The sequence below is a fragment of the Mycobacterium sp. IS-3022 genome, from assembly GCF_001500065.1.
Taxonomy (GTDB): Bacteria; Actinomycetota; Actinomycetes; order Mycobacteriales; family Mycobacteriaceae; genus Mycobacterium.
This window is the reverse complement of the sequence record NZ_LQIN01000017.1, coordinates 1-56080: the sequence shown is the minus strand read 5'-3', so window position 1 is coordinate 56080 and position 56080 is coordinate 1. Positions and strand designations below refer to the sequence as shown.

Sequence of the window (56080 nt, the reverse complement as noted above, 5' to 3'; positions counted from 1 at the left end):
AACCTCAACGGAGTATGGGCCTACACCGGGCGGTCCGGGGACGCCGCGGTGACGACACCACCATCAGCCGACGATTACGACGAGAAGATCCTGGTGCCCTATCCGGCGGAGTCGGCGCTGTCCGGGATCAAGCGGCACGACGACCAGATGTGGTACCGGAAGGTCTTCGAGGTGCCGGGCACCTGGCGGGGGCAGCGCGTGCTGCTGCACTTCGGCGCGGTCGATCAGACGGCCACGGTGTGGGTGAACAACCGGCGCGTGGCCCATCACGAGGGTGGTTTCACCGCGTTCAGCGCGGACATCACCGATGCGCTGAAATGGACGGGCGCGCAGGAGATCGTCGTGCGCGCCGAGGACCGCAACGAAGACGGTCCGTTCGCCGTCGGCAAGCAGCGCAACGATCCAGAAGGTCTGTTCTACACCGGCGCGTCGGGCATCTGGCAGACCGTGTGGATGGAACCTGTCCGCGCCGCGCACATCGAAAAGCTCGACATCACACCGGATTTGACCGGCTTCACCATTACACCGCGGGTTTCCGGAACCACCGACGAACGGGCCGAGGTGATCGTGTCCGTCCCGGACGGTGCGACGCTGGCCCGCTCGTCGGCCGAACCCGGCAAGCCGGTGCGTGTGCAGGTGCCGAAGCCGCGCTTGTGGACGCCCGACGACCCCTACCTGTATGACCTCGAGGTGCGGCTTGTCAGCCCGGAGGGAAAGGTCGTCGACGAGGTCAGCAGCTACGGTGGCCTGCGCACGATCAGCACGGTGCGGGATCCGCAGGGCCGGCCGCGAATCGCGTTGAACAACAAGATCACTTTCCTGCACGGCCCGCTGGATCAAGGCTATTGGCCCGACGGCATCTACACCGCGCCCACCGACGACGCGCTGAGGTTCGACCTCGAGCGCACCAAGGCGCTCAGCATGAACTTCGTCCGTAAGCACGCGAAGGTCGAACCGGCGCGCTGGTACTACTGGGCGGACAAGCTCGGCCTGCTGGTGTGGCAGGACATGCCGTCGCTGAACGTGTCCCTCGACGTCCCGGTCGGTCCGGCTCCGGATCCGCCGCCGGAGGCGAAGGCGAACTTCGAACGTGAACTCGTCGCGATGATCGACCAGTTGCGCAGCGTCACTTCGATCGTCGGCTGGGTTGTGTTCAACGAGGGCTGGGGCGAGTTCGACACCGCCAGAATCGCCCACGTGGCCAAGACCGCGGACCCCACGCGGATGGTCAACGCCAACAGTGGTGTCAACTGTTGCAAGTCCCGGCCCGACAGCAGGGCCGGCGACGTCTACGATGACCACACCTATGTCGGGCCGGGCCGTCCGGTCCTGCACGACAATCCGGCGACCCGACGCGACGAGAGGACGATGCTCGGCGATCGTCCGGTGCCGCTCGAACACCGGGTCGTGGTCGACGGGGAGTACGGCGGCCTCGGGTTGGTGCCCGACGGGAACCGCTGGCCCGGCAAACCGCAGGCCTACGAAATGGCCGACAGCCGAGCCCGTTTGACGCAGCGCTATGTCGAGGTGAGCCGCGACCTGGAAGAGGCGGTCCGCAGGGGCGGTCTGTCCGGCGCGATCTACACCCAGACCACTGATGTCGAGAACGAGGTCAACGGCTTCATGACCTACGACCGGTGGTTGGTCAAGATGACGCTGCGAACGGTCGCCGAACGCAACCGCGCGGTGATCGCGGCGGGCGCACAGGTGACCCCGCCTCCGGACCCGCGGCGCTGAGTCACAGCGCGCGACCGCTCGTGAACTCGTGTGACCGACCGGTCTCCGGATGCACGAACTCGATGCTGTGCGCCAGCAGTTGCAGTGGCCGTGAGAAGTCTTCGGGCGCAACGTCGGTCACGTCGGGGTACAACGGGTCGTTGACGATCGGCAGCCCCAGCGACGCCATGTGCACCCGTAGTTGATGCGTCCGTCCGGTCCGCGGGGTCAGTCGGTACAGCCCATTGCCAAGGTTCTCCACGTATGTTTCCGCGTTCGGCTCGCCGGGCTCTTCTATCGCCTGTAGCCGCCCGCGCCGCTTGACGATACGGCTACGCACCACCATCGGGAACTCAAGTGACGGGTCGACACCGGCCCGTGCGAGGTACGTCTTGCGCACCTCGCCGCGGGCGAACATCGTCTGATAGGTGCCCCGCACTTCGCGCCGCGTCGTGAACAACAGCACACCCGCGGTCAACCGGTCCAACCGATGCGCGGGCGACAACTCCGGCAGGTCGAGTTCTCGCCGTAACCGCACAGTCGCCGTCTGCGCCACATGGCGACCGCGCGGCATCGTCGCCAGAAAGTGCGGCTTGTCGACCACCACGATGTCGTCGTCGCGATACAGCACGGGAATGTCGAACGGCACCGGTACCTCGTCGCGCAGATCTCGGTACAGGTACACGAATGCGCCCGGCGGCAGCACCGTACCCGCCGTCACGACTTCACCACCAGCCGTGACCACCTCGCCTGCAAGCACTTTGGTGGCGGCTGCCTCGCCGAACCGAGAGGCCAACTCGACCAGCACCGCTCCGCCACGCAGCCGCACCCGCGCCGGGCCCAGCCCGTCTCGCACCGGTAACGGTGGCATACGTCTCAAGTGAGCGGCACCGGTTCGAGGATCTCGGCGCGCGCCTCCGGCGCTGCCGCCCGCAACGCGTCGGCCGACTCGTCGTCGGGTTCCTGCTGCGAGCGCACCTCCGCCTCGACCCGCGCCAGGTACGTCGCCACTTCGCGGTCGACGTCCTCGGCGCTCCAACCCAGCACCGGCGCAACGACTTCGGCGACCTCACGCGCGCAGTCCACTCCGCGGTGCGGATACTCGATCGAGATCCTCATCCGCCGCGCCAGGATGTCCTCCAGATGCAACGCGCCCTCGGCGGCCGCGGCGTACCATGCCTCGACCTTGAGGTACACCGGCGCTTCGGTGATCGGCGTCAGCAGCTCGGGTCTCCCCAGAGCCATCTGAAGCACCTCGCCGATCAGCGAGCCGTACCGGTCCAGCAGGTGGCGCACCCGGTACGGGTGCAGGTCGTAATGCGCGCCAACGCTTTCGGTCTGGTTGATCAGCGCGAAGTATCCGTCGGCGCCCATCAGCGGCACCTTTTCGGTGATCGACCGCGCAACCCGCGCCGGAATGTACTCCGCCGCAGCGTCGATCGCGTCCTCCCCCATCACCCGGTACGTCGTGTACTTTCCACCGGCGATCGCCACCAACCCCGGCGCCGGCACCGCCACTGCATGCTCGCGCGAAAGCTTCGACGTCTCCTCGCTCTCCCCCGCCAGCAGCGGCCGCAACCCGGCGTACACACCGTCGATGTCGTCGTGCGTCAGCGGCGTCGCGAGCACCTTGTTGACGTTCTCGAGGATGTAGTCGATGTCGACCTTTGTCGCCGCGGGATGCGCCAGGTCCAGATTCCAGTCCGTGTCGGTGGTCCCGATGATCCAATGCGTGCCCCATGGGATCACGAACAGCACCGACTTCTCGGTACGCAGGATGATCGCGACCTCGCTGACGATCCGGTCGCGGGGCACCACGATGTGCACCCCTTTGGAGGCCCGCACCCGAAATCGTCCGCGCTGCTTCGACAATGCCTGGATCTCGTCGGTCCAGACGCCGGTGGCGTTGACCACGACGTGTCCGTGCACCTCGGTCACCGCACCGCTCTCGGAATCGCGGACCTCCACGCCCGTGACGCGGTCGCCTTCGCGAAGCAATGCCACCACCTGCGTCGAGGTCCGCACCACCGCCCCGTAATGCGCGGCCGTGCGGGCCACGGTCATCGTGTGGCGTGCGTCGTCGACCACGGTGTCGTAGTAGCGAATTCCGCCGATCAGCGATGACCGCTTGAGGCCCGGCGCCAGCCGAAGGGCGCCGGACTTCGTCAGATGCTTTTGCGCCGGAACGGATTTCGCACCGCCCAGCTGGTCGTAGAGGAAGATGCCCGCCGCCACGTAGGGCCGCTCCCACCATCGGTTGGTCAGGGGAAACAGGAACGGCAGCGGTTTGACCAGATGCGGCGCCAACGTCGTCAGCGACAGTTCCCGCTCGTGCAGCGCCTCGCGCACCAGCCCGAACTCCAGCTGCTCCAGATAACGCAGGCCGCCGTGAAACATCTTCGACGACCGGCTCGACGTCCCCGACGCGAAGTCGCGGGCTTCGACGAGGGCGACCTTGAGCCCGCGCGTCGCCGCATCCAGCGCGGCGCCCGCCCCGACGACACCCCCGCCGATCACCACGACGTCGAACTGCTCGCTGCCGAGCCGCTCCCAGGCCTCGGCCCGCTGCTCGGGGCCCAGAAGCGTCTGCCCGTTGGCCGGGATCGGATCGCTCACCGGAATCGACTCCTAGTTACTCGTCGGTATGCCGCCCGTCCCAAGGCTACGTGGGTTCAGTCCAGATCGTCGTGCGCCATCAACCGCCGACCCGCCTCGGTGATCGAACCCGACAGCGACGGGTACACCGAGAACGTCTGCGCCAGATCCTCGACGTCGTTGCCGTTCTGCACCGCCAACGCGATCGGCATGATCAGCTCCGATGCGATCGGGGCCACGACGACTCCGCCGATCACCACCCCGGTCGCCGGGCGGCAGAAGATCTTCACGAAGCCGCGCCGCAAACTCGACATCTTGGCCCTCGCGTTGGTGTTCAGCGGCAACATGATCGTGCGAGCAGCCACCGACCCGTCGTCGATCTTGGATTGGGGCACCCCGACCGCCGCGATCTCGGGCCGGGTGAACACCGCGGCGGCCACGGTGCGCAGCCGGATCGGCTCGAGCCCTTCGCCGAGCACGTGGTACATCGCGATGCGGCCCTGCATGGCGGCCACCGAGGCCAGCAACATCAACCCGGTGCAATCCCCCGCGGCGTAGATGCCCGGCACGGTGGTGCGTGAGACCCGGTCGACCTTCAGATAGTCGCCCGGCCCGAGGTCGATGCCGACCCGCTCGAGGCCCAGGCCCGCGGTGTTGGGCACCGAGCCGACCGTCATCAACGCATGGCTGCCCTCGACGCATCTCCCGTCGGTCATCGTGACCACGACACCGTCGTCGGTACGGCTCACCTGGTCGGCGCGGGCGTTCTTGACCAGCGTCACCCCGCGCGAACCCAGCGCGTCCTCGAGCACCGCGGCGGCGTCGGAGTCCTCGTGGGGAAGGATCTGGTCGCGGCTGGCCACCACCGTCACCTTGACGCCGAGTTCGGTGTAGGCGTTGACGAACTCGGCACCTGTGACGCCGGAGCCGACGACCACGAGATGCTCGGGCAGCTCCTCGAGGTCGTAGAGCTGGCGCCAGTTCAGGACACGTTCGCCATCGGGCTCCGCGCCGGGCAGCACCCGAGGGCTGGCTCCGGTGGCGATCAGCACGACGTCGGCGTCGATAGTGCTGACGGTGCCGTCGTGCGCGGTGATCTTGACGGTGTGCCTGGCCATGCCCGGCATGTCGTCGACCAGCTCGCCCCGGCCGGCGATCAGCGTCACGCCGTCGTTGCGCAAGCGCTCGGCGATGTCGGCGGACTGGGCGGCGGCCAGCCGCTTGACCCGCTCGTTGATCTGCCGCAGCGAGATCTTGGCGTCTTCGAACTCGAGCGCATAGCCCAGATCCGGCGCACGACGCAGTTCGGTGCGCACCCCCGTCGACGCGATGAAGGTCTTGGACGGGACGCAGTCCCACAGCACGCACGCCCCGCCGATGCCGTCGGAGTCGACGACGGTGACCTCGGCGACTTCGGGTCCTCGTGCCGCGGCGACCAATGCCGCCTCATAGCCGGCGGGCCCGCCGCCGATGATCACGATGCGGGTTGCCACGACCCCAACCTAACGAAGCGGGTGGTTGATCGCGCAGCCTGTGCGCGAACCCAGCTAGTCTTTCCTGGTGCCGCTCTATGCCGCGTACGGATCGAACATGGATCCGGAGCAGATGTTGCAGCGCGCGCCCCATTCCCCGATGGCAGGGACGGGGTGGCTGCACGGCTGGCGTTTGACCTTCGGCGGGGAGGATATCGGCTGGGAGGGCGCGCTCGCCACGGTCGTCGAGGATCCGACGTCGAAGGTGTTCGTCGTGCTCTACGACGTGACCAAGGAGGACGAGGAGAACCTCGACCGCTGGGAAGGCTCGGAACTGGGTTTTCACAAGAAGATCCGCTGCCGGGTGCACCGCATCTCGTCGGACACCAGTTTCGAGCCGGTGCTGGCGTGGCTGTACGTGGTCGACGCGTGGGAGGGCGGTCTGCCGTCGGCACGCTATCTCGGTGTGGTGGCCGACGCCGCCGAAGTCGCAGGCGCCCCAGCGGATTACGTGCACAACCTACGAACTCGCCCGGCGCGCAACATCGGCCCGGGCACCAGCGGCTGACTCTTTTCCGCGAATGACCGCGTCTGTACGCCGACACGCCGTAATTCGCGCGCATTTCGCGGTCGCTCACGCCGCGCGAGCGCGACGCAATTGCTTGTCGATGCGAGCAACGAACTCCCGCGACCGGTACCGAACATCCTCGAAGACGATCGCAATGACCACCCACCTGACGTCGAGGAGTGCAGCTGTTCGGCGACGGTCGCGCCGTAGCGCCTCGGCGCTGCTGTGCCAATCGACACCGTCGTACTCGACGGCCACCCGCTGAGCGGGCCAGGCGAAATCGACACGACGAAGCTGCCCATTTCCGTCGATGAGCTCGTACTGCAGCTCGGGGATCGGCAGGCCGCCGTCGATCATCGCGAGCCGCGCTTCGCTCTCCATCGGCGATTCCGAGCGGGCGTCGGCCAACGCGATCAGGTCGCGAACGGTGACGATGCCGCGCCGGCCGGCCTGCTCGACGGCCGCGCGCCACAGCTCGGTCCGATTCACTGAACCGCTGCGCAACGCGGCATCCAACGTGGCCAAGGCCCTCGGTCGACGCTGCGAACGGGCCACCTCGACCGCCGTCCACGCCGCCGCGGTGACCGGTCTGCCGTCGACGACGGTCATCGGCGCACCCTCGCGTCGGTGGACTTTCATGCCGTCGGTCGATCGCAATCGTGAACCCGGCGGGCTGAGCACATGAAGATCGGCGGGCTCTTCGATATCGAAGCCATGGATCGCCGCTGCGGTGTGCAGACACGCGGCCACCGGAGTGCCACAGCGAAAATCGAGCCCGCGCAGCCGCATCGCGTCATCCGGTTCGCCAATGCAGTAGACGCCCGGCCAAAGTCGTTGCAAGGGACCCGATTCGAGTGCTGAGTCGAAGCCGCGTCTCGTCATGTGTTGCAGGATCTGGGCACTCGTGGCGAGCCCGCCCTGCGCATCGAAAAGTTCTGTCAATTCTCGGTTCACAGCGCTGATCGTCAGCGACGAGCGGCCGCGCCGGTAGGCCGTGTGACCAAGCTGTGGATGAAGGTCAAATTGTGGACGATCAACTCCCGCGAGTGACCGCCGAGTGCCCGCTGGAACCGGCGTGTCTGCGTACAAACACGGTCGCTCGCGCGATTAGTACTGGGCGGCCTGGTCGATGATGTTGACCAGCACCCGCACCCCCACCGCCAAGGCGCGCTCGTCGAGGTCGAACGTCGGCTGGTGCAAATCCAACTGGGGTCCGCGGCCCGTCCACACGCCCAGGCGCGCCATCGCACCGGGCACTTCCTCCAGATACCACGAGAAGTCCTCGCCGCCACCGGACTGCCGGGTGTCGGCCAGCACGTCGGGTCCGATCGCCTCGATCGCGTGGGTCAGGATGCGCGTCGAGATCTCCTCGTTGACCACGGGTGGCACCCCGCGTCGGTACTGCAGGCTGTATTCGATACCGAGTGGCGCGAGTAACGACGAAACAGACTCGCGCACAATGGATTCCAGCATCTCCCAGGTGTCGCGGCTGGCGGTGCGGATGGTCCCGGCCAGGGTGCCGGTCTGCGGGATCGCGTTGGCGGCGACGCCCGCGTTGACCGCGCCCCACACCATCACGGTGCTGTTGCGGGGGTCGATGCGGCGCGACAACACCCCGGGCACGCCCGTGATCAGGGTGCCCAGCCCGTAGACCAGGTCACCGGTGAGGTGCGGTCGCGAGGTGTGACCGCCCGGCGAGTGCAACGTCACCTCGAGCTGATCGGCGGCCGACGTGATCGGTCCGGCCCGCATCGCGACCTTGCCCACGGCCAGCCGCGGATCGCAGTGCAGCGCGAAGATCCGTGACACCCCGGTCAATGCGCCCGCGGCGATCGCGTCGATCGCACCGCCGGGCATCAGCTCCTCGGCGGCCTGGAAGATCAACCGCACGCCGACCGGGAGTTCGGGCACCGACGCCAGCGCCAGCGCGGCGCCCAGCAGGATCGCGGTGTGCGCATCGTGCCCGCAGGCGTGCGAGACGTTCGGCACCAGCGACGCGTACGGCGCGCCGGTGCGGTCGGCCATCGGCAACGCATCCATGTCCGCCCGCAGGGCGATCTTCGGCCCGTGCTCGGGACCGAAGTCGCACGTCAAGCCCGTGCCGCCGGGCAGTACCTTCGGGTTCAGGCCCGCGTCGGCCAGCCGGGATGCGACGAATTGCGTGGTGGCGAACTCCTGGCGGCCCAGCTCGGGGTGCATGTGAATGTGGCGGCGCCACTCGACGAGGTCGTCGTAGTGGGCCGAGAGCCACCGCGCGGCGGCGTGGGGCAGCACGCTCATGACGCCCGCCTCGCCTGTGACTCCATCACCCGGTCGCGCTCGTGCGGCGTTTCGGCCAACCGCACGGCGGTGCGGGCCAGCATGATCGCGCCCTCGATGACCGCCTTGTCCGCGCTGGGCCCGGCTGCGGCCGTCGCGAACGCCGGCTGATGCACCGACGCGCCGCCTGCATCGATGCCGACGATCGGATGGATCCCGGGCATCACCTGGGTGACGTTGCCCATGTCGGTGCTGCCCAGCGGCAGCGCGGCCTCGACGTCGGCGGGCACCGGGTCGCGGCCCAGCCGCTGCATCTCGGCGCGGAACGTCTCCGCCAGCCAGGTGTCCGGGGTCAGCTCGAGGTAGCTGGGTTCGGTTTCGGTGACCTCGTGGCTGCATCCGGTCGCCACAGCGCCGGCCAGGAAGCAGTCCGCCATGCGCTGTTCGAGTTCACGCAGCGAGGCGGCGTCATTGGCCCGCATCGTGAACTGCATCTCGGCGCGCGCGGGGATGACGTTGGTGGCCTGTCCGCCGTCGGTGACGATGCCGTGCGCCATCTGACCGGGCGCCATCTGTTGGCGCAGCAGCCCGATCGCCACCTGCGCGACGGTGATCGCGTCGACCGCGTTCAGGCCGAGGTACGGCGCGACCGCGGCGTGCGCTTCCCTGCCCTCGTACCGGATGGCGACCTGCGAGAGCGCCAGTGAGCGCGCCCGGGCGATGTCGAGTGGGCCGGGGTGCAGCATCACCGACGCAGCGATGTCGTCGAACGCGCCGGCGTTCAGCATCAACACCTTTCCGCCGCCGGCCTCCTCGGCCGGGGTGCCGAGCAGCACGACCGTCAGCCCCAGCTGGTCGGCCACCTCCGCCAGTGCCAGCGCGGTGCCGACCGCGGAGGCGGCAATGATGTTGTGCCCGCAGGCGTGCCCGATGCCCGGCAGCGCGTCGTACTCGGCGCACACCCCGATGACGAGCGGCCCGCTGCCGTAGACGGCGCGGAACGCGGTCTGCAACCCGCCGGGTGCCGGCGCGACGGCGAACCCGTACTCGGCCACCAGCGCCTGCGTCTTGGCGCAGCTGCGGTGTTCGGCGAACGCGAGTTCGGGTTCGGCGTGGATGGAGTGCGACAGCTCGACCAGATCACCACGGCGTCGGTTGACGGCGTCTTCGACGGCGTCCGACGCGGTGAGTGCTGGCATCTTGGCAGTATCTCACTGCGGCCGCGCGCCGGAACCGACAGATAAGCTCGCGCACTGTGACCGATGCGCAGGCCTTGACTGCCGAATCGGCGGCCGCGATCGGCGAGCGCACCGGCGTCGACCGCCACGACGTCGCGGTCGTCCTCGGTTCGGGCTGGGCACCGGCCGTCGAACCGCTGGGCGACCCGGTGGCGGTGGTCCCGGTCGCCGAGCTGCCCGGGTTCACACCACCGGCCGCCGAGGGACACGGCGGCCAGTTGTTGTCGACGCGGATCGCCGACCACCGGGTGTTGGTGTTCGTGGGCCGTATCCACCCCTACGAGGGCCACGACCTGCGCCACGTCGTGCATCCGGTGCGCGCCGCCTGCGCGAGCGGCGTGCACACTGTGGTGTTGACCAACGCCGCCGGAGGCCTGCGTGAGGAGTTCGCGGTGGGCCAACCGGTGCTGATCAGCGACCACCTCAACCTGACGGGCCGCTCCCCGCTGGTGGGGCCGCGGTTCGTCGACATGGTCGAGGCGTACTCGCCGCGACTGCGCGGCATCGCCCGCGAGATCGACCCTGCGCTGGCCGACGGCGTCTACGCCGGGCTGGCGGGACCGCAGTACGAGACACCCGCGGAGATCCGGATGCTGCGCACGCTCGGCGCGGACCTGGTCGGCATGTCGACCGTGCACGAGACCATCGCCGCCCGCGAAGCCGGCGCGCAGGTGCTCGGCGTGTCGCTGGTGACCAACCTCGCCGCGGGGATGACGGGCCGGCCGCTGAACCACGAGGAGGTGCTGGAGGCGGGCCGCCGGTCGGCGACGCGAATGGGCGCGCTGCTCGCCGCGGTCATCGCCCGGCTCTGACGGCGACGCGCGTCGCTGGAATATGCCGACAGGAAAGTGGGCACACTAGCGCCATGACTGCGTCGCCGGCGACAAGTACCGCGCAGGAGTGGATCTCTCACGATCCCGATCCCCAGACCGCCGCCGAGCTCTCGGAGTGTTCCCAAGAAGAACTCGAACGGCGATTCGCACATCCACTGACGTTCGGCACCGCAGGTTTGCGCGGACCGCTGCGCGGTGGCCCCAGCGGCATGAACCTGGCCGTCGTACTGCGCGCCAGTTGGGCGGTCGCCAAGGTGCTCAAGGACCGGGGCCTGGCCGGCCAGGACGTCATCGTGGGCCGCGACGCCCGGCACGGATCCGACGAGTTCGCCCTGGCCGCCGCCGAAGTCCTTGCTGCGCATGGGTTTCGCGTCACGCTCTTCTTCACCGCCGTGCCCACGCCGATCGTCGCTTTCGCCGTGCGGCACCGGCCGGCCGCCGCGGGCATTCAGATCACCGCCTCGCACAATCCGCCGTCCGACAACGGCTTCAAGGTGTTCTTCGGTGGCGGCTTCCCGATCCTCGCGCCGACCGACCGCGAGATCGAGCAGGCCATGGCCGAGGCGCCGCACGCCGACGAGATTCCGCGGCAGGCGGTCACGCCGGGCGGCGTCGACGAAGTGCAGCGCTACGTCGAACGCGCTGCGAACGTCCGGCACACCCGCGGTTCGGTGCGGGTGGCGTTCACTCCGCTGCACGGCGTCGGCGGGGAGTTCGCCCTCGACGCGTTCGTGCGCGCCGGCTTCTCCGACGTGCATGTCGTGGAAGACCAGTTCGCGCCCGACGCCGACTTCCCCACCGTGACGTCGGCCAACCCGGAGGAACCCGAGGCCGTCGAAGCGGTGCTGAAACTGGCCGCCGACGTCGACGCCGAGGTCGCGATCGCGCTGGATCCCGACGCCGACCGGTGCGCGGTCGGCGTTCCGACATCGGACGGTTGGCGCATGCTCTCGGGCGACGAAACCGGTTGGCTGCTGGGCGATTACATCTTGTCGCAGATCGAGCCCGGAGCGGTGACCGAATCCACGGTGGTGGCCAGCTCACTGGTGTCGTCGCGCATGCTGGCGGCGATCGCGCGGGAGCAGGGGGCGCGTCACGTCGAAACGCCCACCGGCTTCAAGTGGCTGTCGCGGGCGGACGTCGACCTGCCCGGCTGCACGTTGGTGTACGCATACGAGGAGGCGATCGGCCACTGCGTCGATCCGTCCGCGGTGCGCGACAAGGACGGCATCAGCGCGGCGGTGTTGGTCTGCGATCTGATCGCGGCGCTGCGCGACCGAGGGCACACACTGCTCGACGCGCTCGACGACCTGGCCCGCCGCCACGGCGTGCACACCACGACGGCGGTCTCGCGGCCCGTCGAGGACGCACAGGAGGCGAACGCGGTGATGACACGCCTGCGTGAGACGCCACCCGACCGCCTCGGCGGATACGAGGTGACCGTCACCGATCTGGAACCCGATGACGGTACCGACGCGCTGATCCTGACCGGCGGTGGCGATGACATCGCGGTGCGGGTGGTGGTGCGCCCCTCGGGTACCGAGCCAAAAGTCAAGTCCTACATCGAGGTACGCAGCAGCGACGTCGCCGATCTGGCGGCAGCGCGGGAGCGGGCCGAGCGGGTGCAGGACGAGTTGGCCGGCCTCTGCTCGCGGTTCTAGCGCGGGCCGAACTGGCGGTCCCCCGCGTCGCCGAGGCCAGGCACGATGTAGGCGATGTCGTTGAGGCATTCGTCGATCGTCGCGGTGACGAGCCGGACGTTCGGTGCCACCTTCTCCAGCGCGGCCAGGCCCTCCGGAGCGACGACGACGCAGATCGCCGTGATGTCGACGGCGTTGCGCGAATGCAGCAACTCGACGGTGTGCAGCATCGAACCGCCGGTCGCCAGCATCGGGTCGAGCACGATCACCGGTTGGGTGCTCAGGTCGTCGGGCAGCGACTCCAGATACGGCGTCGGTTGATGGGTTTGCTCGTTGCGGGCGACGCCGACGAAGCCGACGCGCGCCTCGGGGATCAGCACGTGCGCCTGGTCGACCATGCCCAGACCGGCCCGCAGCACAGGGACGAGCAACGGCGGGTTGGCCAGTCGGCAGCCGGTGGTCTCGGCCAGCGGGGTGCGCACCCGGATGGTCTCGACGGCGGCGTCCCGGGTCGCCTCGTACACCAGCATCAGCGTGAGGTCTCGCAAGGCCGCCCGGAAGACGGCGTTGTCGGTTCTGGCGTCGCGCAACGTGGTCAGTCGTGCGCCCGCGAGCGGGTGGTCGACGACGCGCACATCCATTGCCCGACCTTAACGGGAACCGAGGTCCGTCGCGCCGCGTCCTAACGACATGCACGCCGATACAGACGCCATCCACAACCTGGCCGCGGCGACCTCCGCGCACGCCGACGAATTCGCCGCCATCGCTTCGAAACTGGCAGCCGTGCCCACGTCGGCGGCGCTCTTCGGTCCGGTCGGGAAGCCGTTCCTCGCGGCGCTGGCCGAAGCCGTCGCACACCAGGCCCGCGAAGTCGCTGCGTTGCAGGACCGGGCATCGGCGACCGGTGACGCCGCATACCGGACGGCGCTCGCCTACGACGACGCCGACGATCGCGCGGGCGCACGGGTCAGCGGCGTCTGACGATGCCGAGCGCGTTGGTGGCCGCGCTGACGGCGCCGCTCAGGGAACTTCAGTCGCTGGTCGGCCCCGGCTCGGGCGCCGAGTTGGCGACCGCTCTTCACGAGGTGCGCAACGCGCTGCAGGAGGTCTCGGCGTCGACCAGCCAGGCCTGGCGTCAGGCGGCCCCGCACTGGACCGGCCCCGGGGCCGACGCGGCCGGGCGCGTCGTCACAGCGACCGCCGCGCAGACCGAAGAACTCGCGCGACGGATCGGGCACCTCGGCGAGTCGGCGGATGCCGCGGACGCGGCGGTGGCGCGCGCTCATCAGCGCCTACGCGACATCGTGGGTGCGTTCGAGGCCCGAGCGGCCGCACTCGAGCCGTACCTCGACTCGCCCGGCGTGACCGAGGAGCTGATGGCCGAGGCACGGCGGTCGCTCGCCGAGGCTGTCGCGGTGGTCGACGAGTTGCGCGCCGAGCTCGACGGGCACGCCGCCGGGATCGCCGCGGGCGCGACGGCTCCTGCCGCGACGGCCCCGGCCGGCGCCGGAACCACACCGTCAAGCTTCGGTGCGCCCATGAGTCCGCTGGGAAGTGCAGGCGGGCTCGGTACCAGCGCGGGTGGGCTCGGTACCAGCGCCGGTGGGCTCGGAACCAGCGCCGGCGGGTTCGGTTCCAGCGCAGGCGGGCTCGGCTCTTTGGTGCGCGACATCGCCGAACTCTCCCGCCCCGAAGCTCCTGTCCCGACGCCGGATGCCGCGACCTTCGGAGACGGCGTAGCGGTGCGCCTGCCCGACGGCAGCTCGGCGACGGCGCCGAACGCGGTGGCGGCGAGCGCTGTTCGGCACGCCCTGACGCAGTTGGGAGTGCCGTACGACTGGGGCGGCACCACGCCGGGTGTCGGCCTCGATTGCAGCGGCCTCACCCAGTGGGCGTATTCGGAAGCGGGACTGAGCCTTCCGCGGCTCGCGCAGGAGCAGGACATCGGCGCCCCCGTCGCCGCGGGCGATCTACGGCCGGGCGACCTCGCTGTGTGGGACGGTCATGTCGCGATGATCGTCGGGAACGGCCAGATGATCGAGGCCGGCGATCCCGTTCAACTTTCGTCGATTCGGACCAGCAACGCGGGACAGGGTTTTCAGGGGTTCTGGCGGCCGACGGCGTAGGCGGCGAGGGTGTTGTGCACCGATAGGTCGAGCAGCGCACTGTCCAGCGGGCGGTCGAGTAGCAGCCGACGGAGATATGCCGGCCCCACGAGGAACTCAATCAACTCGTCTGGGTCGGTGCCGACTGGAAGCTCGCCGCGGTCGATGGCTCGTTCGACGATGCGGGAAGACCCCAGGAACCGACTGCGCCAGAAAGCCTTACGTGCATCGACGGCACCGGGGTCGCGACTGTCGAGCGCTGCGGCCACCCGAAGAATCCGCTCGACCTCCGGGCGTCGAAGCAAGTTGAGTATCTGACCCAACAGTGTCCGTAAGTCGCCCTCGAGCGTGCCCGTGTCGGGAATCGGATTGTCGGTGCGCGCGAGGTGGCCGAGCGCCGCAGCAGCAAGGTCGTGCGTCGTGGGCCAGCGCCGATAGATCGTGGTTTCCGCGACGTCCGCCAAGCGTGCGACATCGCGCACCTTGAGTCCGTCGTAACCGTCGACAAGTAGGCGCTCCACCGCCGCTTCGAGAACCTTCACACGGACGCGCTCCGAGCGGCCCCCAGGCCGTCGGGTGACCATCGCCACCTCCTTTGACGTACGGCTATGGTCAGCGTAACGTCTTTAACGCAAATTATCTAGCGTTAGGGATCGGCATGTCGGCTGCGGAAATCGTCACCGAGATCAACGGCAGGAACGTCACCCGAGGTGAAGTACTTGCCTGGGAGGACCGTCGCATCACCGCAGTGGCGAGAAAGCTCGGTGTACGCGTACCGCGCAGTGACGTCGCAGAACGGCGCGAAGCGTTGTTGCGGGCGAAGCGTGCCCTCGGTGCCGAGAAGATCACCACCCGACTCAATCGCGAGATGCGAATCGCCGACGTCGCCGCCCGACTGGAAGCCCGCCTGAGTTCTCGGCGTCGGATCAGCAGCATCGACATATACGTCCGTGTCGGCTCCGCCGAGACCTTTGTCAACGCGTTCGAACATTGGACGCAGACCTCTGACGAGCTGGCGATGCTTCGAGCGTGCCCAGACCACTTCCTCATCCGCTCCGGTGCCGACGGTCGCCAACGAGTGCTGGAAACCACCGGCGGCAGTCCGTTTGCGGCGCTGTTCTTGATCGACTACGACGACGTCTCATCGTTGGTCACACCCGCCGATACGCGTTTCCCGCATCAGATTGCGGGCGTCGCACGGGCGTCCGACGGGTTCGCGATCGGTGGCGTGCGCCATCAGTTCCGTGGCGCCGCGGATGGATTCCACGCTCGACTGACTGTCGAGTTCCCGCTGCCGACTCTGGGGCGAATGGTGGCCGGACACCGGTGGCACCTTGCGTGCGAGTTCTCCAACTGGATCGAAGCGGCTCTTGGGCAGCCCACGGGGTAGGCGGGATGGCCGTGCGCCAGCTTGACCACCGCTCTCGATCGTTAGGCTGTGCGCCATGGCTGCTGACATCGTGCCGATCCGGCTCGGCTTGACCAAGGGCGACCTGTACACGTTATGGGCTCCACGCTGGCGCGATGGCGCCGACGAGTGGGAGGCCTTCCTCGGCAAGGACGAGGATCTGTATGGGCTCGAGACGGTCGCCGACCTGGTCGCATTCGTCAGGACCGACAAGGACAACGACCTCGTCGACCACCCCGCATGGGACAAGGTCACCGAGGCCAATGCGCACCGGCTCGATCCGGCCGAGGAACACCAGTACGACGTCGTCGGCGTACCGGACATCGTCTCCGAGAAGGCCACCGAAGAGTCGGTGCGGCGACTGCACCGGACGCTGGCGGTCGTCTCGGCGCTCGGCTCGGTGTGCGAGCTGCCGGCGGTCGCGAAGTTCTTCAACGGCAACCCGGTGCTGGGCACCCTCGGTGGCGGAATCGACACGTTCTCCGGACGCCGGGGACGCAAACAGTGGGCCGCAATCGAGGCCGTGATAGCGAGAGCTTGGGACAACGTCGTCGACGCGCTCGACGAAGTGATCACCACACCGGACGTCGATGCGGACGCCGTGAAGAAGGCCGAGGCGGAGTTGGCCGAGCCGGCACCCGAACCGGAAGAAGAGCTGATCGACGAGGTCGACGACAGCGAGGGCGCCGAGGACGAGGGCGCGGAGGAACCCGACGCGCTGTCCGTCCAGGCTCAGAGCCAGGTGCTGGGCAGCGACGAGGACTTCTGGCTCAAGGTCGGCATCGACCCGGTGCGGTTGATGACGAGCGCAGGCACCTACTACACACTCCGCTGCTATCTGGAGGACCGGCCCGTCTTCCTCGGCCGCAACGGCCGCATCAGCGTTTTCGGCTCAGAGCGGGCGCTGGCGCGCTACCTGGCCGACGAGCACGACCACGACCTGTCCGGGCTGGCCACCTATGACGACATCCGGACGGCCGCCACCGACGGCTCGCTGCAGATCGACATCACCGACGACAACGTCTATGTGCTCACCGGCATCGTCGACGACCTCGCCGAGGGACCCGATGCCCTGGACCGCGACCAGTTGGAGCTCGCGGTCGAACTGCTCAGGGACGTCGGCGACTACTCGGAGGACTCGACGGTCGACCAGGCACTCGACGCCGATCAGCCGCTGGGCCGACTCATCGCCCACATTCTGGAGCCCGACAAGGTGCGCGCCCCGAGCCCGCCGTACGCCAAGGCCGTCGAGCAGTGGGAGGCGTTGGAGGCGTTCGTCGAGTCCCGGCTTCGCCCCGAATAGCGTTACAGCTCAGTTGCTTTCGGGTGGCGGGGCTCATACAGACCAAGCTCACCGCCGCCGGGCAGTGCGATGGTGGTCAGCAGACCCCAGCCCTGGTCGATGACCGGTCCGCAGGCGATCCCCTTGTCGGACAGTCGCTCAACGGTGGCTGTGACGTCGTCGCACATCAAATACAGCTCGTGCGACCCGGCACCCTCGGCCGGATGAACGGCGACCTCGGCCGGCGGCAGCTTGAAGATCAACCAGCCCCCGCCGGCGTCGACGTCGGGTACTCGAGCACGTCGCGGAAGAAGGCCCGGTCTGCTTCGGCGTCGCGGCTGTAAACGATGACGTGGGCTCCAGTGATCATGTGGTCACCGTACGACGCGCTCTGGCTCGTTGGAGTCGGTCGTTTGCTGATAGGGCGCCCGGGTAACCCCGTCGCATGATCCGCAAGTCATGGCTGCTCACTGCTACCGCCGCGACGGCCGTCTCGGCGCTGACGAGTGCGCCGCCCGCTTCCGCGGCGCCGTGCCCCGACGCTGAGGTGGTGTTCGCCCGTGCCACCACCGAAGCACCCGGTGTCGGCGAAGTGGGTCACGCGTTCGTCGACGCCCTGAGGTCACAAGCGGCGGGACGGTCCGTCGGCGTGTACGCGGTCAACTACCCGGCCAGCGAGGACTTCCAGCAGTCCGCCTCGGCCGGAGCCGCCGATGCCAATGCCCATGTCCGATCGATGGCCGCCAACTGCCCGGACACCGAGCTGGTGCTCGGCGGCTACTCGCAAGGCGCGCTCGTGGTGGACCTGCTCACCGCTGTTCCCGTATCGATCGCCGGGTTCGTGCCGGCGCCCCTGCCGCCCGAGGCGGCTGACAACGTCGCGGCTGTCGCGGTCCTCGGCAACCCGGCGGCCAGGTACGTCGGACTGCCCCTGACCGCGGTGAGCCCCCAGTACGGTTCGAGGACCATCGATCTGTGCGCCCAGGGCGATCCGATCTGTTCGCCGGGCGGGGGCACCTCCACGCCGTCGCGCGAGGAGATGTTCTCGCCGGCGCACCTGTCCTACGTGTCGTCGGGCCTGGCGGCTCAAGCCGCCGCCTTCGCGGCCGCCCGCCTGTAGTGCCTCTCGGCGCGCGCGACCGACCGGAAAATGTCATCCGGCATGGGCGTGTCGGTGTGCAAACACGGTCACTCGCGCGGAAAGGGGACTCAGCCGATGAGCACGGCGTAGCGCGGCTTGATCACGTCGTCGATGATCGACAGGCGCTCGTCGAACGAAATGAACGCCGACTTCATCGCGTTGATGGTGAACCGCTGCAGATCGCTCCAGCCGTAACCGAAGGTCTCCACCAGCCGCAGCATCTCCTGGCTCATTGTGGTGTCGCTCATCAGCCGGTTGTCGGTGTTGACCGTGACGCGAAACCGCAGCCGCGCCAGCAGATCGAACGGATGCTCGCCGATGCTGGCGACCGCGCCCGTCTGCACGTTCGACGACGGGCACAGCTCGAACGGAACCCGCTTGTCCCGCAACAGTGCCGCGAGCCGGCCCAGTTGGGCGGTGCCGTCGGGCGCGACGGTGATGTCGTCGACGATCCGCACGCCGTGGCCGAGACGGTCGGCGCCGCAGAACGCGATAGCCTCGTGGATCGACGGCAGCCCGAACGCCTCGCCGGCGTGGATCGTGAAGCGCGCATTGTTGTTTCGCATGTACTCGAACGCGTCCAGGTGCCGTGTCGGCGGGTAGCCGGCTTCCGCGCCCGCGATGTCGAAGCCGACGACACCCTTGTCGCGGAACCGGATCGCCAGTTCGGCGATCTCGAGTGAGCGTGCCGCGTGCCGCATCGCCGTCACCAGGCACCGCACGGTGATGCCGCGGCCCTCGGCGCTGGCCGCCTTCTCACCGTCGGCGAACCCGGCCATCACCGCGTCGACCACCGCGTCCAACGACAGGCCCGCGTCGATGTGCAGTTCCGGCGCGAACCGGATCTCTGCGTAGACGACGTTGTCGGCGGCGAGGTCCTCGACGCACTCGTAGGCCACCCGGTGCAGGGCCTCGGGCGTCTGCATGACGCCGACGGTGTGCGCGAACGGCTCCAAGTAGCGCACCAGCGACCCGCTGTGCGCAGCGGTGCGGAAGAACGTCGCGAGTTCGTCGACGTCGGACGCGGGCAGGTCGTCGTAACCCGTCGCCTCGGCCAGCTCCAGGACGGTGGCCGGACGCAAGCCGCCGTCCAGGTGGTCATGCAGCAGCGCCTTGGGCGCTTGCCTGATCGAGTCCAGCGTCAGCGGCGTCGTCATGTCGCTCTCCGGTCAGTCTCCGCTCGTGATTCGGTCGATGATCAATGGGCGCGCCGGCGGTGCGGTATCGGCGACGGTCCAGGCACCGTCCAGTTCGGCGATCGCCGCCTCGAAGCGTTCGGGCGTCTCGGTGCTCAAGGTGAATACCGCCTGACCTGCGCTGACGGGCTCTCCGGGACGCCGGTGAATGAGCAATCCGGCGCCAGGTTGCACCCGCTCGCCGAGAACCGAGCGGCCCGCACCGAGTCGCCACACCGCCATACCCACCGCCATCGCGTCGATGTCCCCCATCGTGCCATCGCGAGGTGCCGTGATGGTTTCGACAGAGGTACGGAGCGGCAACGGCTGGCTCAGATCACCCCCCTGCGCGGCGACCAAGTCGCGGAATTTGTCCATCGCCGACCCGTCCTGAAGGGTCTGGGCCGGGTCCACGCCGTCGATACCCGCGGCGTCGAGCATCTCGGCGGCCAGCGCCAAGGTCAGCTCCACGACGTCGTTCGGCCCGCCGCCGGCAAGCACCTCCAGCGATTCGGCCACCTCCACGGCGTTGCCGACGGCGCGGCCCAGCGGCGTCGACATGTCGGTCAGCAGCGCCCTGGTGGCCAGGCCGTGTGACGTTCCCAGCTCGACCATCGTGCGGGCCAGCTCCCGCGCTTCCTTCTCGGTCTTGAGGAAGGCACCCGAACCGACCTTGGTGTCCAGCACCAGCGCCCGGGTGCCCTCGGCGATCTTCTTGCTCATCACCGAACTGGCGATGAGCGGCAAGGAGTCGACCGTGCTGGTGATGTCGCGCAGCGCATAGAGTTTGCGGTCCGCGGGCGCCAACTCCCCCGCCGCAAAGATCGCCGCACCGATGTCGCAAAGCTGTTGACGAATTTGGTGTTTGGAGATCTCGGCGGTGAACCCGGGGATGGCCTCGAGCTTGTCGAGCGTGCCGCCGGTGTGGCCGAGTCCGCGGCCGGAGGCCTGGGGCACCGCCCCGCCGCAGGCCATCACCACCGGCACCAGCGGGATCGTGATCTTGTCTCCGACTCCACCGGTTGAGTGCTTGTCCACCAACGCGAGTGGCTTGCCACCGCGGCGAAGGTCGGTGAAGTCCAACCGTTCGCCGGAGTTCACCATGGCCGCAGTCCAACGGGCGATCTCGGCCGTGGTCATTCCGCGCAAGAAGATCGCCATCAGCAACGCCGACATCTGCTCATCGCCCACCCGGCCATGGGTGTACGCGTCAATGACCCAGTCGATCGCCGCATCCGGGAGCGTCCCGCCGTCACGCTTCACGCGGATCACCGTCGGCGCGTCAAATGTGAACTGCATCACGGTGTTTCCCTTCTCCACCCGCTGTGGGATCAAGGCACGCACTCCGGCCGGATTTCGTGCCGGTAACCCACGTTCGGCGATTCAAGTCCCCAGGCCACGCCGGGCCAGATCCTGCGGCCCGAACGCGTCGGGCAGTAGGTCGCTCAGCGTGCGCGGACCCTGCGGATGGTCGATGAGCATTTCCGGCCCGCCGTGCTCGAGCAGCACCTGGCGGCACCGCCCGCACGGCATCAGCACCTGGCCCGCCGCGTCGACGCACGACAGCGCGACAAGCCGTCCGCCGCCGCTGGAATGTAGGTGGCAGACCACTGCGCACTCGGCACAGAGACCTAGGCCATATGAGACATTTTCCACATTGCAGCCGGCCACCACGCGGCCGTCGTCGACCAACGCCGCCGCACCGACCGAGAAGCCCGAATAGGGCGCATAAGCGGTTTGTGCGGCTCCAATTGCTTTGTGCCGCAGCATCTTCCAGTCGATTTCCGTTGTCATGTTACCCCCGCCGGGCCGATCCTGAATGCATTCCGAAGTCCCGCGCGCGGAGCCGCTTTCAGCATAGGTAACCCTAACTTCGGCGCTTTTCAGGACATCGACGGCTAAACCGTAGTTCGTTTAGCAGTACAACTGGGTTTAGAGTCGCCCCGAGGTTTGGGTGAAGTGCGCGAACCGGTCCAAGTCGCCGCCCGGTGCAGCTCGAAAGCCCAAACGTCCACAGAAGGCGTTGGAGGCCAGATGAGTACTCAAACTTCCGGGCTGGCGCCCGGGGGCCCGGCGGTGCCGGCTCCGCGATCGCGACCGCCGCGCAGGCGCACCCTCTACCGCGGCGATCCCGCGATGTGGTCCTGGGTCCTTCACCGCATCACGGGCGCGACGATCTTCTTCTTTCTGTTCGTCCACGTGCTCGACACCGCGCTGGTGCGCGTGAGCCCGCAGGCCTACAACGAGGTCATCGAGACCTACAAGACCCCGCTGATCGGGTTGATGGAGATCGGCCTCGTCGTCGCGGTGCTCTATCACGCCCTCAACGGGATCCGGGTCATCCTGATCGACTTCTGGCAGTACGGTGCGCGCTACCAGCGGGTGATGCTGTGGATCGTCATCGGCGTCTTCCTGGCCATCTTCATTCCGTCGCTCGGTGTGATCGGGATGCACATGGCGGAGCGGTTCCTGTGAGCGCGCCGACGGGCGGGGCCGCGGAGAAGGCGGCGAAGAAGGCCTGGACTCCGCATCACCGCGAGGGACGCATCGCGCCGGTGATGGAGAAGGAGCACGACCGGCCGGCCGGCCTGGACCATCCGCGGGCGCCGCGGCGGCCGCGCGGCATCCCGTACTTCGAGAAGTACGCGTGGCTGTTCATGCGTTTTTCGGGTGTCGCCCTTGTCTTTCTCGCGCTCGGCCACCTGTTCGTGATGCTGATGTGGGAGGACGGGGTCTACCGCATCGACTTCAACTATGTCGCCGAGCGCTGGGCCTCGCCGTTCTGGCAGATCTGGGACATGGCGCTGCTGTGGCTGGCCCAACTGCACGGCGCCAACGGCCTGCGCACCATCATCGGCGACTACGCGCGCAAGAACACCACGAAGTTCTGGCTGAACTCGCTGCTGCTGCTGGCCACGGGGTTCACCCTGGTGCTGGGCAGCTACGTGTTGGTCACCTTCGACGCGAACATCTCATGAGGGCGAGTCTGTAAATGATTGTTGAACATCGCTACGACGTCGTGATCGTCGGCGCGGGCGGGGCCGGTATGCGCGCCGCGGTCGAGGCCGGCCCGCGAGCCCGCACGGCAGTGCTGACCAAGCTGTACCCGACGCGCAGCCATACCGGCGCGGCGCAGGGCGGCATGTGCGCGGCGCTGGCCAACGTCGAGGAGGACAACTGGGAGTGGCACACGTTCGACACCGTCAAGGGTGGCGACTACCTCGCCGACCAGGATGCGGTCGAGATCATGTGCCGCGAGGCCATCGACGCGGTGCTCGACCTCGAGAAGATGGGGATGCCGTTCAACCGGACCCCCGAGGGCCGCATCGACCAGCGCAGGTTCGGCGGGCACACCCGCGACCACGGCAAGGCTCCGGTGCGCCGGGCCTGTTACGCCGCCGACCGCACCGGCCACATGATCCTGCAGACGCTGTACCAGAACTGCGTCAAACACGACGTCGAGTTCTTCAACGAGTTCTACGCGCTGGACATCGCGATGACCGAGACTCAGGGCGGGCCCGTGGCCACCGGCGTCATCGCCTACGAGTTGGCCACTGGCGACATCCACATCTTCCACGCCAAGGCGATCGTGTTCGCCACCGGTGGGTCGGGCCGGATGTACAAGACCACCTCCAACGCCCACACGCTCACCGGTGACGGCCTGGGCATCGTGTTCCGCAAGGGACTTCCGTTGGAGGACATGGAGTTTCATCAGTTCCATCCAACCGGCCTGGCGGGCCTGGGCATTCTGATCTCCGAGGCGGTGCGCGGCGAGGGCGGGCGGCTCTTGAATGCCGACGGCGAGCGGTTCATGGAGCGCTACGCGCCGACGATCGTCGACCTCGCCCCCCGCGACATCGTCGCCCGGTCGATGGTGCTCGAGGTGCTCGAGGGCCGCGGCGCGGGTCCGAACAAGGACTACGTCTACATCGACGTGCGCCACCTCGGCGAGGACCTGCTCGAGGCGAAACTGCCCGACATCACCGAGTTCGCCCGCACCTACCTGGGCGTCGACCCGGTGAAGGAACTGGTGCCGGTGTATCCGACGTGCCACTACGTCATGGGCGGCATCCCGACGACGGTCAACGGCCAGGTGTTGCGCGACAACACGACGATCATCCCGGGCCTGTACGCCGCGGGTGAATGCGCGTGCGTGTCCGTGCACGGCGCCAACCGGCTGGGCACCAACTCGCTGCTGGACATCAACGTGTTCGGCCGTCGTGCGGGTATCGCCGCGGCCAACTACGCGTTGGGACACGATCACGTCGACCTGCCGGACAACCCGGCGGGCATGGTGGTCGACTGGGTCGGCGACATCCTGAGCGAGCACGGAAACGAACGCGTCGCCGACATCCGCGGTGCACTGCAGCAGTCGATGGACAACAACGCCGCGGTGTTCCGCACCGAGGAAACACTCAAGCAGGCGCTGACCGACATCCATGCGCTCAAGGAGCGGTACGGGCGGATCACGGTGCAGGACAAGGGCAAGCGGTACAACAGCGATCTGCTCGAGGCGATCGAGTTGGGCTTCCTGCTGGAACTCGCCGAGGTCACCGTCGTCGGAGCGCTGAACCGCAAGGAGTCCCGCGGCGGGCATGCTCGCGAGGACTACCCCAACCGCGACGACACCAACTACATGCGCCACACCATGGCGTACAAGCAGGGCACGGACCTGCTGTCCGACATCCGGTTGGACTACAAGCCGGTGGTGCAGACCCGGTATGAGCCGATGGAACGGAAGTACTGATGACTATCGCACCTGACGTCGAAAAGACCGAAGCGCCTTTGCCGCCCGTGCCGGAGGGCGCGGTGATGGTGACGCTGAAGATCGCGCGATTCAACCCCGAGGACCCGGACACGGCCGGCTGGCAGAGCTTCCGGGTGCCCTGCCTGCCGACCGACCGGCTGCTCAACCTGCTGCACTACGTCAAGTGGTATCTGGACGGCACGTTGACGTTCCGCCGGTCGTGCGCGCACGGCGTGTGCGGTTCGGACGCGATGCGGATCAACGGCGTCAACCGGCTGGCGTGCAAGGTGCTGATGCGCGACATGCTGCCGAAGAATCCGAAGAAGCAACTGACGATCACGATCGAGCCGATCCGCGGACTGCCCGTGGAAAAGGACCTCGTGGTCGACATGGAGCCGTTCTTCGACGCCTACCGCGCGATCAAGCCCTACCTGATCACCAGCGGCAACCCGCCGACCCGCGAACGCATCCAGAGCCAGACCGACCGCGCCCGCTACGACGACACCACCAAGTGCATCCTGTGCGCGTGCTGCACCACGAGTTGCCCGATCTACTGGAGCGAGGGCAGCTACTTCGGACCCGCCGCGATCGTCAACGCACACCGGTTCATCTTCGACAGCCGCGACGAGGCCGCCGCCGAGCGACTCGACATCCTCAACGAGGTCGACGGCGTGTGGCGCTGCCGCACCACGTTCAACTGCACCGAGTCGTGTCCGCGCGGCATCCAGGTCACCCAGGCGATCCAGGAGGTCAAGCGGGCGCTGATGTTCGCGCGCTAGGGATTTCGCTAGACGACGATCACCGGGATGAAGACTCCGAAGAGCCAGAAGCCGAAGGCCTTGAAGCCCGGATCCCAGACGGGGTGCACGCGGTAGCCCCAGTAGTCGATCCACTGCGGCGGATGCCCGCGCCATTGCACGGCGGGCGGACGGCCCCAGCCCCACGGCGGGCGGTCGTCGTTGCGCCACTTGTTGACCTTCCACCACTTGTCCCAGTCGTGGTCGTTCCACCGGTTCCACTTCCAGTCACGGTCGTACTGCCAGTCGTCGACCCACTCGTCGTGGTCGCGCGGCCCCCAGTCGGGGTCAGCGTTGGCCGTCACGGCGCCGGTTCCCAGCGCAGCACCACCGAGCACGACGGCGACGGCGCCGTGGGCAGTGGCATTCTTGAGGACTTTCTTGAGGTTCATGTGTGACTCCTCGTCTCCCCGACATGAGCAGGAAAATGAGAGGGACAACCCCGACCGTCCGCCAAGTCTGATGTCGCCGCCGCGGCGGCTCCGAGTCCGGCCTGGACAGACTTGATCGATCTCACTGAGTTATCGGGCCATGGCCTGCCCGGCGTTACGTCGGCGGCGAGCACGCTCGCCGAGACTGTTGTCACACATCCGGCGGCTGTCTCGTCGTATGGGTATGACCGAGAAAGCACAGAAAAGCCGCATCGAACCCCTACCCCCGCAGCGCGCCTCGCTGCTCACCAAGGTCTTCTACCGCGTCGCCAGGCGCCGATTCGGCGAGGTGCCGGAGCCGTTCGCGGTGGCCGCGCATCACCCGCGCCTGATGATCGCCAACGTCGTCCACGAAGGCATGCTGGGCTCGGCGTCGAAGAAGCTGCCCAAGAGCGTGCGCGAGCTGGCGGTGTTCTGGACCGCCCGCACGGTCGGCTGCTCGTGGTGCGTCGACTTCGGCTCGATGCTGCAACGCCTCGACGGCCTGGACGTCGACCGGCTCAACCACATCGACGACTACGCCACTTCCCCGCTGTTCTCCGACGACGAGCGCGCCGCGATCGCCTACGCCGACGCGATGACGACCGACCCGCACACCATCACCGACGAGCAGGTCGACGACCTCAGGCGGCGGTTCGGCGACGACGGCGTCATCGAGCTGACCTACCAAATCGGCGTGGAGAACATGCGGGCGCGGATGTACTCCGCGCTGGGCATCACCGAGCAGGGCTTCAATTCGGGTGACGCATGCCGGGTTCCATGGGCTTCCGACGAGCGCTCGGGCGAAGCGGCGAGCCGGTGAACTTGTCGGGGTTGGCGATATCCCAGATCGCGCACACCTTGCCGTCACGCACCGTCATCGCCGTGACGCGCGGCATCACTTCCGGATAGCCGTCGCTGGCCGGAGAGCCGGCGAGGTAACTGCCCAGCTGTCCGTTGATGTTCGCCAGTTGGCTCGACGACAGGAACCCGGGTCCGTAGCGACGGGCCAGGCCCAGTAGGAACCGGGCCACCTTGTCCGGGCCGTGGATGACGCGTGCCGCGGTCGGCGCCCGACGGTTCGAGTCGCCGGTGAACGTGACGTCCGGATGCAGCAGTTGCACAACGGCTTCCATGTCGCCGGCGGCCAGCGCAGCCAGCAGCGCACCGGCCACCTGGTTGTGCGCGTCGTCGGGTACGGGGGGCGGCGCATCCGCCACGGCGCGCCGTGCGCGCGACGCCAGTTGTCGCGCCGCCGCCTCGTTGACGCCCAGAACCCCGGCGATCTCACCGAACGGCACCGCGAAGCCGTCGTGCAGCACGAATGCCACCCGCTGGTCCGGGGTGAGCCGCTCGAGCACCACCATCGCGGCGAACCGGGCATCCTCGCCGGCGACCACCGCCGCCAACGGGTCGTCGCCGTCGAGCGCAGTGACCACGGGCTCCGGAAGCCACTCGCCCACATACGTTTCGCGCCGGTGAGCCGCCGATCGCAACCGGTCCAGACCGAGCCGGCTGACGACGGTGGTGAGCCACGCCCGTAGGTCTCTGATCGACTCCTGTTCGGCGGCGCTCCAGCGCAGCCAGGCGTCCTGGACGATGTCCTCGGCGTCGGCCACCGTGCCCGTGAGCCGGTAGGCGACGGACAGCAGATGCGGCCGCAGTTCCTCGAACTCGTCGACCCGCGCGCTGGCGGTCATGGGACCACGATATGCGTATCCCCCGCCGCGGCGGCATCGGGTGTCATGGACTCGAAGACACCACTGCTAGCGCTTGGCGAAAACGGTTCGATGCCACGGCTTCTCGGCAACGCCCGTGATGTCGCTCATCACATGCTTGACGGTCAGATACTCCTCGAGCGAGTAGTCACTCATGTCCTTGCCGAACCCGGAGGCGCCGACACCGCCGTGCGGCATCTCGCTGATGATCGGGATGTGGTCGTTGATCCACACACAGCCGGCCTTGATCTCGCGGAACGCCCGCTGCGCGCGGTACACGTCGCGGGTCCACGCCGATGCGGCGAGGCCGTAGTCGGTGTCGTTGGCCTGTCGCAGCGCATCGTCGTCATCGGTGAACGGGCGCACCGTCAGCACCGGCCCGAAGATCTCGTCGCGGTACACCTCCGACCGTTCGTCGACGTCAGCGATCACGGTCGGCAGGTAGAACGCGCCGGGCCGATCCGGGGCCGAGCCGCCGCAGACGATCCGCCCGCCCTCGCCGGGCGCCCGCTGCACCATGCCCGCCACCTTGGCGCGGTGTGCGAGGGAGATCAACGGCCCGAGGTCGGTGTCCGGGTCGTGCGGATCGCCGACGACCACTTTGGTGAACACCTCGCGGACGCCGGCGACGAAGTCGTCGTAGAGCTCGCGCGCGACGATCGCCCGGGTGGCCGCGGTGCAGTCCTGGCCGGTGTTGATCAACGCGCCGGCGGCCGCGCCCTGGATCGCCGCATCGAGGTCGGCGTCGTCGAACACCACGAACGGCGCCTTGCCGCCCAATTCGAGCTGCACCCGATGCCCCTGCGCCGCGGCCGCGGCCATCACCTTGCGCCCGACCGGAGTCGAGCCGGTGAACGTCACGAGGTCGACGCCGCGATGCCCGGCCAATGCTGCGCCCACGTCGTCGCCCAACCCGGTGACGACGTTCAAGACGCCGTCGGGCACGCCGGCGTCCTTGGCCAGCCGCGCCAGCGTCAACGTCGTCAACGGTGTCAGTTCGCACGGCTTGATCACCACCGAGCAGCCGGCGGCCAACGCGGGCAACACTTTCCACACCGCCATCTGCAGCGGATAGTTCCACGGCGTGATGGTTGCGACCACGCCCACCGCCTCGCGCCGGATGCTCGACGTGTGGTCCCCGGAGTACTCGGCGCTGGCCTTGCCGTCCAGGTGGCGGGCCGCGCCGGCGAAGAAGTCGATGTTGTCGACGCTGCCGGGCACGTCGAACTCCGCGGCCAGCCGCACCGGCTTGCCGGTCTGGCTGACCTCCTCGGCGACCAGCGTGTCGGCGCACTCGTCGGCCAGTCGCGCCAGGTTGGACAGAACCGACGAGCGGTCCGCGGGCGTGGCGGTGGCCCAGTCGGCCGAGGCGGCGCGCGCCGACGCCACCGCGGTGTCGACGTCGCCGGGAGTGGCCAGCGCGTAGTCGGCTACGACGTCGCCTGTCGCGGGGTCGACCACCCGGTGGGCGGCTCCGCCGGCCCTCACCGCAGCGCCGTCGATCCAGCTGCCTGCCACCCTTGCGGAAACCGCAGTCATGGCTTCACGCTATCCGGCGCGGCCGCATCAGGCTACGCATTCTTGCTACCTGAGGCCGCTTGGCCGAGGGTTTCATGGCCGTTGGTTGCCCGCTACGACGGATTCCGTGCACAATCACTGGCATGTCTACTCCGGGTGCTACGCACGGCGTCGGACCCGTTTCGTTCCGCGTCAACCACTCTCGACCGGGCGCCGCGTTCCAGCTCGACGACCTGTCGAAGCAGATCATCGAGAAGCTCCAGCAGGACGGTCGGCGCTCTTATGCGGGCATCGGCAAGGCGGTCGGGCTGTCCGAAGCCGCCGTACGGCAGCGGGTGCAACGCATGGTCGACGCGGGCGTCATGCAGATCGTCGCCGTCACCGACCCGATGCAGTTGGGCTTCGCCCGGCAGGCGATGATCGGCATCCGCTGCACCGGCGACACCACCAAGGTGGCCGAGAGGCTGGCCGCCATCGAATCCGTCGACTATGTGGTGCTGACCGCGGGATCGTTCGACGCGATCATCGAAGTCGTCTGCGCGGACGACGACGAGCTCCTCGACCTGCTCAACACCCAGATCCGCGCCGTGCCGGGAGTGATGTCCACCGAGACGCTGGTCTACCTGAAACTCGTCAAGCAGCAATACAATTGGGGCACAAGGTGACTACAACCGGAGTCGCGCAAGACTTTCCGACCGATCTCGACGCAACAGCGCACCGCCACCTGTGGGGCCACTTCGCCCGGCACGGTGCCGACATCACCCCGCCGATCATCACCCGCGGCGAGGGCATCACGATCTGGGACAGCAAGGGTAAGAGCTACATCGACGGGCTGTCGGGGCTTTTCGTCGTCCAGGTGGGCCACGGCCGCCACGAACTGGCCGAGGCCGCGGCCAAACAGGCCGAGCAGCTGGCGTTCTTCCCGCTCTGGTCCTACGCCACGCCGACCGCGATCGAACTGGCCGAGCGGATAGCCGACTACGCGCCCGGCGAGCTGAACCGGGTCTTCTTCACCACCGGCGGCGGCGAGGCCGTCGAATCGGCGTGGAAGCTGGCCAAGAACTATTTCAAGCTCACCGGCAAACCCGGTAAGCACAAGGTTGTTTCGCGGTCGATCGCCTACCACGGCACGCCGCAGGGCGCGTTGGCCATCACCGGTCTGCCGGTGTTCAAGGCACCGTTCGAGCCGCTGACACCCGGCGGATTCCGGGTGCCGAACACGAACTTCTACCGGGCGCCCGCGCCGTATCAAAGCGACGAGAAGGCGTTCGGGCAGTATTGCGCGGACCGGATCGCCGAAGCGATCGAGTTCGAAGGACCCGACACCGTCGCGGCGGTCTTCCTGGAACCGGTGCAGAACGCCGGCGGCTGCTTCCCGCCTCCGCCAGGGTATTTCGAGCGGGTCCGCGAAATCTGCGACGAATACGACGTGCTGCTGGTCTCCGACGAGGTCATCTGCGCGTTCGGCCGGATCGGGTCGATGTTCGCCTGTGACGACTTCGGCTATGTGCCCGACATCATCACCTGCGCCAAGGGTTTGACGTCGGGCTACTCCCCGATCGGCGCGATGATCGCCAGCGACCGGTTGTTCGAGCCGTTCAACGACGGCAAAACGACGTTCGCCCACGGTTACACGTTCGGCGGGCATCCGGTGTCCTCGGCGGTGGCGCTGGCCAACCTCGACATCTTCGAGCGTGAGGGCCTCAACGACCACGTCAAGGAGAATGCCCCGCGGCTGCGGGCCACCCTCGAGCGGCTCTACGACCTGCCGATCGTCGGCGACGTCCGCGGCGAAGGCTTCTTCTACGGCATCGAGTTGGTCAAGGACAAGGCAACCAAGGAAACCTTCGACGACGAGGAGTCCGAGCGGTTACTCCGTGGCTTTCTCACCCCCGCGCTGTTCGAGGCGGGGCTTTACTGCCGGGCCGACGACCGCGGCGACCCGGTCGTCCAGCTGGCGCCGCCGCTGATCAGCGGTCCGAGGGAGTTCGAGGCGATCTACGACATCATGCGCAGCGTGCTCGACGAAGCGGGCCGACTGCTCTGACCCGACGGCGTAGCGTCGGCGACGTGCCCGCCTCGAAGAAGCCGCCGATCGATCCGGTCCGCTGGCAGCCGCCGCCCGTCGACCCGCTGCCGGATCTGCCGCCGGCCGAGCTGACCGTCGTCCCGTTGCCGGGCAACGCACCCGAGGACGTGGTCGTCGACGCCGACGGCGCCGTCTGGACGGGTGTCGACGACGGCCGCATCCTGCGCATCCCGGCCGACGGCGGGGACCCCGTCGTCGCCGCCACGACCGAAGGCCGCCCGCTCGGCCTGCACGTCGCCCACGACGGCCGAATCCTGGTGTGCACCAGTCCCGGCGGCCTGCGCTCGCTGGACCCGGCCAGCGGCACACTGGAGACACTCGTCGCCGAGGTCGACGACCGGCGATTGATGTTCTGCTCGAACGTGACCCAATCACCCGATGGCACAATCTATTTCACCGAGTCGACGAGTGCGTTCAGCTATGCCCATTTCAAGGGCGCGGTGATGGAGGCACGGCCGCGCGGCAGCCTGTTCCGGCGTGACGCCGACGGCACCGTGCTCACCGCGGTGCCGGGTCTGTACTTCGCCAACGGCGTGACGCCGACCGCGGACGGGTCGGCGTTGGTGTTCGCCGAGACGATGGGACGCCGGCTGTCGAAGTTCTGGCTGACCGGGGAGCGCGCCGGCACGGTGACGCCGCTTCGGGAGAACCTGCCCGGCCACCCGGACAACCTGTCCACCGGCGCGGACGGCCGCATCTGGTGCGCGATGGTCTCACCGCTCAACGCCGCCGCCGAATGGCTCGCGCCGCGCTGGCCGGCCCTGCGCAAGCTGCTGTGGAAGCTGCCCGACACACTGCAACCCCAGATCAAACCCGAGGTGTGGGCGGTGGCCTTCGATCCCGACAACGGCGAAGTCGTCGCCGGCTTGCGCACCGAACACCCGCAGTTCGGCATGGTCACCGGCCTGGTCGAGGCCGGCGGCCGACTGTGGATGGGCTGCATCGGTTTCCCGGCCGTCGCGCACTGTGCGCTCCCCGTCTAACACCAGTCACAAATGAAACTTGAGTAACACCAGTCACAGCGCGCCTCCGCGGGATCGTCGCGCCGACGCCTTAATCTGCGCTCGATGGCGAAGTTTCGAAATTCGATGAACCGCGCCGCCGTGCTGGCAGCGGCCTTGTTCGTGGCCGCCGCGCCCGCTGTGGCAAGTGCTCAGCCGCCAGCGGCGCCGGAGGCCAGCGCGTGCCCGTACCGCGAGGTCACCCCGCCTGCGGTCGACGCCTCCGAGGTGCCCAAACCCGGTGAGGCGCCGCCCGCTCCGCTGCCGGTGCCCGCCACACCGATGGGCGGCGAAAAGTTGTCCGGCTGCGGCATCATCACCGCGCCGGGGACGCCGCCGCTGCCCAACGACGTCTCGGCCGAGGCATGGCTGGTCGCCGACCTCGACACCGGCGACGTCATCGCGGCCAAGGACCCGCACGGCAGGCACCGGCCCGCCAGCATCATCAAGGTGCTGACCGCCATGCAGGCGATCAAGGAATTGCCCATCCACCGCGTCGTGCCGGGCACCGCCGAGGACGCCAGCCAGGAAGGCACCAAGGTCGGAGTCGGCGAAGGAGGCCACTACTCGATCAACGACCTGCTGCACGGGTTGCTGATGTACTCGGGCAACGACGCCGCATACGCGCTGGCGCGCCAACTCGGCGGCTGGGACGCCACACTGAAGAAACTCAACGACCTGGCCCACAAGCTGGGCGGCCTCGACACCCGGGTGGCGACGCCGTCCGGCCTCGACGGTCCCGGCATGAGCACATCGGCCTACGACATGGCCCTGTTCTACCGCTACGCCTGGCGCAACCCGATCTTCGCCGACATCGTGTCCACCAAGACGTTCGACTTCCCCGGCCGCGGTGATGCCGGATATCCGATCGAGAACGACAACAAGCTGCTGCTCAACTACCCCGGCGCGATGGGCGGTAAGACCGGTTACACCGACGACGCCGGCCAGACCTTCGTCGGCGCGGCCGACCGGGACGGCCGCCGACTCGTCGCCGTGCTCCTGAAGGGCACCCGCCAGCCGATCGCCCCGTGGGCGCAGGCTGCACATCTGCTCGATTACGGCTTCGCGACGCCCCCGGGCACCAGCGTGGGCACCTTGATCGAGCCGGACCCGTCGCTCGACCCCAAGCCGGAGGCCGACGGCGCGAATCCGGCAGTCAACGCCGCGCCGATGCTGTCGGACGTCGACGCGATGCCGGTGCGGGTCGGCGTCGCGGTGGCCGGCAGCGTGATCGTGTTCGGGTTGATCATGGGCGCCCGGTCACTGAACCGGCGACCACAGCACTAAACCTGGCCCCACGGGCGCAGCAGTAGCTCGGCCTCGGCGCACAGCGATTCGATGACCTCGGCGGCCGACCGCGGTTCACGCACCATGCCCACGCCCTGTCCGGCGTTGACGGGCGCCACTCGATAGTCCTCGGCAGCGACCGCCGCGGCGAGGGCCGCGCGGGCGTCGGCATCGAGGCGGTCCTCGCGGCCATCGAAGCGGTCCACGAAATCGTTGCGTAGAACCCGCTCGGGAAGCGTTGCGGGCCAGGGGTATTCCTGCGCCACGTCGAAGACCCGCGTGGTCACCGTGTCGGCAGCGCGCGCCGCCAGAAGCGGTACCCGGGCAGCGGGCGACGTCGAAGCCTCGGTGCAGGTGGTGAACACGGTGCCGAGCCACGCGCCGGCGGCTCCCGCGGCCAGAACCGCGGCCAACCCGCGGCCGGAGGCGATGCCGCCCGCGGCGAGCACAGGCACGGGCACCTCGTCAAGCACCTCCGCGAGCAACGGCAGGGTGCCGACGCGCGGCTCGCCGTGCCCTCCCCCTTCGGCTCCGCGCGCCACCACCACGTCGACACCGGCGTCCACGGCGCGCCGCGCGGCGGTCACATCGGCCACTTGCACAGCCACCGGCACACCCGCGTCGTGGGCTGCGCGCACCCATGACCAGTCGTCGCCGAAGCTCACGGCCAACAGGGCGGGCTTCGCCGACAGTGCGACCTCCAGCAGGTCGGGCTCGGCCGCCATCACCCAGTGCACGAGCCCGATGCCGAACGGATGGGAAAGCCCGGATACGTGTGGCAGTTCGGCCGCCAGCCCCGCGGCCGTCGCCGAACTACCCATCCCGATCATGCCGAGCCCGCCCGCCCGGGACACCGCCGCGGCCAGGGCACCGCCTGCCGCTCCGCCCATCGGAGCATTGACGATCGGCGCCTCCAGCCCCATCCGACGGGACCACGGTGTCGACAACGCCACGCAGGGGGACGCTACTCCTTTGCTACCGTGGACAGCGATTGGCATGTGAACCATGCGATCCGGACGAGGGGCACCGTACCCGGCCAGCGACAAGACGGCGCCGACGGAGTTGTGTGATGGCTTGGTTGATTCTGGTCGTGTCGGGGGTTCTTGAAGCGGTGTGGGCGTCCGCGCTCAGCAAAACGGAGGGCTTCACCCGCGTGGGCCCGTCGGCGGTGTTCCTGGTGGCACTGGTGCTGTCGATGGTCGGCCTGGGCTTCGCGATGCGCAGCTTGCCCCCCGGCACCAGTTATGCGGTCTGGGTCGGCATCGGCGCTGCGCTGACCGTCGCCTACGCGATGCTCACCGGAGCCGAAAGTGCGTCGGCGATCAAGGTTTTGTTGATCGTCGGCATCATCGGCTGTGTGGTCGGGCTCAAAGCGGTCAGCTAGCGATCGCGGGTCCAGCGCGAAATCCCCAGCGCGCCAAGCGCTCCCACCATAGCGGCGGTCAGCACACCGCCCACGCCGACGCCCTCATGCACCTGCACCCGCGGCGCGATCCGGGCGAGGCCCGGCGGTTCGACGGGCGCGGCCTCGAGGTTTTCGGTCGACGTGGCGGCCCACGCTGTGGCGAACAGGATGAGACGCGACGTGATGTAGGCGAACACCATCAGGCCCAGCACCGGGCCGAAGGTCGCCCCCGCCGGGCCGGTCACGACCGACTGCAGATAGATCGACGCCACCTGCTTGAAGATCTCGAACGCCACCGCCGCCAACAGCCCGGCTCGTAGCGCGGAGCGGAAGCTGACGGATTCGCGGGGCAGCCGCGAGATGATCCAGGTGAACAGCAGCCAGCTGATCAACACCGAAACCAACAGCGAAACCGACCGCAACAGCACGCTCATGCCCGGGACATCCTGCAGCCCAACCCATTCCACCGCTTTGCGCGCCAAACCGGAACTGCTGACCACGGTCAGCGCGACAGTGAGTGCGATCGCGAGGAACAGGCCGGCGATCGCCGTCAGGTCCGACAGCTTGGTGCGCAGGAAGCCTTTGGGCTCCCCGCGCGTCAGGCCCCACATCTGGCTCAGCGCCTCGCGCAGATTCGCCATCCAGCCCAGCCCCGCCCAGACCGCGGCGAGCAAGCCGATGACTCCGACCGAGGTGCGGGACTCGATCGCCGAGTCCATCAGCTCCACCAGTTGGGTGCCGGAGTCACCTGACACCGACGCCCTGATCCGATCCTGGATCTCGGCGAGCAGCTCCGGCTGGCTGGCCAGGATGAAACCGGCGATGGCGAAGCCGACCATCAGCAAGGGGAACAGCGCGAAGATCGTGAAGTAGGTGATGCCGGCCGCGTAGAAGTCGCCCTTACTGTCCTTGTAGCGCTCCTGCGCTCGCATGGCGTGGTCGAACCAGCGATACCGCGCCCGGAACCGATCGACGAACCCCGGCTTGTCGTCCGGCTCGGCATGGGTCATGCCAGCCTCCCCAACACTTCAGCAGCGTCGCCGCAAAAACCCTAACCGGTCGTATACCCGTTCGAGCGTTTTCGCAGACACCTCGCGGGCGCGCTCGGCCCCCGCCGCCAACACCGATTCCAGTTCGGCGGGATCGCCCAGCAGTTCGTCGACCCTGGCCTTGATCGGGCTGACGAACTCGACCACGGCATCCGCGGTGTCGGACTTCAGATCGCCGTATCCGCGTCCCGCGTAACCCTCGACGAGCTTGTCGACGTCGGCGCCGGTGACCGCCGACTGGATCGTCAGCAGGTTCGAGACGCCGGGTTTGGCGTCGGGGTCGTAGCGCACCTCGCGCTCGCTGTCGGTGACCGCCGAGCGGATCTTCTTGGCCGACGCTTTCGGATCGTCGAGCAGGCCGATCAACCCGGCGTCGGTGCCCGCCGATTTGCTCATCTTCGACGTCGGATCCTGCAGATCGAAGATCTTGGCGGTCGCCTTCGGGATCAGCGGTTCGGGGATGACAAACGTCTCCGGGAAGCGGGAGTTGAACCGTTGCGCCACATCGCGCGCCAACTCCAGGTGCTGGCGCTGATCCTCGCCGACCGGAACCAGGTCGGTGTCGTAGAGAAGCACATCGGCGGCCATCAGCACCGGATAGGTGAACAACCCGACAGTGGTGGCCTCGCTGCCTTCCTTCTGCGATTTGTCCTTGAACTGCGTCATCCGCGACGCCTGCCCGAAACCGGTGAAACAGCCCAGTACCCATGACAATTCGGTGTGCGCCGGTACATGGCTCTGCACGAAGATCGTGCTGCGCGCGGGGTCTATACCCAGCGCCAGGTACTGCGCGGCGGTGACGAGGGTTCGCCGCCGCAGCTGTTCGGGGTCCTGGGGGATCGTGATCGCGTGCAGGTCCACGACGCAGAAGAAGGCGTCATAGTCGTCCTGCAGGCCGACCCACTGCGTGATGGCCCCCAGCGCGTTGCCCAGGTGAAGGGAGTCGGAGGTGGGCTGCACGCCCGAAAAGACGATCTGCTGCGCGGAACTGCTCATGATGGGCCCATCTTTTCATGCGGCACCGCGACGGCTGCGAGTGTGGGCTTGATGCACGCCTCACCGGGGTTGTGCGTGACGGTAACCGACGTTCGGCGGAGGCGATTTGTCACCCGATGGCGCGCGGAGTCTCCTGGTCCCGCACCTGTTCGAGCGCCCGCCGCGCGAACACCCACCGCTCGGTGATCGTCATCTGCCCGCGGCCCCTGCCCAGGAAGGTCACGAACCAGGAGAACACCGCGGCGATACGGTTGCGGCTGCCGACGAGGTAGTAGAGATGCAGGCCGAGCCAGGCCAGCCAGGCGATGAACCCGCCGAACTCGAGCCTGCCGACCTTGCATACCGCCGAGAACCGCGACACCGTCGCCATGCTGCCTTTGTCGAGGTACTTGAACGGTTTTCGGGTCGTCGGGTCGGCACCCTTGAGTTCACTCTTGATCAGCTTGGTGGCGTACTTGGCGCCCTGAATCGCGCCCGGCGCCTGCCCCGGCACGCCGGGCACGCTCATCAGGTCGCCGATCACGAAGACGTTCGGGTGGCCCTTGACGGTGAGGTCGGGTTCGACGACCACCCGGCCCGCTCGATCGACCTCTGTGCCGTCGGACTGCTCGGCGACCAGCTTGCCGAGGGGGCTGGCCTGCACGCCGGCCGACCAGACCTTGACGGCGCACTCGATCCGGTACTCGGATCCGTCCTTCTCCTTGACGGTCAGACCCTTGTAGTCCACGTCGGTCACCATGGTGTTCAGCTTGACCTCGACACCGAGCTTCTCCAGCCGACGCTGCGCCTTGAGCCCGAGCTTGGGGCCCATCGGCGGCATCACCGCGCCGGCGGCCTCGATCAGGATCACCCGCGCCTCGGTGGGGTCGATGGCGCGGAACGCCCCCGTCAGGGTCCGATCCGCGAGCTCGGCGATCTGCCCGACCACCTCGACACCGGTCGGTCCGCCACCGACGACGACAAAGGTCAGCCGGCGTTGCCGTTCGTCGGCCGACGTCGTCACCTCGGCCGCTTCGAACGCGCCGAGGATGCGGCCCCGTAGTTCGAGGGCATCGTCGATGGTCTTCATGCCGGGGGCGAACGCCTCGAAATGGTCATTGCCGAAATACGACTGCTGCGCGCCGGCGGCCACGATCAGGCTGTCGAAGGGAACCACCCGCTCCCAGTCGAGCAGCTTGGAGGTCACGGTCTTGTGCTCGAGGTCGACGCCGACGACCTCACCGAGCAGCACCTCGGCATTCTTCTGCTTGCGCAAGATGATTCGCGTCGCCGGCGCGATCTCGCCGACGGACAGGATGCCCGTCGCCACCTGGTACAGCAGCGGCTGGAACAGGTGGTGCGTCGTCTTGGCGATCAGCGTGACGTCGACGTCGGCTCGTTTGAGGTGCTTGGCGGCGAACAGGCCACCGAAGCCCGACCCGATGATGACCACGCGATGGCGGCGGGGCACTTCGTTGTCTACGGTCATGGCCTGCGCTCCTCCCGACGCACCGGATCCATCGACCCTATCGGTATTCGACCGTCACCGGCGCATGGTCGGACCAGCGCAGCGCGTACGCCGCCGCGCGCTCGACCCGTGCCGCCACCGCACGCCCCGCCAGCTCCGGCGTCGCCAACTGGTAGTCGATGCGCCAACCCGCGTCGTTGTCGAATGCGCGGCCCCGCCACGACCACCACGCGTACGGGCCAGGCTGATCGGGATGCAATTCGCGGACCACGTCCACCCAGCCCGTCCCGAGAAGCTCGCTGAGCCACTGCCGTTCGGCCGGTAGGAAGCCCGACTTCTTGATGTTGCCCTTCCAGTTCTTGATGTCGTTCTCGGTGTGGGCGATGTTCCAGTCGCCGCAGACGACGGCGTCGCGGCCCGCACACATCAGCGTCGCCATCCGCGCGGCGAGCACCGCCATGAACCGCTCCTTCTCCAACTGTCGCGGGGTGTCGGCCTCGCCGGTCTGGATGTAGAGGCTGGCGACCGTCAGGCCAGCGGTGTCGGCCTCCAGGTACCGCCCGTGCGACCCGAATTCTTCGGATTCGATCAGCCGCGCGGCCTCGATCGGGTGCCGGGACAGAACGGCAACCCCGCTGCGGCCCTTGACATGCGGTTCGGCGGACGCCAGATGCCAACCGTCGGACAGCGCCGGAGCCAACGCCGCGGCCAACTGCGCGTCGTCGGCCCGGGTCTCCTGGAGGCACACCACATCGGCGGGAGTCTCGGCCAGCCAGGGCAACAGCCCGAGGTTCTGCGCAGACCGCTGCTTGACGGCGGCCCGGATCCCGTTGACGTTGACGGTGCTGACGATCAGCGAACTCACAGCGGGCGACCCTACCGACGCACTTGCGGTACCGCCGGTATCACCTTAATGTCGGGCTGATGACCGAGCGCGCACCGATCCACGTCGGCTCCGGCGAGCCAATGCTGTTGCTACACCCGTTCATGATGTCGCAGAACGTGTGGAAGAAAGTCGCCCCGCTGATCGCCGACACCGGCCGGTACGAGGTCCTCGCCCCCACCATGCCCGGACACAACGGCGGCGTGAAGGGCCACTACTTCCTCGACACGGCCGAACTGGCCGACGACGTCGAACGCCGCCTCGATGCGCTCGGCTGGGACACCGCGCACATCGTCGGTAATTCGCTCGGCGGCTGGGTGGCCTTCGAGTTGGAACGCCGCGGTCGGGCCCGCACGCTGACCGGTATCGCACCGGCCGGTGGCTGGAGTCGGTACACGCCCGCCAAGTTCGAGATCGTCGGCAAATTCCTGGCCGGCCTGCCCGTCTGGCTGTTCACACTCGCGTTCCGCCAGCACGTCCTGAAGTTGCCGTTCACCCGCTATCTGGCCCACTTCCCGATCAGCGCCACCCCGGACCGCCTGTCCGACGAAGACCTCGTCGACATCATCGACGACGTCACCCACTGCCCGGCCTACTACCAGTTGTTGGTGAAGGCACTGTTGATGCCGGGCCTTCTGGAACTCGCCGAAGGCAAAGCGCCGACGCACCTGGTGATCTGCGAGAAGGACCGGGTGCTGCCGCATCCGCGGTTCACCCGCCATTTCAGCACGCATCTACCGTCGAGCACAGAGGTCACCCACCTCGACGGCGTCGGGCACATCCCGATGTTCGAAGCGCCGCAACGGGTCGCCGACGTGATCCTCGGGTTCGTCGACCGGTATGCGACACCGCAACCCAGGGAAGCGCTCGGCGGCTAACCCTCCGTCACCGGCTGTTCCGTCGCGCCTTCCAGCACCGAGTTCAGCGTCTTGCTCGGCCGCATCACCGCCGTGGTCTTCTCGCGGTCCGGATAGTAGTAACCGCCGATGTCAACCGAGTCCCCTTGCACCTCAGCGAGTTCGGTGACGATGGCGTCCTCGTTCTCGCCCAGCGTCTTGGCCAGCCCGGCGAAGTGGTCGGCCAGTTCCTTGTCGTCGGTCTGCTCGGCGAGCTCCTGCGCCCAGTACATGGCGAGATAGAACTGGCTGCCCCGGTTGTCCAGCTCGCCGGTCTTGCGCGACGGGCTCTTGTTGTTGTCCAACAGTTTTCCGATCGCCGAGTCGAGCGTCTTGCCCAGCAACACAGCGCGCTTGTTGTCGGTCTTGCGGCCGATGTCCTCGAAACACGCGCCGAGGGCGAGGAATTCACCGAGCGAGTCCCAGCGCAGGTGGTTCTCCTCGACCAGCTGGTGGACGTGCTTGGGAGCCGAACCGCCGGCGCCGGTCTCATACATGCCGCCACCGGCCATCAGCGGCACGATCGAGAGCATCTTGGCGCTGGTGCCCAACTCGAGGATCGGGAACAGGTCGGTCAGGTAGTCGCGCAGGATGTTGCCGGTCACGGCGATGGTGTCCTGGCCGCGGATCAGCCGCTCCAGCGTGTACCGCATCGCCCACACCTGCGGCATGATCTGGATTTTCAGGCCCTCGGTGTCGTGCTCGTTCAGGTACTCCTTGACCTTCTTGCGCAGCTCGACCTCGTGTGGACGCTCGGTGTCGAGCCAGAACAGCGCCGTCATGTCCGAAGCCCGGGCCCGCGTGACGGCCAGCTTCACCCAGTCCCGGATCGCGGCGTCCTTGACGACCGGCATCCGCCAGATGTCGCCGGTCTCGACGTTCTGCGTCAACAGCACCTCGCCGGTGTCGATGTCGACGATGTTGGCGACGCCGTCCTCGGGGATCTCGAAGGTCTTGTCGTGGCTGCCGTACTCCTCGGCCTTCTGCGCCATCAACCCGACGTTCGGAACCGTGCCCATGGTGGTGGGGTCGAACTGCCCGTGGGTCTTACAGAAGTTGACCATCTCCTGATAGATGCGGCTGAACGTGGATTCCGGGTTCACCGCCTTGGTGTCCTTGGTGCGCCCGTCCGCGCCGTACATCTTTCCGCCGAGCCGGATCATGGCCGGCATCGACGCGTCGACGATCACGTCGGACGGTGAGTGGAAGTTGGTGATGCCGCGGGCCGAGTCGACCATGGCCAGTTCCGGCCGGTGCTCGTGCACGGCGTGGATGTCCTGGACGATCTCCTCGCGTTGCGACGCCGGCAGCGACTGGATCTTGTCGTACAGATCCGACATTCCGTTGTTGACGTTGACCCCGAGTTCATCGAGCACCTGCTGATGCTTGGCGAACGCCTCCTTGTAGAAGACCTTCACCGCGTGCCCGAAGACGATCGGGTGCGACACCTTCATCATGGTGGCCTTGACGTGCAGCGAGAACATCACGCCGGTCTTGTAGGCGTCCTCGATCTGTTCTTCGAAGAATTCGCACAGCGCCTTCTTGCTCATGAACATGCTGTCGATGATGTCGCCGTCGTCGAGCGCCACTTCCGGCTTGAGGACCAGCGTCTCGCCGCTCTTGGTCTCGAGCACCATCTTGACCTTGCGATCCTTGTCGAGCGTCATCGACTTCTCGCCGTGGTAGAAGTCGCCGCGCTTCATGGTCGCCACGTGAGTGCGCGACGCCTGCGACCACTCCCCCATGCTGTGCGGGTGCTTGCGCGCGTACTCCTTGACGGCCTTCGGCGCGCGACGGTCCGAATTACCTTGCCGCAGAACCGGGTTCACTGCGCTGCCGAGGACCTTGGCGTAGCGTTCCTTGATCTGCTTCTCCTCGTCGGTCTTCGGCTCACCGGGATAGTCCGGCAGGTCGTAACCCTTGCCCTTCAACTCCTTGATCGCGGCCAGCAGCTGAGGGACCGAAGCGCTGATGTTCGGCAGCTTGATGATGTTGGTGTCCGGTTGCTGAGTCAGCTCGCCCAGCCGGGCCAGGTTGTCGGGCACGCGCTGCTCTTCGGTCAGCCGGTCGGAGAACTCGGCGAGGATGCGCGCCGCCACCGAGATGTCGCTGGTTTCGACGTTGATGCCGGCCGGTTCGGTGAACGTGCGAATGATCGGCAGGAACGCATAGGTCGCCAGCAGCGGCGCCTCGTCGGTCAGCGTGTAGATGATGGTCGGCTGCTCGGCAGTCATTCGGTGTTCTCCCGGCGTCGGTAGCGGTCGGTTCGAGGATGTTCGGTGTCGCGTCGACTACCAGTATTGCCTCGGACATGACGCTACGTGTGAGCCAGGGGGTCGGCCCCATCGACAAAGAACGAGCTACTGACCAGTAGCTTTGCCGCCCGCCCTGCACAGCGGGGCTTTGCCGTACGCCGGTTCGACTCGCGAGAGTTACACCAGGACCGCGGATCGACTGCAAATCACGAGCCAGGTGTACGTCTCGCGAGAGGGACAAGGGGTGGCGGTGCCGCCGTCGCGCTGCCCTCGCTGGCCTCACATCGGTGACGTGCGATACGCTTCTGCTCGGTCATGAGTGCCAGCGACAAGCCCCGGCTTGCTGGTCGGCAACCCTCCAACCGCGGTGGGGTGCCCCGGGTGATGACCAGGTTGAGTAACCGCTAACGAGCGGCTGCCGGCAAGCGCGGGTCCGTTATGACGGGCCCCCAGACACAGATGGAGGTCCGTTCCGCATGAGCGCGCCAGAAGACCCGACCGCAAATTGGGCGTTCGAGACCAAACAGGTCCATGCCGGCCAGGTCCCCGACGCGGCCACCAACGCGCGGGCGTTGCCGATCTACCAGACCACCTCGTACACGTTCAACAGCACCGACCACGCCGCCGCGCTGTTCGGGCTCGCCGAGCCGGGCAACATCTACACCCGGATCATGAACCCGACGACCGACGTCGTCGAGCAGCGCATCGCCGCGCTCGAAGGCGGCGTCGCGGCGCTGTTCCTGTCGTCCGGCCAGGCTGCGTCGACGTTTGCGATCCTCAACCTCGCCGACAGCGGCGACCACATCGTGTCCAGCCCCCGCCTCTACGGCGGCACCTACAACCTGTTCCACTACACGCTGCCCAAGATCGGCATCGAGGTCAGCTTCGTGGAGGACGCCGACGACCTCGACTCCTGGCGCGCCGCGGTACGGCCGAACACCAAGGCGTTCTTCGCCGAGACCATCTCCAACCCGCAGATCGACGTGCTCGACATCCCCAACGTCGCCGCGGTCGCCCACGACGCCGGCGTGCCGCTGATCGTCGACAACACCATCGCCACGCCGTACCTGATCCAACCTCTGAGCCACGGCGCCGACATCGTCGTGCACTCCGCCACCAAGTACCTCGGCGGGCACGGGGCGGCGATCGCCGGGGTCGTCGTCGACGGCGGCGCGTTCGATTGGACCAACGGCAAGTTCCCCGGCTTCACCGAGCCCGACCCCAGCTACCACGGTGTGGTGTTCGCCGAACTGGGTGCGCCCGCCTACGCGCTCAAGGCGCGCGTACAGCTGCTGCGCGACCTGGGTTCGGCGGCGTCGCCGTTCAATGCGTTCCTGATTGCGCAGGGCCTGGAGACGCTGAGCCTGCGTGTCGAACGGCACGTGGCCAACGCGCAGAAGGTGGCCGAGTATCTGCAGGCGCACTCCGATGTCATCTCGGTCAACTACGCCGGACTGCCCTCCTCCCCCTGGTACGACCTCGGAAAGAAGTTGGCGCCCAAGGGCACCGGTGCGGTGCTGGCCTTCGAGCTCGCCGGCGGCGTCGACGCGGGCAAGGCCTTCGTCAACGCACTGACGTTGCACAGCCACGTCGCCAACATCGGCGATGTGCGGTCGCTGGTGATCCACCCGGCCTCCACCACGCACGCGCAGCTGTCACCGGAGGAGCAGTTGGCCACCGGCGTGACACCGGGCCTGGTGCGACTGGCCGTCGGCATCGAGGGCATCGACGACATCCTGGCCGACCTGGAGCAGGGCTTCGCCGCCGCCAGGCCGCTGCGCGCCGCCGGATCGACCGATCCCAACACCGCGGCGGCGTTCTGATGTCCATCTCTGAATTGGAAGCCGACGTGCCAGTTTTGAGCCTGCCCGCCGAGGGGGAGGTCGGCGTCGTCGACATCGGCCCGCTGACGCTGGAGAACGGTGCGGTCATCGAGGACGTGTCGATCGCCGTCCAGCGCTGGGGCGAACTGTCGCCGCAGCGCGACAACGTGGTCGTCGTGCTGCACGCGCTGACCGGTGACTCGCACATCACGGGCCCCGCGGGGCCGGACCATCCGACCGCGGGCTGGTGGGACGGCGTGGCGGGCCCGGGCGGGCCGATCGACACCGACCGCTGGTGCGCGGTGGCCACCAACGTGCTCGGCGGCTGCCGCGGCTCGACCGGCCCGAGCTCACCGCACCCCGACGGCAAGGCGTGGGGCTCGCGCTTCCCGCTCGTGTCCATCCGGGATCAGGTGGAGGCCGACATTGCCGCGCTCGACGCGCTCGGCATCACCGAGGTCGCCGCGGTCGTCGGCGGCTCGATGGGCGGCGCCAGGGCGTTGGAGTGGATGGTCGGCCACCCGGACAAGGTCCGCTCGGGGCTGGTGCTCGCCGTCGGGGCGCGCGCCACCGCGGATCAAATCGGCACCCAGAGCTCGCAGATCGCGGCGATCAAGGCCGACCCGAACTGGCAGAACGGCGACTACTACGGCACCGGGCGCTCGCCCGATCTCGGCATGGAGATCGCCCGCCGGTTCGCCCACCTGACCTATCGCGGCGAGGTCGAGCTCGACACCCGCTTCGCCAATGATCCGCAGGAAGGTGAGGACCCGGGCACCGGCGGCCGCTACGCGGTGCAGAGCTACTTGGAACACCAGGGCCGCAAGCTGGTGTCCCGGTTCGACGCGGGCACGTACGTCACCCTCACCGAGTCGCTGTCCAGCCACGACGTGGGGCGAGGGCGCGGCGGCATCGAAGCCGCGTTGCGCGGCTGCCCGGTACCCGCGGTGGTCGGTGGCATCACCTCCGACCGGCTCTACCCGCTGCGGCTGCAGGAAGAGCTGGCCGAGTTGCTGCCGGGCTGCGCCGAGCTCGACATCGTGGAGTCGATCTACGGACACGACGGCTTCCTGGTGGAGACCGACGCGGTGTACAAGCTGATCCGCAAGACGCTGGAGCTGGCTTCGAAATGACGGCGCGGTGACCCGCTCGGAGCAGGATCGCTCGCTGTCGTTCGGCGCGGAAGCCGCGGCCTACGAGCGGGGCCGGCCGTCGTATCCGCCCGACGCGATCGACTGGCTGCTGCCCGAGGGCGCCACTACGGTGCTCGACCTCGGGGCGGGCACCGGCAAGCTGACGACCCGGCTCGTCGAGCGCGGCCTCGACGTGGTCGCCGTCGACCCCATCCCGGAAATGCTCGAGCTGCTGAGCAATTCGCTACCCGATACGCCCGCGTTGCTCGGCACCGCGGAGGAGATCCCGCTGCCCGACGACAGCGTCGACGCGGTGTTGGTGGCCCAGGCCTGGCACTGGTTCGATCTCGACCGCGCGGTCAAGGAAGTCGCCCGGGTGCTGCGGCCCGGCGGCCGCCTCGGCCTGGTGTGGAACACCCGCGACGAGCGGCTGGGCTGGGTGAAGGAACTGGGCCGCATCATCGGCCACGAGGACGATCCGTTCAACGCCACCGTGACGCTGCCCGAGCCGTTCGCCGGCGTCGAGCGTCACCAGGTCGAGTGGACCAATTATCTGACCCCGCAGGCGCTCATCGACCTGGTGGCCTCCCGCAGCTACTGCATCACCTCACCGGAGAAGGTCCGCACCCGCACGCTGGACCGCGTGCGCGAACTGCTGAGCACACACCCGGCGCTGGCCAACTCGACCGGGCTGGCGCTGCCTTACGTCACGGTGTGCATCCGCGCTGCGCTGGCCTAAGTCCCCGTGATGTAGTCGCCGATGACCGCGGTGCCCGGGCCACGCCGCGCGCCGGGGCCGCTTGCGGCAATAGTATTGGCGGCGTTGAGGTCTCCCCCGCACCCCACGCAGACCGTTTTCGCGACGGTGACGTTCCCGCAATCGGAGTGCACGATCAGTGCAGGCGGGCCGTCCGCACCGGCCAACCACTTGTCGCCCCACGCCAACAGGGTCGCGATCACAGGATAGAGGTCGCTTCCCTTGTCAGTGAGGACGTACTCGTGGCGCGTCGGCATGCTCTGGTATTGCCGCCGTTCGACGACGCCGTGCCGTTCGAGGTCGGCCAACCGTTCGGCGAGCACATTGGAGGCGATCCCGAGGTCGCAGCGGATGTCCTCGAAGCGCGTCATGCCCGCGAACAGGTCCCGCAGGATCAGCGGCGTCCATCGCTGACCCACGACGTCAACGGCACGCGCAACTGAGCACGACATTGCGGCGAACGACTGCTTCGGCATTCCTCCAGGATAGTCGATTGCTTTTTGCAATTTACCTGGTTAGGTTGTGTTCATGGCCGAGATCCAGACAACCGACGCCGTAGCCGTGTTCTGCGATGCAACCCGGGTCACCGACGTCGACCGCATCATGGGCACGCTGAGCCGGGACGCGGAACTGATTTCGCCGCTGTCGGGCCGGATGGTGTTCCGCGGACACGACGACCTGCGGACCCTGCTGGCCGCCGTCTACGGCGGCCTGTCCGACCTCACGTGGCGAGAGGTCATCGGCGGCGGTTCTACCCGGGTGGCCGTGAGCGATGCGCGCATCGCCGGGTTGGCGATCACCGACGCCATGGTGTTCGAACTCGACGATGCCGGATTCATCCGCCGGATTCGGCCTCACCTTCGGCCGTGGCTGGCCATCACGGTGTTCGCGGTGCTCCTCGGGCCGAAGATCGCCCGCCACCCACGCGCGGTTCGCCGCGCACTCGCCACGCAGCACTAGTGTCGTGAGTCATTAGTTCGGCAGCAGAATTTGGGGTGCTTGTACGCACGCACGTGGCCGAGGGTGCTGGTCTGCGAAATGGTCCTAGCGCCGAGATTGCACCCAGGGTTGTGCTGATCTGAGAAAACGACCACAGCCGTGTGTGCAATCTCGAGCATAGGAAGCCGAAAACGGACCACACCGAACGCGCGAACCTCGAATTCTCTACTGACGACAAAGTAACGACTCTGGACACTAGCTGAGCCGTTATAGCCAAAAAGTCTATAATGGCCAATATGTCCACTCTGACGTTCCGCAACCGTGACGGCGAACTGGTCGACGTGCCAACCGTGGCCGCCACCCGCTTCAAGAACGAGTTCGGGGCGGTCTTCGAGCAGGCCACCACCGCAGGCGCCGTGGCGATCACCAAGCACAACACGCCGCGGGCGGTGCTGTTGTCGTACGCCGAGTTCGAGGCGCTGACGAAGGCGAGCACACCCGCCCTCGACGAGCTGACCGAGCAGTTCGACGATCTTCTCGAACGGATGCAGAGCCCGAAGTCAAAGGCGGGTATGGCATCCGCCTTCGACGCCGGCCCGGATCAACTGGGCCGCGCCGCGGTGAAGGCGGCCCGCCCGAAACGGCGGCGCTGACTGTCCCGGCTCTATATCCTCGCCGGCGTCAACGGCGCCGGTAAGAGCAGCATCGGCGGCGCGATGATCCGCGCGGCGGGCAGTGATTACTACAACCCCGACGAGGCCGCACGCGAACTGATAGCGGCCAACCCTGGACTCGACCAGACCAACGCGAACGCCGTGGCATGGCGTCAGGGCACGCGCCTGCTCCAACGGGCGATCCACGAACGGCTTGACCTTGCGTTGGAGACCACGCTCGGTGGCAGCACCATCACCGGGCTGCTGTCCGAAGCGGCGTACAAAGGCATCGAAGTACGCGTCTGGTACGTCGGGTTGTCCAGCGCCGACGCACATATCGAGCGGGTTCGGCAGCGCGTACGCTCCGGCGGTCACGACATCCCCGAAGCCGTCATCCGGCGCCGTTGGCGACACAGCAGGCAGAACCTGGTGCAGCTGCTCGCCGTGCTCGCCGAATTGCGGGTCTACGACAACTCCGCACTCGCCGATCCTGTCGAAGGGAAGGCGCCGCGGCCATTGCTCGTGCTGCACGTGGACCACGGCGAGGTCGTCGGCCCGGAAGACCTGTCGGCGACACCGGAATGGGCGAAACCGATCGTCGCGGCCGCGCTGCAGCAGAGCGCTTAACCGAACGAGCGCCGGGGAACCCCGACCGCGATGAAGACTCAACGACGGCCCCCTCCGGCAAACCGCATCGGATCGGCCAGCCACGAACGTCGGAATGGTCATGCCGGGGTGGCTTGAAGCCGGCGGGTGGGGGCTGGTGGCGGGCGCCGCCCTGGTCCTCGGCGCGCTGATCGGCTGGGCCGTGCGGGTTCCGGCGCGAGTGGTCGCCGGTGTCATGGCGTTCGGCGCCGGGGTGCTGATTTCTGCGCTGGCGTTCGACCTCATGGACGAAGCGGAGCGCACCGGCGGCCTGCTGGCCACCGCGCTCGGTTTCCTCGGCGGAGCCGTTGCCTACGTCGCCGCCAACGCGGCGCTGGCCCGGCACGGCGCGCGCCATCGTAAGCGCTCACACGACCGGCAACCGACGGAGGAGCAAACGAGTGGAAGTGGTGCCGCGATCGCGATCGGTGCCCTGCTCGACGGCGTGCCCGAGTCGGCGGTGCTGGGCATCTCCCTGCTCGGCGGACAGGGTGTTGGCCTGACCGTGCTGGCCGCAGTGTTCATCTCGAACCTCCCCGAAGGGCTCTCCAGCGCCGCCGGAATGAAGCAGGCCGATCGCTCTGCGCGTTACGTCTTCGGAGTGTGGGGCGCGATCGCGGTGATCAGCGGCATCTCCGCGATGTTGGGATATGTGCTGCTGGCCAACGCCTCGCCGGCTCTCGTCGCGGTGATCACCGCCGTCGCCGCCGGAGCGATCCTGGCGATGATCGCCGACACGATGGTTCCCGAAGCCTTCGAGGAAGCACACATTCTGACCGGAGTGATCACCGCGGTCGGCTTCCTGACGGCCTTCGCGATCGAACGGGTGGCCTAGATGTACACCTAGGTTCGCTAACTCGTTCCCAACGGGTCGATGGTCCAGGCGATGTAGAGCATCGTCGCGCTGACCGTCGCGGTGGTGACGAAGTCGACGCCCCGGCTACGCACCGCGAGCAGGCCGGCGCGGTCGTCGCTCAGCACCAGCCGCAGCGCCGCCGCGATACCGACCCCGATCGCCATCACCAGCGCGCCACGCCGCCAGTAGCCGCCGACCACGAGGACAAACGCGACGACGAAGGTCACACCCACCGACCAGAACGGCCACTGGCCCGTGAAAACCTTGCGCGCGAACTCCTTTGGCGTCACGTCGCGGCCAGTGCCTCCGCGCGCTCGACGACGTTCGTCAGCAGGAATGCCCGCGTCAACGGGCCGACGCCGCCGGGGTTCGGCGACACGTGGCCGGCGACGTCCCAGACGCCGGGATGCACGTCGCCGACGAGCTTGCCGTTCTCGTCGCGGCTGACCCCGACGTCGATGACGGCCGCGCCCGGGCGCACCATCTCGGCGGTCACCATGTGCGGCATGCCCGCGGCGGCGACGATGATGTCGGCCTCGCGCGCCAGCTCGGGCAGATGACGAGTCGCGGTGTGGCACAACGTGACTGTGGCGTTCTCCGACCGCCGCGTCAGCAGCAGCCCCAGCGGGCGGCCGACGGTCACCCCGCGCCCGATCACCACGACATGCGCGCCGGCGATCTCGACCTCGTAGCGGCGCAGCAGGTGCACGATGCAACGCGGGGTGCACGGCAGCGGCGCAGGCTCATTGAGCACCAGCCGGCCGAGGTTGGTCGGATGCAGGCCGTCGGCGTCTTTACCCGGATCCACCCGCTCCAGGGCGGCGTTCTCGTTGAGGTGCTTGGGCAGCGGCAACTGCACGATGTAGCCGGTGCACTCGGGGTTGGCGTTGAGTTCGTCGATGGTCTCGTCGAGCTTGGCCTGGCTGATGTCGGCGGGCAGATCGCGCCGGATCGAGTTGATGCCGACCTTCGCGCAGTCGGCGTGCTTGCCGCGCACATAGGCGTGCGAGCCGGGGTCGTCGCCCACCAGCACCGTGCCGAGTCCGGGCGTGAGGCCAGCGGCGGTCAGCGCCGCGACCCGTTTGGAGAGGTCGACGAAGATCTCGTCGCGCGTGGCCTTGCCGTCCAAAGTGATCGCACCCACGCAGAATCCTCCCGTCGCTTCGCTCGCCTGTGAAGCCAGTCTGGCATGCTCCTCCTATATGAACACCCAGCCCAATGTGTTCACCCCGGCCCAGCTCGGCCCGGTGACGCTACGCAACCGGATCATCAAGGCGGCGACGTTCGAGGCGTCGACCCCGAACGCGCTCGTCACCGACGATTTGATCAACTACCACCGGCTGCCCGCCGCCGGCGGGGTCGGCATGACGACGGTGGCGTACTGCGCGGTCGCCCCCGGTGGGCGCACCGACGGCTGGCAGATCTGGATGCGCCCGGAGGCCGTGCCGGGGCTCAAGAAGTTGACTGAAGCGATCCACGCAGAGGGCGCGGCGATCAGTGCGCAGATCGGCCACGCCGGGCCGGTCGCGAACGCGCGCACGAACAAGGCCAAGGCGCTGGCGCCGGTGCGCTTTTTCAATCCGCTGTCGATGCGGTTCGCCAAGAAGGCCACCCGTGACGACATCCGCGACGTCACCGAGGCGCACGCCAACGCCGCCCGCCTGGCGATCGAGGCCGGGTTCGACGCGGTCGAGATCCACCTCGGACACAACTATCTCGCCAGCTCATTCCTGAGCCCGCTGCTCAACCGCCGCACCGACGAATTCGGCGGCTCGCTGGAGAACCGCGCAAAGGTGGCCCGGGGCGTCGTCACCGCGGTGCGCCGCGCCGTCGAGAAGGAGGGCAACCCGATCGCGGTGACGGCCAAGCTCACCATGACCGACGGGGTGCGCGGCGGCATCAGCCTCGAGGAGTCACTGCAGACCGCGAAATGGCTCGAGGAGGACGGCGGGCTGGACGCCATCGAGCTCACCGCGGGCAGCTCGCTGGTCAACCCCATGTACCTGTTCCGCGGCGACGCCCCCGTCAAGGAGTTCGCCGGCGCGTTCAAACCACCACTGCGGTGGGGCATCCGGATGACCGGCAAGAAATTCCTACGCGAGTACCCCTACCGCGAGGCGTTCCTGCTGCGCGACGCCAAGCAGTTCCGCGCCGAGCTGAAGCTGCCGCTGATCCTGCTGGGCGGCATCACCAACCGCGACACGATGGACCTGGCGATGGCCGAGGGTTTCGAGTTCGTCGCGATGGGTCGCGCGCTGCTGGCCGAACCCGATCTGATCAACCGCATCCAGGCCGACAGATCGGTGCGGTCGATCTGCGATCACAACAACAAGTGCATGACCACGATCTACAGCCACACCCATTGTGTGCTGACCGGGGCGCCGGACAACTATCAGCCGTCGGCGGCGACCCGCGGCTCGACGTAGGCCACCATCGGTTCGGTGATGAGCACCCGGTCTCCCGCGGCCACGACGAGTTCCTTCGCGGAGAACGTGTACGTGGCCCCGTCGTGCTCGACGGTGAACACACCGTCGTCCTTCTCGACCGCCGCGGCGGTCAGCGTCACTCCGTCGCTCATCCGCACGCCGCGGTACTGATGGTTCCCGTCGCGCGCGCAGATTGCGACGAGCGCGAACTGTGTGCGGCCGAATGCCACTGGCTGCCATGGCGCCTCGCAGCGGGCCTCGGAGTCGACGAACCCGCGCTCGTCGATGGCGATGGTGCTCTGCGCATCGACCGTCGGCGCCAGGAACGCAGCCGCGATGCAGAGCCCGGCGATGCCGACGAACACGAAAGGCGCCCGAGACACCATGCCCAATGGTGACCACGATTCGACGCCATTGGCGCGCGACTCGCCGGACGACCGGCAAACTTTCGTCAGTCGGCGGGGATGAGCGCTGTCGCGCAGTCGGCGACGATCGCGTCCGCGCCGGCCGGAATCGCAGTCCCGGCCAGCAGATGGCGGCGCACGACGGCGTACGGGATATCGATGACCGCGGCGTTCACCCGGTCGGCGTCGCCGGGCACGCCCTCCAACGCGCGTCGCAGCTGACGCTGCACGCGGCGCCTGCGCGCAACCAACTGTGCCGGCCAGTCAGCGACGCAAAGCGCATCCGCACCCGCAAGCAGCACCCGCGCCTCGGCCGGATGGTCGCGGCACCACTGCACGGTGTAGCGAGCGCCGGCGACACATTTGGACCGCCGGCCGCGCGGCCCGGACAACGCCGCAGTGAACCCCGCGACGAAGCGCTCCTCGGTGCGCATCCACAGCTCCCCGCACAGCGCCGCCCGACCGGGAAACCGGTGATACATCGAACCACTCGGCGCGCCTGCCGCGCGGGCCACCGCGGACATCGTCACCGCGGCGGGTCCCTCGTCGGCGAGCAGTGCAGCGGCGGCATCGAGTAGTTCGTCGACCGTGAATCGCGCGGGCCGCGGCATCGCCCTACCCTATAATAGAGATTGATCTCTAATAGCCTGAGGAGGCGAACGTGTCCACTCCCATCGATGTCGCGCAGCGGTTCTACGACGCCCTCGCCGGGGCAGACGGCCGAGCGCTTTTCGAGTTGCTGACCGAGGATTTCGTCGGCACGGTCAGCCTGGGTATGCCGCACGGTGTCGGCGGACAGCACCACGGCCCGACGGACATGATCGCCGGTGTCTGGGGAGCCATCGGCACGCTGTACGACATGCACGTCGATCCGGCCGAATACCTGGTGACCGACGATGGCCGGGTGGTGGTCATCGGCCGCTACTGGGGCCCGGCCCGCGACGGCGAAACGACGGTCGATGCGGCGTTCGCACACGTCATCACGACGCGGGACGACCGCATCGCAGCTTTGCAGCAGATCACCGACACCGCGCGCTGGAGCATCCCGCGACACTGACCCGTGGTCGGACCACCTCCCCGCACGGCGCCCTTACCGTTAGAGTTGCCTCGATGAGCCGACCCGCCCCACCCGCGCTGACCGTTCGGTACGACGGATCGACCCGGACCTTCGCGGCGGGAAACGATGTCGTCATCGGCCGTGACCTCCGCGCCGACGTTCGCATCGCCCATCCGCTGATCTCCCGCGCGCACCTGGTGTTGCGGTTCGACCAGGGCCGCTGGGTGGCGATCGACAACGGCAGCCTCAACGGGATGTTCGTCAACAACCGACGAGTGCCCACCGTCGACATCCAGGACGGCCAGGCCGTCAACATCGGCAATCCCGACGGCCCGCGGCTGACGTTCGAGGTCGGTCGTCATCAGGGTGCGGCGGGCCGAACGCCGACCATGGCGGTACCGATCACCAGCCAGCGGCCGGCGGGTGGTCCCCCGACCCCTCCGCCGACATCGGGACCGCAGGCCGCCGCGCGCCCGTATGGACCTCCGCCGGGTGGACCGCGGTCTGCGCCGGCATATCCGACCGCCCCTGCGCCGCCCCGCTATCCCAGCGCACCACAACCCGCCGCGCACAGCAGCGGGCCCGCGGCCGCTCCGCCGAGCACCCCCCAGCGGGTGCGCCCACCGCAGGCGTCGCAGCCGATGTCGGCGCCGGGAATCGAGTCGGTGACCATGATGGGCCCGACCGCCGCACCACGCTCGAGCGAAGGCAACATCGCCACGAGCATGCTCAAGATCCTCCGGCCGAGCAGGCCCGCGGACAACATCCCCGGCGCGGTCAAGATCGGCCGCGCAACCGACAACGACATCGTCGTACCCGACGTGCTGGCGTCGCGCCATCACGCGACCCTGGTGCCCACCGCCGCCGGCACCCAGATCCAGGACAACCGCAGCATCAACGGCACGTTCGTCAACGGCGCGCGCGTGGAGTCCGCGGTGCTGCACGACGGCGACACGGTCACCATCGGCAACATCGACCTCGTCTTCTCCGGCGGCACGCTGGTTCGCCGGACCGAGACCGAGGCCGCAACCCGCACGGGTGGGCTGGAAGTGCACGGCGTCACGTGGACCATCGAGAACAACAAGACGCTGCTGCACAACATCTCGATCGCCGCACGGCCCGGCACGCTGACGGCCGTCATCGGGCCCTCGGGCGCCGGCAAGTCGACGTTCGCGCGCCTCGTCGCCGGTTACACCCATCCCACGACGGGCACGGTGACCTTCGAGGGCCACAACGTGCATGCCGAGTACGCGTCGCTGCGGTCCCGGATCGGGATGGTGCCGCAGGACGACGTCGTCCATGGCCAGTTGACCGTGCGTCAGGCGCTGATGTACGCCGCGGAACTACGGCTACCGCCGGACACCACGAAGGCCGACCGGGAACAGGTCGTCATGCAGGTGCTCGAGGAACTCGAGATGACCAAGCATCTGGAGACCCGCGTCGACAAACTCTCCGGCGGTCAGCGCAAGCGCGCGTCGGTGGCGCTCGAACTGTTGACCGGTCCGTCGCTGCTGATCCTCGACGAGCCGACCTCGGGTCTGGATCCCGCACTGGACCGCCAGGTCATGACGATGCTGCGGCAACTGGCCGACGCCGGCCGCGTCGTGCTGGTCGTCACGCATTCGCTGACCTATCTCGACGTCTGCGACCAGGTGCTCCTGCTGGCGCCCGGCGGCAAGACCGCGTTCTACGGTCCGCCCAGCCAGATCGGCTCGTCGATGGGCACGACCAACTGGGCCGACATCTTCAGCACGGTGGCCAGTGATCCCGACGCGGCCAACCAGCGTTTCCTCTCCCGGCACGGGCCACCGCCGCCACCGCCGCCGACCGAACAGCCGTCCGAACTCGGCAGCCCGACCAGTACCAGTGTGCGGCGCCAGTTCTCGACGATCGCGCGGCGCCAAGTGCGCTTGGTGGTGTCCGACCGCGGCTACTTCGCGTTCTTGATGCTGCTGCCGTTCATCATGGGTGTGCTGTCGCTTTCGGTGCCCGGTGACGTCGGGTTCGGCGTGCCGGTGCCCGCGATGCAGGGCGGGGCGGCACCCAACGAGCCGGGACAGATCCTGGTCATGCTCAACGTGGGCGCGATCTTCATGGGCACCGCGCTGACCATCCGAGCGCTGATCGGCGAGCGGGCGATCTTCCGTCGCGAGCAGGCCGTCGGATTGTCAACGACGGCATACCTTTTGGCGAAGATCTTCGTGTTCACGCTGTTCGCGATCGTCCAGTCGGCGATCGTCACGGCGATCGCGATCATCGGTAAGGGGTGGGGCCCCGGCGCCGTGGACAGCGGTTCCCTTCTGGGCAACCGCAGCATCGAGTTGTTCGTCGACATCGCGGTGACGACGGTGGCCGCGGCGATGGTCGGGTTGGCGCTCTCGGCGCTGGCGAGGTCGAACGAACAGATCATGCCGCTGCTCGTGGTCGCGATCATGTCGCAGCTGGTGTTCTCGGGCGGCATGATCCCGGTGACGGACCGGATCGTGCTGGATCAGATGTCGTGGTTCACCCCGGCGCGTTGGGGGTTCGCCGCTTCGGCCTCGACGATCGATCTGATCCGGTTGGTCCCGGGTCCGTTGACGCCAGCCGACCGACACTGGGAGCACAGTGCGGGAACGTGGTTGTTCGACATGGCGATGCTCGGGTTGATCTGCATCGGCTACACGGCTTTCGTGCGCTGGCGGATCCGGCTCGCCAGCGCCTGAGTCCTGCGTTTGCGGACGTCCGCGCCGCATCAATGGAGGTTGGGGTGGACCGCATCGAGTTGCGCGCTGTCCCAGTAGCCACGCTGGTGGGCGATCTTCCCGTCGCGCACCAGGAAGAATCCGCAGCCGCGGAAACCCTCGGGGTCGGTCCATTCGAGTGCACCCCATTCGCCGTCGACGACGAGATTGATGGGAGTGCAGATAAGCGGCCCCGCGGCGAAAACATCGCGATGAAACTGCTCGATCGCGTCCCGGCCGACGACGGGCTGCAGCGCGACTTGGTGGTTGATCGCATCGTCGGCGTAGAGCTCCGAGATGCCGGCGGCATCACCGGCATTGAACAACTCGACCCATCGTTCGATGGTCCGGCGTGTGCTCACCGTGCCGGGGCCAGCCGCTCGAGAGCCAGCGAGCCTTCGAAGGGCCGATACCCGAACGCGGGTGGCGCGACGTAGTCGGTGTTCCCCAACGGCCTATGCACCTCGTCGAGCAGGTCGGTCCCGGCATGAGTGTCCGTCGAGATGACGACATAGCGCTCGATCGTCTTCCAGGAAGCGGCCAGAGATGTCATCGCCACATCCTTGACCCGAACAGAGTCCATCGCAACGGATTTTCGTCGCATCGTCATCTCTCGATGCGCCAACCTGTTTCGGTGGCCGACTCAGTTGGGTGATGGTGGGGGTTGGGGTTCGAAGGGGTTGTACCACCACCAGTCGGCGCGTTCGCCGAGGGGTCCGCGCCAGGGTGGGACT

General features: G+C 67.9%; 57 protein-coding genes, 2 pseudogenes and 2 riboswitches (1 of these 61 cut by a window edge). Of the genes and pseudogenes, 30 read left to right on the top strand and 29 right to left on the bottom strand.

Features of this window, described 5'->3' with window-relative positions; all coding sequences use genetic code 11:
• Window positions 1–1737: the 3' portion of a glycoside hydrolase family 2 protein gene (locus AU188_RS13130; protein WP_059164156.1), read on the top strand. Its footprint begins 180 nt before the window's first position; 1737 of the gene's 1917 nt are visible here — the last part of the coding sequence; its start codon lies off the left edge, out of view; it ends in the stop codon at window positions 1735–1737.
• A gap of 1 nt (window position 1738) precedes the next feature.
• Here AU188_RS13130 and AU188_RS13125 read toward each other — a convergent pair whose 3' ends face one another.
• The 3 genes from AU188_RS13125 to AU188_RS13115 are packed head-to-tail and all read right to left on the bottom strand — an operon-like array spanning window position 1739 to window position 5804.
• Complete coding sequence (locus tag AU188_RS13125; protein WP_059164148.1) at window positions 1739–2587, bottom strand: pseudouridine synthase; 849 nt, start codon at window positions 2585–2587, stop codon at window positions 1739–1741.
• A gap of 5 nt (window positions 2588–2592) precedes the next feature.
• Window positions 2593–4332 (bottom strand): glycerol-3-phosphate dehydrogenase/oxidase, encoded by a 1740-nt coding sequence (locus AU188_RS13120; RefSeq protein WP_059164147.1) that lies wholly within the window; start codon window positions 4330–4332, stop codon window positions 2593–2595.
• Window positions 4333–4388: 56 nt separating this feature from the next.
• Window positions 4389–5804: an NAD(P)H-quinone dehydrogenase gene (locus AU188_RS13115; protein ID WP_059164146.1), complete on the bottom strand. Its 1416-nt coding sequence runs from the start codon at window positions 5802–5804 to the stop codon at window positions 4389–4391.
• Window positions 5805–5871: 67 nt separating this feature from the next.
• Here AU188_RS13115 and AU188_RS13110 point away from each other — a divergent pair, with 67 nt between their 5' ends.
• Window positions 5872–6351 (top strand): gamma-glutamylcyclotransferase family protein, encoded by a 480-nt coding sequence (locus tag AU188_RS13110; RefSeq protein ID WP_059099452.1) that lies wholly within the window; start codon window positions 5872–5874, stop codon window positions 6349–6351.
• A gap of 66 nt (window positions 6352–6417) precedes the next feature.
• On the opposite strand, the gene AU188_RS13105 is transcribed toward AU188_RS13110, so the two are convergent.
• The 3 genes from AU188_RS13105 to AU188_RS13095 all read right to left on the bottom strand — a co-directional run bounded on the left by AU188_RS13105 (window position 6418) and on the right by AU188_RS13095 (window position 9809).
• Window positions 6418–7233, bottom strand: a complete 816-nt coding sequence (locus tag AU188_RS13105; RefSeq protein WP_502687611.1) for a type IV toxin-antitoxin system AbiEi family antitoxin — start codon at window positions 7231–7233, stop codon at window positions 6418–6420.
• 225 nt (window positions 7234–7458) lie between these two features.
• Window positions 7459–8631 carry an amidohydrolase gene (locus tag AU188_RS13100; protein ID WP_059164144.1) on the bottom strand — a complete coding sequence of 391 codons (1173 nt, stop codon included), beginning with the start codon at window positions 8629–8631 and terminating at the stop codon, window positions 7459–7461.
• Complete coding sequence (locus tag AU188_RS13095; RefSeq protein WP_059164143.1) at window positions 8628–9809, bottom strand: M20 family metallopeptidase; 1182 nt, start codon at window positions 9807–9809, stop codon at window positions 8628–8630. The genes AU188_RS13100 and AU188_RS13095 overlap by 4 nt, the downstream gene beginning before the upstream one ends.
• A gap of 56 nt (window positions 9810–9865) precedes the next feature.
• Here AU188_RS13095 and AU188_RS13090 point away from each other — a divergent pair, with 56 nt between their 5' ends.
• Window positions 9866–10660 carry a purine-nucleoside phosphorylase gene (locus AU188_RS13090; protein WP_059164142.1) on the top strand — a complete coding sequence of 265 codons (795 nt, stop codon included), beginning with the start codon at window positions 9866–9868 and terminating at the stop codon, window positions 10658–10660.
• A 53-nt stretch (window positions 10661–10713) separates the two neighbouring features.
• The gene (locus AU188_RS13085) at window positions 10714–12342 is read left to right on the top strand and encodes a phospho-sugar mutase (protein ID WP_059164141.1); all 1629 of its coding nucleotides are present in this window, start codon (window positions 10714–10716) and stop codon (window positions 12340–12342) included.
• Here AU188_RS13085 and upp read toward each other — a convergent pair.
• Complete coding sequence (gene upp / locus AU188_RS13080; RefSeq protein WP_059164140.1) at window positions 12339–12962, bottom strand: uracil phosphoribosyltransferase; 624 nt, start codon at window positions 12960–12962, stop codon at window positions 12339–12341. The genes AU188_RS13085 and upp overlap by 4 nt on opposite strands.
• Window positions 12963–13011: 49 nt before the next feature.
• On the opposite strand from upp, the gene AU188_RS13075 reads away from it, so the two are divergent.
• Entirely contained in the window at window positions 13012–13302 is a 291-nt protein-coding gene (locus AU188_RS13075) for a type VII secretion target (RefSeq protein WP_059164139.1), read from the top strand.
• Between the two features lie 2 nt (window positions 13303–13304).
• Window positions 13305–14447: a C40 family peptidase gene (locus AU188_RS13070; RefSeq protein ID WP_059164138.1), complete on the top strand. Its 1143-nt coding sequence runs from the start codon at window positions 13305–13307 to the stop codon at window positions 14445–14447.
• On the opposite strand, the gene AU188_RS13065 is transcribed toward AU188_RS13070, so the two are convergent.
• Entirely contained in the window at window positions 14420–15010 is a 591-nt protein-coding gene (locus AU188_RS13065; RefSeq protein ID WP_156426672.1) for a TetR/AcrR family transcriptional regulator, read from the bottom strand. The two genes, AU188_RS13070 and AU188_RS13065, sit on opposite strands and share 28 nt — an antisense overlap.
• 74 nt (window positions 15011–15084) lie before the next feature.
• Here AU188_RS13065 and AU188_RS13060 point away from each other — a divergent pair, with 74 nt between their 5' ends.
• On the top strand, window positions 15085–15816 hold the full coding sequence (locus tag AU188_RS13060) for a hypothetical protein (protein WP_059164136.1): 732 nt from the start codon (window positions 15085–15087) through the stop codon (window positions 15814–15816).
• A gap of 55 nt (window positions 15817–15871) precedes the next feature.
• Window positions 15872–17137, top strand: coding sequence for a protein export chaperone SatS (satS, locus tag AU188_RS13055; protein WP_059164135.1), 1266 nt, complete (start codon window positions 15872–15874; stop codon window positions 17135–17137).
• 2 nt (window positions 17138–17139) lie between these two features.
• Here the strand turns inward: satS and AU188_RS13050 are convergent.
• Window positions 17140–17486, bottom strand: a pseudogene (locus AU188_RS13050) (VOC family protein).
• A 75-nt stretch (window positions 17487–17561) separates the two neighbouring features.
• Here AU188_RS13050 and AU188_RS13045 point away from each other — a divergent pair.
• Window positions 17562–18236, top strand: coding sequence for a cutinase family protein (locus AU188_RS13045; protein WP_082686622.1), 675 nt, complete (start codon window positions 17562–17564; stop codon window positions 18234–18236).
• Window positions 18237–18325: 89 nt separating this feature from the next.
• Here the strand turns inward: AU188_RS13045 and AU188_RS13040 are convergent, their stop codons facing one another.
• The 3 genes from AU188_RS13040 to AU188_RS13030 form a co-directional block, all read right to left on the bottom strand.
• On the bottom strand, window positions 18326–19414 hold the full coding sequence (locus tag AU188_RS13040; protein ID WP_059164134.1) for an adenosine deaminase: 1089 nt from the start codon (window positions 19412–19414) through the stop codon (window positions 18326–18328).
• Between the two features lie 12 nt (window positions 19415–19426).
• Window positions 19427–20731 (bottom strand): thymidine phosphorylase, encoded by a 1305-nt coding sequence (locus AU188_RS13035; RefSeq protein ID WP_059164154.1) that lies wholly within the window; start codon window positions 20729–20731, stop codon window positions 19427–19429.
• 84 nt (window positions 20732–20815) lie between these two features.
• Entirely contained in the window at window positions 20816–21226 is a 411-nt protein-coding gene (locus AU188_RS13030; protein ID WP_059164133.1) for a cytidine deaminase, read from the bottom strand.
• 240 nt (window positions 21227–21466) lie between these two features.
• On the opposite strand from AU188_RS13030, the gene sdhC reads away from it, so the two are divergent.
• From sdhC to AU188_RS13010, 4 genes are all read left to right on the top strand, one after another.
• Window positions 21467–21907 carry a succinate dehydrogenase, cytochrome b556 subunit gene (gene sdhC / locus AU188_RS13025; RefSeq protein WP_082686621.1) on the top strand — a complete coding sequence of 147 codons (441 nt, stop codon included), beginning with the start codon at window positions 21467–21469 and terminating at the stop codon, window positions 21905–21907.
• Between the two features lie 83 nt (window positions 21908–21990).
• Window positions 21991–22410, top strand: a complete 420-nt coding sequence (locus tag AU188_RS13020; RefSeq protein WP_059164153.1) for a succinate dehydrogenase hydrophobic membrane anchor subunit — start codon at window positions 21991–21993, stop codon at window positions 22408–22410.
• A 14-nt stretch (window positions 22411–22424) separates the two neighbouring features.
• A complete protein-coding gene (gene sdhA, locus AU188_RS13015) occupies window positions 22425–24179 on the top strand; it encodes a succinate dehydrogenase flavoprotein subunit (RefSeq protein WP_059164131.1) in 1755 nt (584 codons plus the stop codon).
• Window positions 24179–24958: a succinate dehydrogenase iron-sulfur subunit gene (locus AU188_RS13010; protein WP_059164130.1), complete on the top strand. Its 780-nt coding sequence runs from the start codon at window positions 24179–24181 to the stop codon at window positions 24956–24958. The genes sdhA and AU188_RS13010 overlap by 1 nt, the downstream gene beginning before the upstream one ends.
• 8 nt (window positions 24959–24966) lie before the next feature.
• On the opposite strand, the gene AU188_RS13005 is transcribed toward AU188_RS13010, so the two are convergent.
• Window positions 24967–25368, bottom strand: a complete 402-nt coding sequence (locus tag AU188_RS13005) for a hypothetical protein (protein ID WP_059164129.1) — start codon at window positions 25366–25368, stop codon at window positions 24967–24969.
• A gap of 223 nt (window positions 25369–25591) precedes the next feature.
• On the opposite strand from AU188_RS13005, the pseudogene AU188_RS13000 reads away from it, so the two are divergent.
• Window positions 25592–26209 (top strand): annotated as a pseudogene (locus AU188_RS13000) (carboxymuconolactone decarboxylase family protein); the annotation flags it as partial.
• On the opposite strand, the gene AU188_RS12995 reads toward AU188_RS13000, so the two are convergent.
• Window positions 26139–27086, bottom strand: a complete 948-nt coding sequence (locus AU188_RS12995; protein WP_059164127.1) for a sigma-70 family RNA polymerase sigma factor — start codon at window positions 27084–27086, stop codon at window positions 26139–26141. The pseudogene AU188_RS13000 and the gene AU188_RS12995 sit on opposite strands and share 71 nt — an antisense overlap.
• A 66-nt stretch (window positions 27087–27152) precedes the next feature.
• Complete coding sequence (locus tag AU188_RS12990; protein WP_059164126.1) at window positions 27153–28643, bottom strand: gamma-aminobutyraldehyde dehydrogenase; 1491 nt, start codon at window positions 28641–28643, stop codon at window positions 27153–27155.
• 122 nt (window positions 28644–28765) lie between these two features.
• Here AU188_RS12990 and AU188_RS12985 point away from each other — a divergent pair, with 122 nt between their 5' ends.
• The 4 genes from AU188_RS12985 to AU188_RS12970 all read left to right on the top strand — a co-directional run bounded on the left by AU188_RS12985 (window position 28766) and on the right by AU188_RS12970 (window position 32999).
• Window positions 28766–29287 (top strand): Lrp/AsnC family transcriptional regulator, encoded by a 522-nt coding sequence (locus tag AU188_RS12985; protein ID WP_059164125.1) that lies wholly within the window; start codon window positions 28766–28768, stop codon window positions 29285–29287.
• A complete protein-coding gene (locus AU188_RS12980) occupies window positions 29284–30669 on the top strand; it encodes an aspartate aminotransferase family protein (protein WP_059164124.1) in 1386 nt (461 codons plus the stop codon). The genes AU188_RS12985 and AU188_RS12980 overlap by 4 nt, the downstream gene beginning before the upstream one ends.
• A gap of 23 nt (window positions 30670–30692) precedes the next feature.
• Window positions 30693–31694, top strand: a complete 1002-nt coding sequence (locus AU188_RS12975; RefSeq protein WP_059164123.1) for an SMP-30/gluconolactonase/LRE family protein — start codon at window positions 30693–30695, stop codon at window positions 31692–31694.
• Between the two features lie 84 nt (window positions 31695–31778).
• Window positions 31779–32999 (top strand): D-alanyl-D-alanine carboxypeptidase family protein, encoded by a 1221-nt coding sequence (locus AU188_RS12970; protein ID WP_059164122.1) that lies wholly within the window; start codon window positions 31779–31781, stop codon window positions 32997–32999.
• On the opposite strand, the gene AU188_RS12965 is transcribed toward AU188_RS12970, so the two are convergent.
• Window positions 32996–33922 (bottom strand): NAD(P)H-dependent flavin oxidoreductase, encoded by a 927-nt coding sequence (locus AU188_RS12965; protein ID WP_172799491.1) that lies wholly within the window; start codon window positions 33920–33922, stop codon window positions 32996–32998. The two genes, AU188_RS12970 and AU188_RS12965, sit on opposite strands and share 4 nt — an antisense overlap.
• 66 nt (window positions 33923–33988) lie before the next feature.
• A riboswitch (guanidine-III (ykkC-III) riboswitch) is annotated at window positions 33989–34056 on the top strand.
• Window positions 34057–34068: 12 nt separating this feature from the next.
• Here AU188_RS12965 and AU188_RS12960 point away from each other — a divergent pair.
• Window positions 34069–34383, top strand: coding sequence for a DMT family transporter (locus tag AU188_RS12960; RefSeq protein ID WP_059164120.1), 315 nt, complete (start codon window positions 34069–34071; stop codon window positions 34381–34383).
• On the opposite strand, the gene yhjD is transcribed toward AU188_RS12960, so the two are convergent.
• From yhjD to AU188_RS12940, 4 genes are all read right to left on the bottom strand, one after another.
• Entirely contained in the window at window positions 34380–35414 is a 1035-nt protein-coding gene (yhjD, locus tag AU188_RS12955; protein WP_059164119.1) for an inner membrane protein YhjD, read from the bottom strand. The genes AU188_RS12960 and yhjD overlap by 4 nt on opposite strands.
• 18 nt (window positions 35415–35432) lie before the next feature.
• Window positions 35433–36449, bottom strand: coding sequence for a tryptophan--tRNA ligase (trpS, locus tag AU188_RS12950; RefSeq protein ID WP_059164118.1), 1017 nt, complete (start codon window positions 36447–36449; stop codon window positions 35433–35435).
• A 109-nt stretch (window positions 36450–36558) separates the two neighbouring features.
• Window positions 36559–37917 (bottom strand): NAD(P)/FAD-dependent oxidoreductase, encoded by a 1359-nt coding sequence (locus tag AU188_RS12945; protein ID WP_059164117.1) that lies wholly within the window; start codon window positions 37915–37917, stop codon window positions 36559–36561.
• Between the two features lie 37 nt (window positions 37918–37954).
• On the bottom strand, window positions 37955–38752 hold the full coding sequence (locus AU188_RS12940) for an exodeoxyribonuclease III (RefSeq protein WP_059164152.1): 798 nt from the start codon (window positions 38750–38752) through the stop codon (window positions 37955–37957).
• Window positions 38753–38820: 68 nt separating this feature from the next.
• Between AU188_RS12940 and ephH the strand changes: the two genes are divergently transcribed.
• Window positions 38821–39657 carry an epoxide hydrolase EphH gene (ephH, locus tag AU188_RS12935; RefSeq protein WP_059164116.1) on the top strand — a complete coding sequence of 279 codons (837 nt, stop codon included), beginning with the start codon at window positions 38821–38823 and terminating at the stop codon, window positions 39655–39657.
• Here the strand turns inward: ephH and AU188_RS12930 are convergent.
• Window positions 39654–41909, bottom strand: a complete 2256-nt coding sequence (locus AU188_RS12930; protein ID WP_059164115.1) for an NADP-dependent isocitrate dehydrogenase — start codon at window positions 41907–41909, stop codon at window positions 39654–39656. The two genes, ephH and AU188_RS12930, sit on opposite strands and share 4 nt — an antisense overlap.
• A 332-nt stretch (window positions 41910–42241) precedes the next feature.
• Window positions 42242–42364, top strand: a riboswitch (SAM riboswitch).
• A gap of 42 nt (window positions 42365–42406) precedes the next feature.
• Here AU188_RS12930 and AU188_RS12925 point away from each other — a divergent pair.
• From AU188_RS12925 to AU188_RS12915, 3 genes are read left to right on the top strand one after another with little or no spacing between them, the layout of a single operon-like run.
• Window positions 42407–43753, top strand: coding sequence for a bifunctional o-acetylhomoserine/o-acetylserine sulfhydrylase (locus AU188_RS12925; protein ID WP_059164114.1), 1347 nt, complete (start codon window positions 42407–42409; stop codon window positions 43751–43753).
• Window positions 43753–44886 (top strand): homoserine O-acetyltransferase MetX, encoded by a 1134-nt coding sequence (gene metX, locus AU188_RS12920; RefSeq protein WP_156426671.1) that lies wholly within the window; start codon window positions 43753–43755, stop codon window positions 44884–44886. Before AU188_RS12925 ends, metX begins: the two co-directional genes overlap by 1 nt.
• A 7-nt stretch (window positions 44887–44893) precedes the next feature.
• Window positions 44894–45625 (top strand): class I SAM-dependent methyltransferase, encoded by a 732-nt coding sequence (locus AU188_RS12915; RefSeq protein ID WP_059164113.1) that lies wholly within the window; start codon window positions 44894–44896, stop codon window positions 45623–45625.
• Here the strand turns inward: AU188_RS12915 and AU188_RS12910 are convergent.
• Window positions 45622–46119, bottom strand: coding sequence for a winged helix-turn-helix transcriptional regulator (locus AU188_RS12910; RefSeq protein WP_059164112.1), 498 nt, complete (start codon window positions 46117–46119; stop codon window positions 45622–45624). The genes AU188_RS12915 and AU188_RS12910 overlap by 4 nt on opposite strands.
• 52 nt (window positions 46120–46171) lie before the next feature.
• On the opposite strand from AU188_RS12910, the gene AU188_RS12905 reads away from it, so the two are divergent.
• The 4 genes from AU188_RS12905 (at window position 46172) to AU188_RS12890 (ending at window position 48715) form a co-directional block, all read left to right on the top strand.
• Window positions 46172–46603: a nuclear transport factor 2 family protein gene (locus tag AU188_RS12905; RefSeq protein ID WP_156426670.1), complete on the top strand. Its 432-nt coding sequence runs from the start codon at window positions 46172–46174 to the stop codon at window positions 46601–46603.
• 275 nt (window positions 46604–46878) lie between these two features.
• Complete coding sequence (locus tag AU188_RS12900) at window positions 46879–47235, top strand: type II toxin-antitoxin system prevent-host-death family antitoxin (RefSeq protein WP_059099411.1); 357 nt, start codon at window positions 46879–46881, stop codon at window positions 47233–47235.
• Window positions 47236–47862, top strand: a complete 627-nt coding sequence (locus AU188_RS12895; RefSeq protein ID WP_286137455.1) for an ATPase — start codon at window positions 47236–47238, stop codon at window positions 47860–47862. It abuts the gene before it with no gap.
• Between the two features lie 100 nt (window positions 47863–47962).
• A complete protein-coding gene (locus tag AU188_RS12890; RefSeq protein ID WP_059164149.1) occupies window positions 47963–48715 on the top strand; it encodes a ZIP family metal transporter in 753 nt (250 codons plus the stop codon).
• Window positions 48716–48732: 17 nt separating this feature from the next.
• Here AU188_RS12890 and AU188_RS12885 read toward each other — a convergent pair whose 3' ends face one another.
• Together AU188_RS12885 and AU188_RS12880 are read right to left on the bottom strand one after the other, a co-directional pair.
• On the bottom strand, window positions 48733–49026 hold the full coding sequence (locus AU188_RS12885; RefSeq protein ID WP_059164110.1) for a DUF3017 domain-containing protein: 294 nt from the start codon (window positions 49024–49026) through the stop codon (window positions 48733–48735).
• Window positions 49023–49880 carry a bifunctional methylenetetrahydrofolate dehydrogenase/methenyltetrahydrofolate cyclohydrolase gene (locus AU188_RS12880; protein WP_059164109.1) on the bottom strand — a complete coding sequence of 286 codons (858 nt, stop codon included), beginning with the start codon at window positions 49878–49880 and terminating at the stop codon, window positions 49023–49025. The genes AU188_RS12885 and AU188_RS12880 overlap by 4 nt, the downstream gene beginning before the upstream one ends.
• A 58-nt stretch (window positions 49881–49938) precedes the next feature.
• Between AU188_RS12880 and AU188_RS12875 the strand changes: the two genes are divergently transcribed.
• Entirely contained in the window at window positions 49939–51162 is a 1224-nt protein-coding gene (locus AU188_RS12875) for an NADH:flavin oxidoreductase (protein WP_059164108.1), read from the top strand.
• Here AU188_RS12875 and AU188_RS12870 read toward each other — a convergent pair.
• Together AU188_RS12870 and AU188_RS12865 are read right to left on the bottom strand one after the other, a co-directional pair.
• Entirely contained in the window at window positions 51129–51545 is a 417-nt protein-coding gene (locus tag AU188_RS12870; protein WP_156426669.1) for a hypothetical protein, read from the bottom strand. The genes AU188_RS12875 and AU188_RS12870 overlap by 34 nt on opposite strands.
• 68 nt (window positions 51546–51613) lie before the next feature.
• Window positions 51614–52177, bottom strand: a complete 564-nt coding sequence (locus AU188_RS12865) for a TetR/AcrR family transcriptional regulator (protein ID WP_059164106.1) — start codon at window positions 52175–52177, stop codon at window positions 51614–51616.
• A gap of 50 nt (window positions 52178–52227) precedes the next feature.
• Here AU188_RS12865 and AU188_RS12860 point away from each other — a divergent pair, with 50 nt between their 5' ends.
• Both AU188_RS12860 and AU188_RS12855 read left to right on the top strand, forming a co-directional pair.
• Window positions 52228–52623, top strand: coding sequence for a nuclear transport factor 2 family protein (locus tag AU188_RS12860; RefSeq protein ID WP_059164105.1), 396 nt, complete (start codon window positions 52228–52230; stop codon window positions 52621–52623).
• 53 nt (window positions 52624–52676) lie between these two features.
• Window positions 52677–55328 (top strand): FHA domain-containing protein, encoded by a 2652-nt coding sequence (locus AU188_RS12855; RefSeq protein ID WP_059164104.1) that lies wholly within the window; start codon window positions 52677–52679, stop codon window positions 55326–55328.
• 29 nt (window positions 55329–55357) lie between these two features.
• Here the strand turns inward: AU188_RS12855 and AU188_RS12850 are convergent, their stop codons facing one another.
• The 3 genes from AU188_RS12850 to AU188_RS25770 form a co-directional block, all read right to left on the bottom strand.
• On the bottom strand, window positions 55358–55708 hold the full coding sequence (locus AU188_RS12850; protein ID WP_059164103.1) for a nuclear transport factor 2 family protein: 351 nt from the start codon (window positions 55706–55708) through the stop codon (window positions 55358–55360).
• On the bottom strand, window positions 55705–55899 hold the full coding sequence (locus tag AU188_RS12845) for a hypothetical protein (RefSeq protein WP_156426668.1): 195 nt from the start codon (window positions 55897–55899) through the stop codon (window positions 55705–55707). Before AU188_RS12845 ends, AU188_RS12850 begins: the two co-directional genes overlap by 4 nt.
• A 90-nt stretch (window positions 55900–55989) precedes the next feature.
• Window positions 55990–56080, bottom strand: a 91-nt coding sequence (locus AU188_RS25770; protein ID WP_286137454.1) for a hypothetical protein, incomplete at its 5' end; no start/stop codon positions are given.

Bases quoted from the DNA above. Each gene is read 5' to 3' on its own strand.
- AU188_RS12890 (WP_059164149.1), top strand. From the start codon at position 47,963: ATGCCGGGGTGGCTTGAAGCCGGCGGGTGGGGGCTGGTGGCGGGCGCC.
- trpS (WP_059164118.1), bottom strand. From the start codon at position 36,449: ATGAGCAGTTCCGCGCAGCAGATCGTCTTTTCGGGCGTGCAGCCCACC.
- AU188_RS12900 (WP_059099411.1), top strand. From the start codon at position 46,879: ATGTCCACTCTGACGTTCCGCAACCGTGACGGCGAACTGGTCGACGTG.
- AU188_RS12965 (WP_172799491.1), bottom strand. From the start codon at position 33,922: ATGGGGCTGGAGGCGCCGATCGTCAATGCTCCGATGGGCGGAGCGGCA.
- AU188_RS13005 (WP_059164129.1), bottom strand. From the start codon at position 25,368: ATGAACCTCAAGAAAGTCCTCAAGAATGCCACTGCCCACGGCGCCGTC.
- AU188_RS12855 (WP_059164104.1), top strand. From the start codon at position 52,677: ATGAGCCGACCCGCCCCACCCGCGCTGACCGTTCGGTACGACGGATCG.
- AU188_RS12925 (WP_059164114.1), top strand. From the start codon at position 42,407: ATGAGCGCGCCAGAAGACCCGACCGCAAATTGGGCGTTCGAGACCAAA.
- AU188_RS12845 (WP_156426668.1), bottom strand. From the start codon at position 55,899: ATGACATCTCTGGCCGCTTCCTGGAAGACGATCGAGCGCTATGTCGTC.
- AU188_RS13070 (WP_059164138.1), top strand. From the start codon at position 13,305: ATGCCGAGCGCGTTGGTGGCCGCGCTGACGGCGCCGCTCAGGGAACTT.
- AU188_RS13100 (WP_059164144.1), bottom strand. From the start codon at position 8,631: ATGAGCGTGCTGCCCCACGCCGCCGCGCGGTGGCTCTCGGCCCACTAC.
- metX (WP_156426671.1), top strand. From the start codon at position 43,753: ATGTCCATCTCTGAATTGGAAGCCGACGTGCCAGTTTTGAGCCTGCCC.
- AU188_RS13060 (WP_059164136.1), top strand. From the start codon at position 15,085: ATGTCGGCTGCGGAAATCGTCACCGAGATCAACGGCAGGAACGTCACC.
- AU188_RS12910 (WP_059164112.1), bottom strand. From the start codon at position 46,119: ATGCCGAAGCAGTCGTTCGCCGCAATGTCGTGCTCAGTTGCGCGTGCC.
- AU188_RS12970 (WP_059164122.1), top strand. From the start codon at position 31,779: ATGGCGAAGTTTCGAAATTCGATGAACCGCGCCGCCGTGCTGGCAGCG.
- AU188_RS13125 (WP_059164148.1), bottom strand. From the start codon at position 2,587: ATGCCACCGTTACCGGTGCGAGACGGGCTGGGCCCGGCGCGGGTGCGG.
- AU188_RS13040 (WP_059164134.1), bottom strand. From the start codon at position 19,414: ATGACGACGCCGCTGACGCTGGACTCGATCAGGCAAGCGCCCAAGGCG.
- AU188_RS13085 (WP_059164141.1), top strand. From the start codon at position 10,714: ATGACTGCGTCGCCGGCGACAAGTACCGCGCAGGAGTGGATCTCTCAC.
- AU188_RS13010 (WP_059164130.1), top strand. From the start codon at position 24,179: ATGACTATCGCACCTGACGTCGAAAAGACCGAAGCGCCTTTGCCGCCC.
- AU188_RS12985 (WP_059164125.1), top strand. From the start codon at position 28,766: ATGTCTACTCCGGGTGCTACGCACGGCGTCGGACCCGTTTCGTTCCGC.
- AU188_RS13030 (WP_059164133.1), bottom strand. From the start codon at position 21,226: ATGACAACGGAAATCGACTGGAAGATGCTGCGGCACAAAGCAATTGGA.
- AU188_RS12995 (WP_059164127.1), bottom strand. From the start codon at position 27,086: ATGACCGCCAGCGCGCGGGTCGACGAGTTCGAGGAACTGCGGCCGCAT.
- yhjD (WP_059164119.1), bottom strand. From the start codon at position 35,414: ATGACCCATGCCGAGCCGGACGACAAGCCGGGGTTCGTCGATCGGTTC.
- AU188_RS12930 (WP_059164115.1), bottom strand. From the start codon at position 41,909: ATGACTGCCGAGCAGCCGACCATCATCTACACGCTGACCGACGAGGCG.
- AU188_RS13065 (WP_156426672.1), bottom strand. From the start codon at position 15,010: ATGGTCACCCGACGGCCTGGGGGCCGCTCGGAGCGCGTCCGTGTGAAG.
- AU188_RS12990 (WP_059164126.1), bottom strand. From the start codon at position 28,643: ATGACTGCGGTTTCCGCAAGGGTGGCAGGCAGCTGGATCGACGGCGCT.
- AU188_RS12865 (WP_059164106.1), bottom strand. From the start codon at position 52,177: ATGCCGCGGCCCGCGCGATTCACGGTCGACGAACTACTCGATGCCGCC.
- AU188_RS13075 (WP_059164139.1), top strand. From the start codon at position 13,012: ATGCACGCCGATACAGACGCCATCCACAACCTGGCCGCGGCGACCTCC.
- satS (WP_059164135.1), top strand. From the start codon at position 15,872: ATGGCTGCTGACATCGTGCCGATCCGGCTCGGCTTGACCAAGGGCGAC.
- sdhC (WP_082686621.1), top strand. From the start codon at position 21,467: ATGAGTACTCAAACTTCCGGGCTGGCGCCCGGGGGCCCGGCGGTGCCG.
- AU188_RS12905 (WP_156426670.1), top strand. From the start codon at position 46,172: ATGGCCGAGATCCAGACAACCGACGCCGTAGCCGTGTTCTGCGATGCA.
- AU188_RS12960 (WP_059164120.1), top strand. From the start codon at position 34,069: ATGGCTTGGTTGATTCTGGTCGTGTCGGGGGTTCTTGAAGCGGTGTGG.
- ephH (WP_059164116.1), top strand. From the start codon at position 38,821: ATGACCGAGCGCGCACCGATCCACGTCGGCTCCGGCGAGCCAATGCTG.
- AU188_RS12875 (WP_059164108.1), top strand. From the start codon at position 49,939: ATGAACACCCAGCCCAATGTGTTCACCCCGGCCCAGCTCGGCCCGGTG.
- AU188_RS13020 (WP_059164153.1), top strand. From the start codon at position 21,991: ATGGAGAAGGAGCACGACCGGCCGGCCGGCCTGGACCATCCGCGGGCG.
- AU188_RS12945 (WP_059164117.1), bottom strand. From the start codon at position 37,917: ATGACCGTAGACAACGAAGTGCCCCGCCGCCATCGCGTGGTCATCATC.
- upp (WP_059164140.1), bottom strand. From the start codon at position 12,962: ATGGATGTGCGCGTCGTCGACCACCCGCTCGCGGGCGCACGACTGACC.
- AU188_RS13035 (WP_059164154.1), bottom strand. From the start codon at position 20,731: ATGCAGTTCACATTTGACGCGCCGACGGTGATCCGCGTGAAGCGTGAC.
- sdhA (WP_059164131.1), top strand. From the start codon at position 22,425: ATGATTGTTGAACATCGCTACGACGTCGTGATCGTCGGCGCGGGCGGG.
- AU188_RS13045 (WP_082686622.1), top strand. From the start codon at position 17,562: ATGATCCGCAAGTCATGGCTGCTCACTGCTACCGCCGCGACGGCCGTC.
- AU188_RS13095 (WP_059164143.1), bottom strand. From the start codon at position 9,809: ATGCCAGCACTCACCGCGTCGGACGCCGTCGAAGACGCCGTCAACCGA.
- AU188_RS13105 (WP_502687611.1), bottom strand. From the start codon at position 7,233: ATGACGAGACGCGGCTTCGACTCAGCACTCGAATCGGGTCCCTTGCAA.